Here is a 57,671-nt window from a genome sequence, read left to right on the forward strand (position 1 = left end):
TGGCGTTGATTCCCATAAATCCACCTTATGTTTTTTGACCAAATGAGACAATTCTTTTGTTGCAAACTGGTCCTCTGTAGCAATTACTACTTTTGAACCTTGCGTTAAAGGAAGACATATTTCTAACAAGGAAATATCAAAAGATACACTAGCAAGAAACAAGAATGATTGATTAGCTTTTACTTTTTCTCTCATTACATTTAAAAAATGAACTAGCGATTTTTGTTCTATCATTACCCCTTTTGGATTTCCTGTCGATCCTGATGTGTAAATAACATAAGCTAAATCATTAGGATTATGTTCTCGAACTAAATTACTTTCTTCACCTTGAAAAAGATATTCTTTATCAAGATACAGTACTTCACCTGCAAATTGTGGCAATACTTCCTCTGTTCGCTTACTAAGTAAATATTTTGCTTGACTATCTTGTAACATATATTCAATTCGTTCAGTTGGGTAGTTAGGGTCGATTGGTAAATACGCTGCTCCTGCTTTTAAAATCCCCATCATACCAATAATCATTTCTAATGACCGATCTACCATAACGCCAATAATACTTTCTTTTGAAACACCTTTACTTTGAAGAATAGAAGCCAATTGATTCGCTTTCTTATTCAATTCTCTATATGTCAAAGATTGATCATTACAAACAACAGCAATTTGATCTGGAGTTTTTAATACTTGCGCTTCAAACAAATCTTGAAATGATTGAAACAAGTCTATGCCCGTTTGAAAAGTATTCAATCCTTCTAACAACTCTTTTTCTTCTTCTGCAATAATACAAATATCTTTCAATGCCAAATTCGGATTTTGTGAAACTTGCTTTAAAACATAACAATACGAATTGGCAAACTGTTGCAAAGAAGAGAATGAACGGGACTTGCAAGAAATTTGAAATTCAAATTCATTATGTATTTCATTCCATTTTCTTCGTATCCATAGGGCTAAATTATTCTCTGCGTATTCTTCTAGCGAATTTTCATTATGTAATCCTTCCATCCCGATTACAATTTGAAAAGGAGTTAAATTGTGTTTAACTAATAATTCAGAGAGCGGATACTCCTGATTTTCATACCCGAATAAAGTCGTTTGTTCAATCTCATTTACTAATTGTTTAAAGGTGTGATGCGGCTGGATTTCACTTCCTAAAGGAATCAACTTATTAAGATTCTCACTTTGTTCAAGATTCTTTTCAATTATAGGAATACCAATAGTAATTCTTTCTTGATCTGTATAATGTGCCAAACAAACCCTTAAAGCGGCTTGAAACCAGCTAAATAATAATAAATCTTGAGACTTACTTATTTTTTGTATACTTTTACTAAATTCTACATTCACTATGACTTGAACGTATTCACAAGGTGTTTCTTTATTTAGTTGGTAATCGCTATTAAATTTAAATACAGAAAAATCGAGAATCTCGGAAGATAATTGCTCCTTCCAAAACGCTTCTACTTCTTTATTTTCATGAATCGAACTTCGATCTTTAATGTGCATTTTTATCTTTATCCCCCTAATATTCATTTCTTCTACTCGTTAATTTTCAAGCCAACTTCAAGCCCATGGAGAAACACTTGATGACTATCCAAACATAAAAATTGCTGAATATCTTCAAATTTCATATGACCAACTGAACAAACCCCTAAATTTAATGTCTCAGCAACCATATTTAAGGTAGCAGTGATAATGCCTGACTCAATACAAGCAAATAAATATCCATCTGAACCGTATTTCGGGATGGAAGCGTTCGCATTATAAACCAAATAAACTGAGAAGGCAGATTGAGTAAATAAATCCTGATTAATTAACTCATGATCACTTTTGATTACTTGATCAATGTTGTTTACAATCACAAGACTATTTTTTGATGGGTTATAATAATAAAATCCAGCTTTCATATCCTCTATACGTTTTGGTTTTACATAAACAAAGATATCAATGGGATAGAGCCCGCCTGCACTTGCGTAATGATAGTATATTTTTTCTTCCCTAACCTGTTTTAGAGTTGATAAGAATCGGGAAAATTCCGAAAAACTAATATGTTTTTCCATATCAAATTGACGACAAGACCTACGTTCCTTGATTATAGTAGGTAGCTCATTTGTTGTTTCAAGTTGAATTTCGGTCGACCGTGCAGCAACGTGCGTGCGATTTAATTGTTCACTCATATACTTATCTAACTTTTCTTTAGAAAAGCGAATCTGGTTGCTATATGGATTTGAAAAAATCTTTTCTTGTGAAGAAAATACTTCTCTTGGGTGTAATATATTACTTACTAACACACGATTTTTTATCATGAGCTCTATGTTTTTTTGTGTCTCTTCTACATTTCCTAACGAAAAGCGCTCTACTAGTTCACTAATTTTCACACCTTTTTGAGCCATAAAATAAAAATCTGGAAACCACTCAGACAGAATACCTGTAAATCTCATTTCCCCTATCAAAACTTCATTATGCAACTTCTCCCAATGCTTAATCGGAGACCAGTAATAAATTTTCTCGCTCATATAACCCTCCATAAACGTTTAACTTATTTTTGAAATGCAATTTTCTAATTCACAAAAATTTTTTCGGATTCTGCTCCTTGTCTCATAGTGATTATAAATACATGCACTTTAACGAAACTTGAAAATAATGAAATAACTTTTTCTTCATTAAAATTTTTTATTTCATCATAAAAAATGATTTCTTTTTGGATATTTCACATCCTTTCCCATAGTAATCCTATAAGGTATAAACCATTTATAACATTGAGAATATTCATGTATTTCCAATGTGAAATTATTGTAATGGATTGGAGAGCGGTTGAATATAGTTATTAAATCAAATAATGTTGAGAAAGTTTTATTTATTATATCGATAAAATTTTATGATGTAATTTATTACAAATAGATTAAGAAAAGAGTTTTAAATTTTTCTTAATCAGTTAGTGTGAAAATATCACATACTATTACATACAATCGAGTTACTTACATTTCATATTCAAAATAGAGAAAAGACACCTTGAATGGTGTCTTTTCTCTATTTTAATTCCATATACTTTTTACGCCTTTGTTATTTTTAAACGATTTGTAGGAATTAATACAACTCGAACATCTAGTTCGTTATATGTTCGAATATATAATAAACATTATATGGATTACGAATGTATTTCAGGTAATTTTATAAATAAACTCAAAGATATCTTCTCCTCCTACTGTCATAAAAGAAATAATCTATTGCTTATTTCTTTTATTAAATTGTAATATAATTACAGTATGTGAAATTATATTACATTAACTTTAAAAACGAAGTGAGAATAATCTTCATTTCGCTTTTTTTATTTGCAATCCTTGTTAAATTTGCTCAATGCAGTATTTATTTCCACATTCTTCGCTTTTATTTAATCGGTTTCTCTGTTTTTAAGACAAATGAACTTAATGCAGGAACTTTAATTTTATTGTCATGGACAACATAAAGTGGTTTACTTCCCGCCTGCTTGCCGTCTACTAGTACTTTCCAAGGCCCTTTCGATGGAAGTGTTATTTCAACAGCTTCTCTATTTGCATTGTGAGCCACTGTAAAGTATTCATTTTTCTTCCCCTCTATTGTATAAGCTACAGTATTTTTCGGAGCATCAATAAATGATACATGTGTTTTTATTTGCTCTGCAGATGTCATTCGAAAAGCTGAGTACTTTTTGCGTAATTCTATTAAACCCTTCATATAATCTACTTCATTATTAAACGTTGCACGGCGCAGCCAATCCATCTGGTTAATTGAATCTGGAGATTTGTAACTATTATGATCACCGTATTTCGTCCGCATAAACTCTTGCCCTGCATGTAAAAATGGAATCCCTTGTGATGTTAATAAAATTGAAGAAGACAATTTGTGCATTTGTTTTCGCATTTCTTCACTGTCACCTGGATTAGTTAACTCAAGTTTATCCCATAATGTATGATTGTCATGTGCTTCCACATAAGTTAATACCTGTTCAGGATCTTGATAGGTAGACGAATTTGTATCATAGTCAATACCTGCTGTAATGCCTTTTTTAATACGATCTTCCATGTTTTGCTTTCCATTTACAAAACCATTTTCCTTTTCCTCAAATACACTACCTTTCAACCCATCACGTATATTATCGTTAAAATGAGCAATCCCTTTCATTTTCTCTGCATTTTTTTGATTTGCTTTCAACTCAGCTGCAAGAGGTGTATTTAAATCCCATCCTTCTCCGTGTAGTATAATAGAAGGGTCAATTTGATTAACAGCTTTACGTATTTCATTCATCGTTTCATAATCATGAATACCCATTAAATCAAAACGGAATCCATCTAAATTGTATTCTTTTGCCCAATATGTTACGGAATCTATCATAAATTTCCTCATCATTTTTCTTTCTGAAGCAGTATCATTTCCTACTCCAGTTCCATTTGCAAATGTTCCATCTTCATTGTAACGATAATAATAACCTGGAACTAACTTATGAAAATTAGATTCAGCAGCATTATACATATGGTTATATACTACATCCATCACTACTCGAAGATTATTATCATGTAGTGTTTGAACCATTTGCTTTAATTCAGTTATTCGAACAGTTGGCTCATAAGGATCTGTAGAATAGGAGCCTTCTGGAACGTTGAAATTTTTAGGATCATATCCCCAGTTATATTGCGGTTCATTTAAAGTCTCTTCATTTACTGAAGCATAATCAAATATCGGTAAAAACTGAACGTGAGTAACACCAATGTCCTTTATATGATCAAGTCCTGTTTTTACACCTCCTGGCCCTTTTGTTCCTTTTTCTGTTACACCTAAATACTTCCCTTTCTGTTTAATACCACTTTCAGGTTGAATGGAAAGATCGCGTACATGTAACTCATAAATAATAGCATCTTCCGGATTTTTAAATTTTGGCTTTTTGTTTGCTTTCCATTTTTTCGGATTTGTTTCTTCTAAATTAACGACTGCACCTTTATCGCCATTTACAGAAGCAGCACGCACATATGGATCAACCGCTTCAGCCCACTTATCACCAATTTTGACCTTATACGTATAAAAGAGCCCTTTTTGGTTCCCCTTTAGTTCTGCTGTCCAAGTTCCCTTTTCACCTTGTTGCATGTTTATTTCAGCACCTATTTTATCGTTCCAGTTTTTATATGTAACTAACTTCGCTTCGCTTGCAGTAGGAGCCCATAAACGGAACTTTGTATGTTGCGGAGTATATGTATTTCCTAAATCGTTGCCACCATAATAAAATAAATTATCAAATTCTTCGCTACGAATGACTTTACCAATTTCAGTATTCGTATCAGCTAAGTTTTCAATTTTAACTTTGTATGTTTGTTTTAAATCAATTTTCTGTTCCGCAATTATTTTAACCTTATTAGTAATATCTCCACTGTTTGTATCATAAGGAGTAATATTTTTAATTTTAATGCCTTCAATTTCAATTTTCTTTTCCTTAATATGAAACGGGACATTAGTCGTTACAGTAATTTCATTGAAACTATCAATAGTTGCTTTTTGAATTGAGAGATCCGATGAAGGCTTAGAGTTATATACTTTTTCATCACCCGAAAGAATCCATACTTCAGCACGACCGTCCTTTATATTTTCAATCCAACGATCCCCACCATCTTTTTCCCATTCATTTGTTCGAACTATAAATCCTACACGATTATAGTCACCGTCTATTTTTATCTTAGCGTATTTTCCAAATTCATCTTCACCAGTAAATTCATAAGATGTACCATTTGCATTTTCTCCCCATAACCAAAGATTCCAGTCTTTTGTATTTCCAAGCTTTTCTTTGTAATGAATGATAATTTCAGTTGTTTTCGAATTTGAAACTGCCTTCACACTCTGAAAAGAGAAAACAGATGATAACATAACGATTAAAGTAAGTAATAAAACTGTTTTGTTAATTAATCTTTTTGTAATTTGCACCACATACACCCTTTCTTCAAATATTACTAACGATTTATTATGCTTTCACTGAATAACACTGCTTAAATTAATCTAGAAATCTCTTTTACTTCACCTCCATATTGACTATTTTCACGTATGTATTTCAATGACCTTTTAATACGGAAACGTTTGCATTAATACTTAAAAAAATAGATTTGTTAATGCCTTCATATGTTTGTAAATGCTAAAAGATCAGGGAAATCATTTTAAAGCAATCGTTTGTTATCGCTTTCATTTTATAGACTTTCTATCAAGAGGTCAATATATTATTAATTTTCTGTTTTTATACACTTTAAACCTTATTTATTTGTCGCTACTTCTTAAAGAGAAAGCGCCTCATTATTGCTTAGTCAGTTTATTTTCAATAATACATTGCTACGTAAAAAAACAGCTAATATCCTTAAAATGATATTAGCTGTTTTTCATAATGTATTAATATATGAATGAGAACTATATTTCTAAATTACTTAATTTTTGCTGCATCAAATGCTTTTTGAACTGCTTGAACTTCAGCTGTATTCGCACCATATTTATTAGTTGCCACTCGAATACATGCTGATCTCAATTCTTTGAAATTAGAAGTCATGTTTAACTCATCTGTATTTGCATAATAGAAAATATCAAACATTTTATCTTCACCAATTCCTTTAACAGTTACTCCGTTATGAGTTCCGCCTTTCGCAATGAGATACGCAACTTTATTAATAATACTTGAATTAAAATGAACACCGCCTTGATCCCATCCATTAAAATCGTTAAATTCACTGTAATCATCTGGATAAGGTACTCCAAGTGAAGATGGAACAGAAGCTGGGTTTTCCATATCACGGAAAACAGATCCCGTTTGTTCTCCCATTGTCCAGTTGAATTTTCCATTATTTACGTATTTCTCAATAGATGTTCCCATAATATCAGATAATGCCTCATTAATCGCACCGGATTCTCCGTAATATTCAAGATTAGATTCGCTAGAAGTAACAGCGTGTGTAAATTCATGTCCAGCTACGTCATATGCTTTAACAATAGGATCGCCATATACAAGCATACTTCCATTATTAGCACTTAATGCATTCTGCCAATTTTTCGGATCATTCGTCTCTTCAGAATCCCAAGCGTGTACAACTGAAACTACTTTTTGTCCTTTATTATCAAAGCTATTACGCTTGTATTTATCTTTATAAAAATCAAATACTTTTGTTGCTAAGTAATGAGCACTTACTGCTTTCGGATCGTTAAATGTTGCCGAAGTACTAGTCGCTAATGTACCAGGATAATAGCTTTCTTCTTTAGTAATATCTCTGTAATTCACATCATATGTTTCAATGCCTTGCCCTCTTGTATAATCAGCAAGAGCATATTTGCCATTACTTTGTTTAGAGATACCAAATGAACGAGAAATACCTAAATCATCTTTTCCTGTTCCAGTTAATGATGTAAGACTGCTTTGTTTACTTTTCTTTAAAGCTCCAACTAGTTTGTCACTGGCTTTTAAGTTAGATTCTTGTACCATATTTTTTAACATATCACCATTTTGTGCATTTACTAAATAAGTACCAGAAACATAGTTTGGTGTTGCAGCTTCAAAGGTAACTTGGTATGCATTTTTAGCTTGTCCATTATTTTCATCAACAAAAATAACCTCTTTAACTTCCGGCTCAGAAATAAACTTGAGATCGTTTCCGTACTTCGTATAAATAAATTGTTTTGCTTCATCTTTTGATAGATTAATAGGTTTTTTCAATTCTTCTTGTTTTAAATTTTGTGCGCTATCACCTGAAACACTTTTAATAACACCATTATTATCTACGTGTGCAGTTAATTGATGTCCATATACTTCTTTTCCTTCGTATGTTTGTTGCATACGCACAAGTGTAGTTCCATCATACGAACCACGTTTTTGAAGAACTTTATAATCTACTCCTGCTTCTCCATTGACTTGTTTTTGGGACAGAGCTTGCTCTGTTTTCTCCTTAAGTGCATCCTTTACTACATTTTCTGGTGCCTTTTGTGACGGTTGTGTAAGTTCACCCGAACGGAACGATTCCTCTTGAATTTGGACTTGTAGTTGATCTGTTTCCTCTGCATGACCTACGCCATATGGTGCCACAGCTGTTAAAGCTAATCCTGTTGTTAATGCTACCTTAGTTAATGTCTTTTTGTTTTTCATTATTTCACCTCGTATAATTTTTGAAATAGAAAGCTTGTACAAAGTATACTGTCTATTTCTGTCGGAAAAAAGAGAAAATACGAAATTTATGTAACATTATGCAAAATTACATAAATTGTGGTCAATATTATAAATAATGAACGGAACACATATGTACATTAATTTGAATAAAAGAGAATCCTTATAGACGCTCATCCAATTGGTTAGTTATTAATTATCTATATTCATTCTAATAAAAGTATACTTACATCTAAATAACAACATAAAAACCCACTCTTTACTATTGTAAGAGTGGGTTTCATACTATTAAAATAACAATCACTATAAGAAACCTTATAATTTATATTTTTTTAGTAATCCTATTAAGTTTTTTATAAAATTCACCTTTTGTCTTTGCATGATTAAACTCATTTGGATTAATATTTGCTTTTTGTGAGAGTGCTACAATTTCTTCTTTTGAAATTGAGTCTTTCGTATTTATAGATGCTATATTTGTGTATTTTCCGTCTTCTGTTTTTGGAATTTCTAAAATCCCTTTATTCACGAGATCAACTACAGCCTTATGCTCTGAAGAATGTAAATCTACACCAGTAATTTTCCAATTACGCATAACTTTTGGAGTGTATACACCATTCTTTACCTCTTTTAAATATGTAATAGCAAGGTTACGAATGGTTCCGCCTGTTTCTCCAAATGCATTCTCTTGTTTAGATGACCAAATTTGTTCAAACTTACGCCCCTCTAAAGCTCCCCCTTTTGCCTGAAGAGCCTCCATTCTATATGCATTCATTCCCAGCGTCATAACATCGCTCGTTTTGATTGGTTTGTTTGTACGAATAGAGCGTAAATTTGTAATTCTACTTCCATATGGTTTTGTTAAGTCAATTTCGTATTTTACGCCTCCAAAGAAATCGTTCGTACTGTATTTAGATGCACGGCGGGTTTTATCAAAGCTAACGGTTACATCTCCGGCACGAGATGAGTTAAAATATCCTGCTGCCCATTCCATATAGTCTTTTAAATCTTTTCCAGAAATCTTATATACTGTAATTTCTCCCAAGGCATATTGGTAATTGTACGCAATATCTTTTTTCTTAATAGGACCTATATCCAAACGGGCATAATCATTATCAATTTGATGGGCTACTACATCTGCTTTACTGTAGTAGAGCATGACTTCATGAAAGAAATCTGATAAAGGTGTTTCTTGAATCTGAACACTTGGAATACCCTTTATTTCATTTTCAGGAACAAGATTTCTACCCTTTAATTGAGCGACTACAACATTTGCATCTCCTCTCGCATATTCGTGAAAAGGTGTTAATGTTTCTTCAAGTGTAGGATCAGATAATATCGTTGTTCCATCAGCATTTTTTACAGGTATAGCGGTAGCAGTTTTATTTTTTAAAGTCAACTTCCCATCTTGCTTTGTAAAAGTAAGGTCAATACGTGAAATATGTGTTCCATATTTATCTGGTTCTGTAATAATTACGCCATTTACAACTTCTTTTTTTACAAGTTTATGCATGTGAGCCGCAAAAATAGCGCTTAGTTCCGGACAAGCATTTGCAATATCTTGAACACCAGTACCAGGGATACCATTCTCATTTTCTAATCCCATATGCATAACTCCTACCATTACATCTACTTTACCTTCTAATTCCTTAATTGCCTTTTTCGTCTCTTCTACCGGATTTTTCACCACTAAACCATCTAAGTGATCTGTCCCTTTTTCAAAATCACTAATCATTGGTGTATTCATACCAATAATCCCAACTTTAATTCCACCTTTTTCTACAATTGTATATGCAGGAAGAAAGCGCTCTCCATTTTCCTTATAAATATTTCCTGCTAACGTTTTTCCCTTATATTGCTCACTAACTTTTTTCAATGTATCTAATCCAAAATTGAATTCATGATTTCCAAATGCCCAGGCGTCATATCCCATTGTATTCATCGCTACCATCATTGGCGATTGTGGTTTATCGTTGAATAATTCTACTGAGTTTCCTTGAATTGTATCCCCAGCATCTACTAATATGGTATTTGGATTTTCTTGACGGACCTTCTTTATAACCGTATAAAGCTGCGTCAAACTTCCACTCATATTTGCTCCATCAAGCGCATAATCCCAAGGCATAAATCTACCATGAATATCTGCAGTACCTAACAATGTGATATTAACTTCAGATTCCTCAGCCTTAGAGATAGGTGGTTTGACTATTACTGCTGTTCCAAGCAGTAATAGAATTACAAAGTAACATACATAGTTCTTCCATTTCATTTTTTGCATAATAATAATATTTCTCCCCTTTTTGTACTTTCATAAAGTTGCTTGAACTTTAAAAATGTAACTTATTATTCAGGAAACTTCAACTACAAAAGATAATTTTGAAGGTGGTTCTGTTGCAAAATAAAGAGAATAAATTGCATACATCCCCTAACAGAATTGTATTTTATCGTTTCCTGACAGAATACCCCTTCCTTAAGCGTGTGAAGAGTACTTTCAAAATAAGGACATATCATTCATCATCATAAAATCATTATTTCAATTTACTAAAATTCGCATATAAAATATGTTATGATGATTATTTTTTTGAATTTCATTGTCGAAGTATTTCCTTCTCAATGAAAATACTTCCAAAAAAATAACCCCGCTCTTCATTTAAGACGGGGTTACACTTATACAGAAAATCGGATAGTTTCATATTTTCTTAAGCTTATTGGTTACTTTCAACTAATTTCATTCTATTTTTGTTTTCTTCTGAATCAATATGAATCAACCGTTTTCCCTGTTTATAATACGCATCAATAAATAGGGAATAATTTTTACTTTTCAATTTCACAAAGTAATTTTATCTCTTTTATTTGTGAAATATGACGCTGTTCATGTAAATAAATCAGTCCTATCCACTGATCAAGGGATAATTCTCCAAGAGCTGGATGCATCACTGCTTTTTTCGCTAATATAGACTCATCTTCTATTGTACTCAGGAAACGCATCAATTCTTTTCTTGATTCGTTTAGCATATTGAGCATTTGCTCCACTTCAAATGGTTCTATACTTGGTTCAATCATTTCTGGAGCTATAAACTTTTTCGTTCTATCTAATAAAATAGTGTGAATTTCTTTACGCTCATTTTGGGTACTATCTAACTTTTTTAATCCTGATGAAATAACTGTTATAACTCTCTCATCTAATAAAACTAAATGATGACAAACTTGTGCAATACTCCATTTATCCTTATCTGGTTTCCTATTAAATTGAGCATCACTCAACAAATTAATTTCCTCAACTAATTGATCTCTCGTTTCATAAAACTTGTCATTTACAAATGTATCCATGTGGATTCTCCTTTCATTGCAACCTACATACTTAAATTCCTACGCTAGAAATATTATCTTCAAAAAAAGTTTTTCTTTCACTACTATTCCAATTTCATTTTAAAGCTACAAATGAAATTATTTGTTTTTTATATCTTTTTAATTGGCACAAATAAATTAACCTTTAACTTTCCGTCTAGATCTTCAGCAACATTATTTAAGCAAAACTCTAAATTATCTCTATCATAATCTGCATCATACTCACTATTTGGTAGCCACTCTGCATACATGTATTGATACGCTTCACTTAATTTATGAGGTTCATCATAGAACTGGTATAGACCATATGTACCTCCATCTAATCTTTTAAATTGCACATCATGATGCTTTTCTTTATCGAAGTTTTCAGGAATCGTAACACATGCATCATGCCGGCACTTATGACTTGCAACAAGTTCAGGATTATCTAATGATATTCCGATAAATGATTGCTCTGGTGGATAAAGTTTATTTTCAATTGACCAATTCAGTAACTTTCCCCAGTGATCTTGTGGTTCAAAGTAGCTACCAGTTCGTCTTATATATGCTACTTCTAATGGTGGAAATTTTTTTATAAAAACTTTCATTTACATCTTCTCCCCTATAAATATGTACACTGTTTATTTAGCTTTCTTTAAATATTTATTCCTTCTTAAATAAAAAGAATCCTCTAATCACATGAATTTTAATTGAAATACAATTGATTACTATTACTACTACTAAAGTAGTATGTACTTTCATACTTTTATTTGATTTTAAATTCTTTTTAAATCGATATATTAATTGTAAGAAAATAAAAAGGTGGAGGATTTTAATTGATTAAAGGAATATACGAAGCGCATTTACCAGTATAATGTCCTATCAATTTATCATTAAATAAATGTAAAAAATGACCCTATTTATTCATTTTTAATGCGTATGTATGTACATTTGTTAATTTATTCGATATATTATGGGTATTGAATGATTACGTGAAGTGTATAGGTCGCTTATATAACACCTTATATTTTTATATCCGTGAAAACTACAAAGTGTATGAAAATCCATTTGTCAAATGAATTTAGTGCGGAAGGAGGTTTGTGGTTACTTCATAGGGTATAATAATCAGTTTTTTACTGATAAAAATATAGGAGGCGACATAATGTTTCGTACGATTTCAAATTTCATGAGAGTAGCTGAGATAAGAAGGAAAATCCTTTTTACACTAGCGATGTTAATCGTTTTTCGAATTGGCACGTTTATTCCAGTTCCTCATACTAACGCAGAGGTATTAAAAGTACAAGATCAAGCTAACGTTCTAGGTATGTTAAACGTATTTGGCGGAGGAGCATTGCAACACTTCTCAATCTTTGCTGTAGGTATTACACCATATATTACAGCTTCCATCATAGTACAGTTACTACAAATGGATGTTATACCTAAATTTTCGGAATGGGCAAAGCAAGGAGAAATGGGCCGTAAGAAATCAGCTCAATTCACTCGATACTTTACAATCATTCTCGCATTCATACAGGCCATCGGAATGTCTTATGGCTTTAATAATATAGCAGGTGGACAATTAATAACAGATCAAAGCTGGACTACATACTTATTTATTGCGACAGTTTTAACTGCAGGTACTGCATTTTTACTTTGGTTAGGCGAACAAATTACCGCTAACGGAGTTGGTAATGGTATTTCGATGATTATCTTCGCAGGTCTCGTTGCCGCCATTCCAAATGTTGCAAATCAAATTTATTTACAACAATTCCAAAATGCTGGCGATCAGCTATTTATGCACATAATAAAAATTGTTTTAATTGGACTCGTAATTTTAGCGATAGTTGTTGGTGTTATTTACATTCAACAAGCTGTACGTAAAATACCGATCCAATATGCAAAAGCTGTTTCAGGAAACAATCAATATCAAGGAGCAAAAAACACTCATTTACCGCTTAAAGTAAATAGTGCTGGTGTTATACCAGTTATCTTTGCTTCTGCATTTTTAATGACGCCGCGTACAATTGCGCAGCTCTTCCCTGATTCAAGCGTATCAAAATGGTTAGTTGCAAATCTTGATTTCGCACATCCAATTGGAATGACACTTTATGTCGGTCTTATCGTTGCTTTCACATACTTCTACGCATTTATTCAAGTAAATCCTGAACAAATGGCTGAGAATTTGAAAAAGCAAAATGGATATGTTCCTGGTATTCGTCCTGGTAAAGCAACTGAACAATATGTAACTAAAATTCTATACCGTTTAACATTTATCGGTGCAATTTTCTTAGGTGCTATTTCTATATTACCGCTCGTATTCACGAAAATTGCTACGTTACCACCTTCTGCTCAAATTGGTGGTACAAGCTTACTTATCATTGTCGGTGTAGCACTAGAAACTATGAAGACGTTAGAAAGCCAGCTTGTAAAACGTCATTATAAAGGCTTTATTAAAAAAGTGAATTAATTATCAAAAACACAGTTGGTTATTTTTCCAACTGTGTTTTTGATTTTATCAGTCCTGTAATATACAGGGCTATTGCTTTATTAAACTACATCTCCTTCTCTAATAACCGCCCTTTTTTGAAATAAGTCCGTAGTGTTGAACGATTGGCCAAAAATACACCAATCAATATAAGACAAGCCCCCATTCCCATTGTAGGATTTAAAGGTTCTCCTAAAATGATATATCCCACAATTATTGCAATTAATGGTGATACATATAACCACGTCGATGGAAATACTGGATTTGTTTTTGATAAGAGCCAGTAATATAATCCGTGTCCACCAATCGATCCGATAAATATGAGATATAAAATAGGCCATTGCACACTCCATGAAGTTAATACGGTTACATTTGGTTGTTCTACAATAATAGATGCGATTAGTAGTAAAATCCCTCCATAAAACATTTGAATACCGTTAATAAGAAATGGTGATACATTTGATAAATCTGACAGTATTTCTCTCGAACGAATAGAGCCTATTCCGTAAAATAACTCCCCTATAACTAACACAATACAAGCAATACTCCATATGAAACTTACTTGTTGATGCATTCCTGGTAAAGAAACAAATATAACACCTATTAGTGCAATAACTAAAGCAACGAGTTGTTCCTTTTGTAATTTCTCCCTATTCCTCTTTGCTTGTATTAATAAAATCATCATTGGTCCCGTAGCAGAAAGAACAGCAGCTAATCCTGAAGAAATATATTGTTCTGACCAATATAAACTTGCGAATGTCATAAATGTTAAACAAAATCCAGCATACATAATGCGTTTTGAAAATATATGTGGCATAATTTCTTTTCGCTTTAATTTAAAAATAATCATAAGGATTATGCCCGCTAAAAAGAAGCGAATTCCTGCTGAAAACAACGGTGGCGCCCCTGCTTCAATTCCAATTTTTATCGTTAAAAATGTTGTCCCGAAAATAATACATACTAAAATGTAATTAAAAATGACCATTTTGCTTCCTCCTTTTTACTCTTAGAATGAGTATAGAGGCTATGGTGTATAACAGTGTATCGGTACATATAACAGTTACTTCAAGTTGTAGTTGATTCCCTATATATTTTTCGCTTTAATTAAGTTAAAAAGAAAAATAGGTGAACCTATGAAAATTGTATTGCGTAAAGAAACAAACATACCGTATTACAAGCAAATATATATGCAAATTGTTGACAGAATACAAAGTGGTATGCTTTCACATGGTGAATCTCTTCCTTCTTTACGTTGTATGGCCACAGATTTACAAATCAATGTATTAACAGTTCGTAAAGCGTATAAACAGTTAGAAACGAAAGGGTATATACGCATCGAACAAGGAAAAGGTGCTTACATATATAAACGGGTAAAGAAAGATTTCAAACCAATTCCGTATAAATGGCAACAAATGAAAACGATTAATGTTATGCGTTCTCAATATGCAATGAATAAGCACCGTAAATATTATAATTTTTCACAAGCAATTCTGTATCCTCGTCTGTTACCAAATCCATTTTTGGCAGATGAAATGCATAAATTGCTGGATAAAAATCCGATGTTGTTAGCAACTTATGGGCCAGTTCAAGGCGATTATGAATTGCGAGTTGAAATAGCAAATTACTTAAATGAACACCAGAAATTAGTGACAGACCCATCTCAATTATTAATTACAAGCGGCGCACAACAAGGAATTGATTTAATTGCTCAAACATTATTAAAACCTGGAGATATTGTATTGGTAGAAAGTCCATGTTACAGTGCTGCGCTTGATATTTTCATCAATAAAGGTGTTCAAATCATTCCCGTTTCTCTTGATAATCATGGAGTTCGCTCCGACTTAATTGATGATATTTGTCAAAGTAAAAATCCCGTTTTATTGTATACGAATCCCACCTTCCAGAATCCGACAGGTACAGTAATGAGTAAAGAACGAAGAATGGAACTTATAGAACTATCGGAGCTATATCAATTTTTTATTATTGAAGATGATTCTTTCGGAGAAATATATTTTAAGGATGCTATAATCCCGCCCCCAATCAAAAGTTTTGATAAGGATGGCCACGTAATATATATAAAAGGATTTAGTAAAACGTTAGCACCAGGACTGCGTATCGCGGCACTTATTGCCGATGGTCCTATTTTTGAATGGCTATATGCAGTAAAAGGTTCAATGGATATCGGTAGTCCTTTATTAACACAAAAGGCACTTCTACCGTTTTTACGTGCAGAACGTATGAAAAACCATTTAGAAAAATTACGTACAGCTTTACAAATGAGACGTGATTTAACAATTGATATATTATCGCCATTAAAAGAACTACACTTTGAAATACCAAATGGAGGTTTTAATTTATGGGTGACACTACCTGATTCGATAGATCCCTTTACCTTATTACAAAAAGCAAATGAAGTAGATGTCTCTTTTTTACCAGGAACAGCTTGTCTATTAAATTACGAAACAAATGATAACCAATTAAGAATTAGCTATTCAATGTTAAACGAGAAAGATATGGAAATTGGATTAGAAAAATTACACGATACAATACGAAACAGTATTTGTTAGAAGTAATATCACAATAGCTAACAATAAATAATACTCGAAAATGAAAATGTATAGTATGGGATATTATTTATTGTTGAGCTTTTTTCGTTATTCTGAACAACCGGTTTTAAAACTTGTCTTTCTTTTAATTCTTCAACAATACCATATTGATCAATAACAATTGCTTTCATTTCCTCTCCTCCTTGCTGTTTATTTTAATAACATACAATTATTTCTCAAAATTTTTTGCCTTGAATTAACATATAATTATTTTTGGGGGTAATTATGCAAGAAGCATTATAAAGTGAAACTTTAATCACCCCTCGCCAATCGGGCTTTTCCGGGCAGTTGGTCCCCTCCCAACTTCTTTACTTTCCCTGAATTTTAAGATGGGACTCTTACTGCCCAGTAAATAGCGGGATGAATTCCACCACGAATCTTACACACATCTTAGAATCATCCAAAACTGTTTTATTGATCAAATTCAAAAGAAATGGGGCTAACTATATGAGTGAAAAGATGTTTAAAATAAACGGAATTGATATATGTACAGAAAGCTTTGGAAACCCTAAGAACCCTGCTATTTTATTAATTATGGGTGCTACATGTTCCATGGTTTATTGGGATGAAGAGTTTTGTGAGCTGTTGGCTAGTACGGGGAAGTTTGTTATTCGCTTTGATAACCGTGATGTTGGACGCTCTGTTGCCTATGAACCTAGAACTTCCAATTACACAGTAACAGATATGGCTGAAGATGCAATTGGAGTACTAGATGCTTATCATATTGATAAAGCTCACCTATTTGGCATGTCATTAGGTGGTATGATTGCTCAAATTGCCGCTGTAAAACATCCCGAAAGAATTTTGACGCTAACTTTACTAGCGACTAGTGTAATAGGATCTGATGACAATACTCGCGATTTACCTCCAATGGATGAAAGGATTTTAACACATCATGTAAATGGCACAAGTATAGATTGGGCAAATAAAAATGATGTGGCAGAGTATTTAGTTTCAGGATCTCGTCTATTATGTGGATCAGAACGAATATTTGATGAAAATAGAGTTTATAAACAAGTAAAACAAGAAATAGAACGCGCAAACAATTTATTAAGTATGTTTAATCACGCTTTACTTCAAGGTGATGATGCATATGAAGGTGTACTTCAATCCATACAAGCACCTACATTAGTTATTCACGGAACAGACGATACAGCACTACCATTTGAACATGGCCTCGCACTAATTGATGAAATTCCAAACTCAGTACTATTAACCCTTAAAGGGGCAGGCCATGAAAACCATCCAGATGACTGGGAAAGCATAATTAATGCTGTTTCTAAACATACATCTAAAATTTAGATAAATAACTAATGGAAGGGTCACAAATTGTATTGTGCCCCTTCCATTTACAAACAAAACCCCATCACTGTATTCGTATGTATAGTGATGGGGACTTCTTATATTTTTCTATGTTTAAAAAAATGGACAATCTAATTGATCAACAGATTCCCATAATTTTTTTTTTGCATTTTCAGTGGATGTATTTGTGTCTAGTGTCATGTTTTTAAAAGGGTTTACTTCGACTTTTAATAAGGATGAAGGCTCCACATATAATGAGAAAACATGGCTGCTTGGTAAAGCTTTAGAAACATCAATATCTCCTACTTGTTTAAATAGTTGCTGCGCAGCAAAGAAGAAGAAATTAGTTGGATTTGATTGTTTATTCAGCCACGCAAGCATTTCAGGTGATACCGATTTATGAATATTGATTTTTACTCGATCACCACGTTTATATCGCCTAGATCGCATACTTCCACCAACTAACTTATCGTTAAGTTTGTAAATCCTAACTCTTTTTGCTTATGCTCTCTATATTTTGGCGAACAAGTATAGACTAATAATCCTCGTGCATTTGTAAATAACGGATTATCTACAAAGATTACATTTTTGAGTCGTCCTTTTTGCTTTAAAATCATTTTTAAACTGTTTTTAATAATTACTGCACCCCCGCCATAAATAAACACGTATGGATCGTCTTTCATATCATCAATTTTATTTATAATATCTGTTGCAACACGCGCTGCTAAACCTAATAGCGCTGGCTGTGATTCCTCAACTAATAATGTATTTCTCGGATGCTTATCATTTAAATAAATTTGATTGAATTCTGTAATGCTATCAATCGTTTTAGTTGGATACTTCCGGTTCCATCTCGTAATGATTTGTAGTAACGTCTCTTTTACACCATAAGATAAACCTTTACTTAGTTGCGGACGGAAATTCACTCCTAATGAAACGACTTCTTCTGTCGTCCCTGCGCCAATATCAAAAGAGAGTAGAGTTTTATCTACAAAATCAATTTCAGAAACTTGATTTTGCTCACATTCTATTTTATGTTTCACAACATTTCCTTCTTCATCGTATACAATGCCCCACGTCCCAGAAGCACCCTCAGGTAGGCATTTACAATACTCAATTGAAACATTAATTGTCACATCGCGTCCGTTCGGATAATGGAAAATAACCTTATGATTTCCCATATAACGTTTTGCATTTTCAGCAGCTATTTCTTGTGTAATAAGCTGCATAGGAAGAGCGACAGATAAATCATAACGAATATTAATATGGCTAGAAGTTGGACTTTGACGCATAGCGCTTACCGCCAAACCTGATAGTATTGTAATAACCATTAACTCATCCGTTGACTTATTTGATTTCTTCTCTACCTCAGTACCTTTTAATTGATCTTGAATGACTTTTTCTCCAACGATGTATCGTACATTATTTAGCATTAACGATGGCGAACTTATAGTCACATCAATGTGGTTTTCTAATTCAGATAATGAAACATCTACCTCATCTAAGAGTCCTGTAGGCTCACCTATATATAAAGAATAAATACTCGGAATAAAAATAGGGTCTTGCCCTTTCACCATTAACTTCAAACCGTTGTTTCCTGCATCTGCACCAGCTTTTAAAAGTATAGACATAACTACCCCCTAAATTAATCTGACATCCCTTCCAAATATATGCGAGCCCATTCTTTTACATTCAAATGTATTGTAATTTTTTATTTATCATAGAACTAAAATATTACATACTTACATATTTCGTGTAAAAAGTATTTGATATGATACTTTTCCAATTTTATACTTATATTTGTAAAGAGTTTTTTACAATCGAGGGGGCAATTATTTATTGAATACTAAAAAAACTATTTTTATAATCATTGTTTTAGCATTAATTGCAATACTAGTACATGGCACATATAAATACATAACTGAAGGTTCTATTTTGGGCGGTACGATTTTTGCTATTTCGTTAATACTTAGTAATTTAATTAATTACATTACTTGGGGAGATCCCCACGGTGTATCAGAAGAAAGTCAAGATGAAATGGGACAACAAATTACATATAAAAGCTTTAAAATTGCATATTTTGTGCTTGTAATTGTAATGTTCCTTATATTAATCTTCTCTGAAGGATTTTCTATGGGGGCTAATTTAGATGGAGTAAAAAACCTCCCTCTGTTCATCGCAATTTGCTCTTCCTTCTTTATTTATCCTATTGTCGAACTCGTAGTTGCAAAACAATATAAATAAAAAGATGAGGTTTTCTACATGTAGAAAACCTCATCTTTTTATATTTACATACCCTCTACAATTGCTTTTAATTTGTTCACAGTCCGCCAATTCCTAACTGTAGCTGGTGTATGTAACTTCTGAAACTGGTTCATTAATTTAGAATTTCGAATGCTATTTTTGAAAAACAAATAAACGACTTTCTCATCTATATAGCAATCTTCAAGTTCACTTTTAAATGTAAGCAATTGACTACTCTCTTCTTCAGAAAGTACATTCGCTAAAAAAGCAATATGAACACTTTCTCCTTCTAACAATGAATGAACTTCATACGGACATTGTTTAATAATATTTATAAATTCATCATGTGTTCTTAGCATGACTGGAACATCGAAATCAAATTCATTTTTTATTTCCGTTTGTATTCGGTCTTTTAGAAAGTTTATATCTTCCTCAGATTCGAACACGATATTACCACTTTGTATATACGTTTTCACTTGTTTTAACCCTATTGATTCAAACACTCGTTTTAACTCAGCCATTTTGATTACTTTATGTCCACCGACATTGATTCCTCTTAGTAATGCAATATAAAGTGTCATACTATTCCCCCCACAATAAAATGAACTTATCAATTGAATCGATTTCCCCACTCATATTTCTCGGATATTTGTTTTAATTCTTCTAACATATCATGAATAGATAATACCTCAAATAAAATAATATACTCACTTGAAAAATGGTGATGATAATGATTTGGTTTATAATCTTTTAAATCATTTTTATAACTCCAAGTTGAGATATTAAAAAATTCACAAACTAACACTGTAAGAAAAACTGCAATCCCAGTTTTAATCACTCTTCCCCCAACGATATTCCATTTTCTATCTTGATTCATTTTTTATATCCTTCATTTCTATTTCATTTTATATACATATATTGTATATTATTAAAATAAAAAAACCTACTACATGAATATTCAAGAGTAAGTTTTCTATCTCATTATTTCATTATAGACAAATGCATTATTATTTGTTGGCCTATTGGTCCCATTCTTCTAAAACCTTTATCTTGGAAGCCGACTTTTGCATATAAATTTTGTGCAGGAATATTTCTTTCATTCACAGCAAGTACAACTTCATTTTTTATTGGAAAATAACGTTTTACAAACTCGTCTAATAATAACAATGACTTTTTAGCGTATCCCTTTCTTTGTCTATTGTGATTTATAGAAAATGAGGTTAAAAGTAAAGCGTTTTTATTGTCTGTGAATTCCTGTACTCTATCGCCTGTTTGCAATGCGAAAAGACCCACCGGTACCCCATTGTAATCTAAAATAACAATCACATTTTTTGTACGATCACTTTTTGCTTTCTCCAGTAATGCGCTTGGATCTGATGTAAACTGAACTTGTTCACTTGGTAAAGTAAATGTTTGTATAACTTCTTTATATTTCTCCTTATACGGAACTAATTGAATTTCCCCTGTGTGTATGTTCATGCTAAACTCTCCCATTTTTTAGCTTATTAACTTATACCTTGCTGTGCTTTTGAATGCACTCTTCCATCTAAAAAGGTAATTTCAACAAATGAATTTGGATTGTTTCCTTTCCAAGCAAAAATTTGTTTAATTTGTGTAGAATGTTCTACCCCTTCTTCTATAAGTAAATCTCCTTCAAAACCAATTAAATCTTTCACTTCTGTATAAGTCATCCCTTCATTTATACTCGAAAAATGATTTATATTGATAGACTCTTTCTGTTGCCTTTCCATCACAGTAGAAGAAGTTGCTGTTTGATTTTTCACTTCTTTTCTCTGTTCACACGCTGTCATACTGAAACCTAAGCATAAACTAAACAATATACATGCGCTTTTTTTCATCATAACAGTTGTCCCTCCCATCATAATTAAACCATATTTTTCCTTAAAAATAAACTGAATATTTAATATTATATTTAAAAACCTCGTACAATTAAGTACGAGGCTAATTTCATTTATTCAAATGATTATTTGATTGATCATCCTGTTCTTTTCTTAACTCTTGTTCTTCATCTTTTGGTAATTGTTTATCATTATCTTTAATTGGATTCGTTTCTCTATTTTCTATCATATCATTTGGAACTTGTGGCATTACTCGGCCCACAATAGCGGCTAATTCATCTAGTATACCTTCACCTGTTTTTCCTTTTTTAATTTGCTTTCCGATTTGTTTGAGCCGTTCATACGTATCAACATCTGCTACAACGACTGCATTAGCACCGTCAGGGTCATTTTTTAAACTTTCTGCAACAGAGTATTTAATTGATTCAACTCGAGTTCGATCAAGTTTTGCTTTTACATCAATACCTACAATAGCATATTTTCCAACAACGACCGCTGTTGCATCATTCACACCTGGCACACTTGCTGCTAAAGATGCTAAATGATCTGCTGCTTTTTCATTTGGCTTATTTGATTTATTCGTATAATTAACATTTTTCATTGAAACATTTTTTTGTTCCGGCTTTTCGTTTGGATTGTCTTTTTTTCCAATACTGCATCCAGTTATAACGAAGCAAAGCATCAATATATATATTAGAGTTTTCATTATTTTCACCACTTCACTATTAAGGTTTAATCATAAATTTTTTCAACAGCTTGCATTTTCTTTACCTTTTCCTCGGCCCCGCTATTAGCATTAATGAATATTTGGTACGTATCTTTTCCTAAAGTGCCTACAAATTCATAGCAAAGCACTTCATTATGCAAATCATTGACTACTAAAGCTTTACGTTCTTCCATGACTTTTACATCCGGATTGATTTTCTTTCTTGCTTCTGCTGCAGTTAGCTTTGCCGATGGAACTGTTCGCTTTTGATGTGACGCTAAATATTCTTTTGCGGAGAACCCAACGATAGAACCATCATCTAAAGCAATTTTCATTTGGATTGCTTCTGGATAAATTCGTACTCCATTTTCATTTACTACATACGTAAATACACCAACATTATCATATTGAGAGCTATCATAAAGCTCCATATTATTAAACTTATGGTCCTTTAAAAATTTCAAACCTTTACTACCTGCATCGTTTAAACTAACTTTCTGTTCTTTAATTTCGCGGTTATTCATAACCCAAATTGGATATCCGCCTTTTCCGGTAATATCCATATAGAACTCATTATTCGTTGCTTCATCTTTAATTTTCACACTATAGAAGGATTCTTTCGCACCTTTTCCGCTTTTCTCAACATCTACTTTTTCATTTCCTTTTAAATTCAAAAACGATTTGGCAATTTTCGCCGCTTCATCTTTAGAAATTGCCTTTCCTTCCGCTTCAAATCCGCCTTTTTTATTTTTTTGCGCACTTGTAAAGGTCGGTCCGAAGTTTGTAGAAGAATATGATGTTACGTTTTTCTCTACAGTTTTCAATCCATCAATAATTGTGTTATCTGCTGGATCGCGATTTGATGCAAGTGCCATTTCTACATCCATCCAGCGTAAATTATTTTTCAAAACAAGATGTTGTACTTTTCTTAGTTCATCTTGTATATTTCCTGCATTTGAATATAAAGTTTGCAACGTTTTATATTCTTGCTCATTTAACGGTTCTTTTTCTAAATCACGAATGGCTGCACGGTAACTAAAATCACCGATATTCGCTAAAAATTCTTCCGTTTTATTAAATGGCATTAATGTTAAAGGAAGTTGCCCTACATCTGAGCGAGCTTCGGATGTTAAACGCCATACATCCGCTAATGCAGGTGATAAAGATGATCGTGAATTCATCGCAAGTGTTGTGCCAATTTTATCGTGTAATAAATCGACTTCGTATGCTAAATCATGGAATGCACGTTGATAGCTATTTTCCGCTCGAATTAAAACTGCATTTTTCTCTTGGTGCTCTTTATAGCCCCAATAGCCTGTTCCTACTACACCGACTGTTAATAATACAATGATAATACCTCGTAACATTGTCCCACCTCCGCTCTATTTACAGAAAATATGTTTACCGATTTTTTTAATTTGTGGACGAGTCCAAATCCATTTACTAGTCGCGGTATCTGGATTGAAATAATATAAAGCATTTCCTGTTGGATCCCATCCGTTAATCGCATCTAAAACTGCTTTTTTTGCTGTTTCATTTGGCGTTAAATATATTTGCCCATCGGCTACCGCTGTAAATGCTCTAGGTTCAAAGATTACACCTGAAACAGTATTTGGGAATGACGCACTTGTAACACGATTCAAAATAACGGCAGCTACTGCAACTTGTCCTAAATACGGTTCACCACGCGATTCTCCGTATACTGCGTTTGCCATAAGCTGAATATCATTTTGAGAATAACCGTTCGGAACATTTGTCCCTTTATTTTGAGGTGGTTTATTCTCTTGTGCAGTGCCACCGCTATTTCCTTTATTCGTTGTCGTCCCTTTATTAGCAGTTGACTTGTCATACTTCGTTGCCTTCACGAGCATTTGCTTCGTTTTAGCTCCAGCTAAACCATCAACGGGTAATCCGAATTTCTCTTGAAAATTCCGAAGTGCCCAATATGTACCCCATCCGAAAACACCATCCACTTTTCCCGTATAAAACCCGTTATATTTCAAACGAGATTGCAGTTCAATGACATCTTCGCCAGATGCTCCTCTTTGAATAACTTGATTAGAAAAAGCTTCTACATTCTTTAATTGTATACTACTGACCATTAAAGACAGTCCTATGAACGCAAGTAAAACTGCTATTTTAAAAATAGCTTTTTGGCGCATAATTTTCCCTCCTTAATTACGGAAATGATTTCTTGGTTATGTTTTGTAAAAGCCTCGCTTTTATGTAAAGAAGACAAAAAAATCCAAACTAATATCGTTGAAAAAATATGTAAACAATATAAAAAAGGATAAAAGGAGTTCATCATGAAAAAATTGTTAAAACGTGTCGCACTTGTCATTCTGTTCCTAACAACATGTTCAAATATATATACAGGCTCATCAATTGTTCATGCGCAGCCGCCGTATGCCAAATGGGGTAAACTTGCCGTAGAAAAGACGAAAGAACAATACCCAAAAGCAGAAATTATTGACTATCTTCATATAGGTAGAAAACCAAAAACAGTTCAAATAACTGTTGAAAAATTTAAATTGTGGTTACGTGAGAACGGAAAAGAATACGGTGTTTTTGTTGATGTAGAATTTGAAACGAAGACGGAGAAATTTATAAAGTTGTCGTTTCAGAAGACGAGTAGATAAAGTGAAACCTTAATCAGTGGGGGTTTTGTTCATCTCCCACTAATCATCAGCCCTCACCAATCGGACTTTTACGGGCAGCCCGACAAATAGCTGGATAAAGTGAAACCCCCACTGTTAAAAACAGACACAGTGGGGTTCTTGCATTTCTAAAATTCTTTTCTAAAGTTTCGATTCCCTAAAAATCTTACCAATATACAAATAGCACCAATTACAACTGCTATCCCTATACTGTATAAAAGTACTTTACCATATCCACCTATTCTCGGATCTAAAAACGGATATGGATACCAATTCACGATTGGACCACGTATTAAGCTATATACAACGTAAAAAAACGGGAATAAAAGCCAACTTGCAGCTTGTTTCCAAGTGATTTTCTTAATAGGTGGATTTAAAATCCAATCTAAAAGCATTGTAATCGGCATGATATAATGTAGCACAGTATTTACCCATGGTATTGCCGTTTGAAGTGACTCTTCTAACCCTCTTAGTAACAAAAAATAAACGAGTCCTGTCGTAAGTATATATACCGTCGCCGCACCACGAAGTATACTAAACTGCTCTGAGCGACCAAATGTAGCTGTTCCGATACTACTTAAAAGGAGAATACATGCAACTAAAATGTTACTTTCGATAGTAAAGAAACTAAAAAAGTTAACTGGATTGAACGGTTTCACTTGTGCCCTGATTATGAATTGCGTAATAATGGCGCTACATACTAGAAGACTTAAACAGAATCTAAATAAAGATAAAATTTTTTCATCCTTCATACATTCCCTCCTTTTCTTATATATAATTAGAATTTCCCTGTACATGCTCAATAAATAGTTTTAATGGAACGAGCCCACGTTTTGGCATATGACTACTTATAATAGCTACTACTTCTAACTGAGGAATGATAACGATGTATTGTCCGCCGTATCCCATAGCGAAATATATACAATACGGTATGTGAAATCTTTCGGTATGTAATACCCACCAGTGATATCCATATGCGCCGACATGTTCATATGTTTCAAAATGCGCCCTACTTGACTCTTCTAACCATTTCGCTGATACAATTTCTTTTTCATTCCAATATCCATTTTGCAAACATAATTTTCCTAATTTTAATAAATCGGTAGATTTCATTTTCATACCGAAGCCGCCGACATATATACCCTGCGGATCTTGTTGCCACTCGTATTCGTTAATTTCTAATGGATTAAATAAATATTTCTTTGCAAACCGCTCTGTCGACATTCCAGTAGCTTCTTGAATAATATAGCTCAGTAAATGAGAAGAACCTGAATTATAATTCATTTTTGTAGCAGGTTCTTCAATTATTGGCTTTTCTAATATGTACTGTACCCAGTTCTGTGATTCTACAAAGTCATTTGGGAATACTACTCCATTCCCAAACTCTTTCCAGTCCTCACCAGTAGTCATTGTTAATAAGTGATATAGTGTTAAATTATGTTTTCCCCTAGGTACATTTTCAATCCACTCTGTGATCGGTGTATGTATATCATTTATATAGCCCTTATCAACTGCAATACCAATTAATAAAGATACGATACTTTTTGTAATCGAATTTATTTTATATAAGTTATTTGCACATTCGGGTGTTTTATAATACTCAGTTGTTAATTGTCCTTTTTGATAAACAAGAAATGTATTCACTTTTTTCTTTTCGAATTTATTTTCTAGTTGCTTGAAATCCAAAAACTTTACCTCCATTTAAATAGTTAATCCATTTATTATATCTTGTTCCTTCATTTTAAACATAATTGTGCTCAAATAAAAATAAACCTGTCAGCCATAATGAACTGACAGGTTTATTTTTATAATTTCGTACGAACATTCCAAAGCTCTGGGAAGAATTGTTGATCAAGTACTCGCTTTAAATAAGAAACACCGGAGGATCCACCTGTACCCATTTTATGTCCAATAATTCTTTCTACTGTTTTCATATGACGGAAACGCCATTGTTGTAGCCAGTCTTCAATATCAATCAATTTTTCAGCAAGCTGATATAAATTCCAATATTTTTTCACATCCGCATACACTTCTAACCATGCTGCTTCTACTGTTGCATCTTCTTCATAAGGCTGCGTAATATCACGGTTTAACACATCTTTATGAATAGGGAATCCTTCTTTTACTAATGCTTGAATCGCGACATCATATAGACTTGGTGCATGTAGCGCTTTATGAAGTCGTGCATGTAATTCTGGATCCTTTTCATAAATTTTTAATGCATGTGGCGTTTTATAGCCAAGTGCATACTCAATCATACGATATTGATACGATTGAAAACCTGAAGCTTGACCGAGTGAATCACGAAACTCAATATATTCTGATGGTGTTAATGTCGCAAGAATATCCCAAGATTGAATAATTTGAGACTGAATTTTTGATACACGTGCTAACATTTTAAAAGCTGGTTGTAATTTATCTTGTTTAATAGATTCAATCGCCGCATTTAGCTCATGTAAAATGAGCTTCATCCAAAGCTCACTTGCTTGGTGAATAACGATAAATAACATTTCATCATGATGGTCTGATAATCTTTTTTGAGAAGATAGTAAACTATCTAATTGTAAATATTCCCCATACGTCATATTCTCTTTAAAATCCGTATGAATCCCTTTTTCCATAATTACTTTTTCATTTTCTTTCATATTAGCCAAACGCCCCTTTTATATGATTCTACTTATATTGGTCTAATAACGGCTCGAACTGGACTTCCATCCGCATCAGTTAATGCAAGTGGTAATGCAATCAATTCATAATCACCGTCTGCTACATGATCTAGTACGACATTTTCTAAAATATGAATTCCATGTTTAAATAATTGATGATGCGCTGCTAATTCTTTATCATCTAGCGGATCAACTGATGGTACATCTACTCCGATTAAACGAATACCTTTCTCCGAAAGAAAAGGTGCTATGTCTGCACGTAAATGAGGGATCACATCTGGAAATTCTTCAGCTTTTCCATGTGAAGATGTACGTAATAATAATCGTTCTACACCTTTTAAATGAAAGCTTTCTAATTCCTTTTTCCCGATGCTTTCAAGATTAGAAACGTCAATAATCCGTGCTGGGCCAACATAAACTTGAACATCTAAATCCAATACTTTCTTTCCATCATTATCAAAATGAAATGGTGCATCAATATGAGTGCCTGTATGAATACTCATCGTTAACTTTCCAACATTTACCGAGCCACTTTCTTCTTTTGACCATGAAACTTCATATGAGAACGGTGTGTCTCCTGGCCACGTTGCAATATCATTATTTAGCGGTTGTGAAATATCAATCCACTCTGATGTTTTCATGCTTATGCCACAACCTCTCGCTTATTTTCAAACTGTTTATACTCTTCTTCTTTCATAATTTTCTTTAATATTTGTACAGATTTCCACACTTCTTCATATGTGTTATATAAAGCGACCGGCGCCAGTCTTACTCCATTAGGTGCTCGGAAATCAGGGATAACTCCATTTGCTTTTAGCGCTTTACAAATACGTGCTGCTTCTGCATGTTCTAAATATATGTGCCCGCCACGTTTTTCATCCTCTAATGGATTTCCAATTGTAAATCCGAAATCTTTTAATTCGTGATCAATTAAATTCAGCATATATCTTGTAATATGTAAAGATTTTTCGCGTAAACGTTCAATACCAGCATCTTTAAACATTTCAAGAGAACCAATTAAAGGTGCTGTACTTAATACGTGCGGTGTACCAATTTGATAAGCACCTGCATGATCGGCAGCTGTTAATGTATGCTCCATATCAAACTGTTTATCTTTTCTAGAACTAAACCATCCAGACAATCCTGGCAGTCTATTAAAATGTTTACTATTTACATAAAGGCCTGCAACACTACCCGGTCCTGCATTTAAATATTTATAATTGCACCAAACAGCAAAATCGACATCCCAATCTTTGAAATGATGCGGAATAGATCCTATTGAATGGCATAAATCAAATCCAATGTGAATGCCGCGTTTATGAGCTTCCGTTGTTAAACTTTTCATATCAAGAATTTGACCACTTCTATATAAAACAGAAGGTAATAAAATTAAAGCGATATCATCTTCCATCGCATGGATAATATCTTCTTCAGAAAGTGTTCTACCATCTCGGCTTTTCACTCTTACTAAATGCTCCTCTGGGTCTAATCCTTTTAAACGAATTTGACTTTGAAGTGCATAAATATCTGATGGGAAAGTCAATTCATCCGCAAGTATTTTTGTACGTATTCCTTTCGGCTCATAAAACGTCGCAATAACTTGGTGTATATTCGCAGTTGTGGAACCGGTTACAATAGTTTCTTCCGGTAAAGCTCCAATAAGAGGGGCTGTAAGTTTACCTAATTTCTCTGAAAGGAAAAACCACGGATGCTCACCTTCTGTCCAGCCGTCAATACCATACTCTTTCCACGAATCTAGCAACGTAAGTAATGATTTCTCTGCTCTTTTTGAAAGTAGCCCTAATGAGTTTCCATCTAAATATATAGTACCTTCTTTTTTATAGAATTCAGTTTGAAAATCTTTCAGTTCATCATGTTTATCACATTCAAGCGCATACTCATAAGTTGGTTGAAATGGTTCTTTATACATGGTGTCACCTTCTCTTAATTTTCTTTTTATTCTAACTAATTGAAATATATCACCTTAATTGATACAACGTCAATGATATTATGTCAGTTGACTTTATATATGAACTTCTTTTACAATACAATTATATTTTCAGATATTTCAGTATAAAGAGGTGATTCTTTGAAAAACAGTACCCTTTCATCAAGAAAACACCGCTCCTTAGAAACGAAGAAGAAACTATTACACTCTGGTTACACTATTTTTATACGTAACGGATTTCAAAAAACGACAATTACACAAATTATTAAACATGCAGAAACCGGATATGGTACAGCATATGTATACTTCAAAAACAAAGATGATCTCCTAATTAGTTTAATGGAAGATGTTATGAATCGTTTTTATAATATCGCTGAACGCTCTTTTTCTCCACAAACAAAAGAGGAAGCACGTATAATGATCCAAAATCAAGTTAGAGCATTCCTGCAATTAGCAGATGAAGAACGCGCTATTTTGCAAGTTGTAGAGGAAGCGATAGGATTATCAAGAGAAATACGGCAAAAATGGGATGAGATTCGGGAACGTTTTATAACAAGCATTAAACAGGATATTACTTACTCTCAAGAAAGTGGATTAGCACAACCTAATTTAAATAAAGAGATTGTAGCACGCGGTTGGTTCGCGATGAATGAATCGTTTCTTTGGACTATTATGCAAAATGACAAAAAGATTAACTTAGAGGAAATTGTGTATACGTTAACGGAGATGTATACGACCGGGTTATATAAATAGCACACCTTCAATAAATAAGGTGTGCTATTTTACATCTATAAAAATATATTATCCGGGTATGGTAGTGCTAAAGGAGGCTTTTCAGAAAATGAGAAATATTGTAGCTTTAAAGATTCACCATCTATCGATTTCAGTTTTCCACTAGTAATTTCACATTCAAACACAACAACAATATATTCTACTTGATCGCCATTCGGATATATATGACGGAACCTTTCCCCTCCAAATACCCCTTTTTGTTTTTTTACTTGCACTTTCAAACCCGTTTCTTCCCACACTTCACGAACTACCGCTTCTTCTGGAGTTTCTCCAGGCTCAATTGCTCCAGCCGGCAAACTCCAATATTCTCCGCCAGGATATTGAAATAAGAGTTCTCCCTGCTCGTTTTTAATAACTGCAGCTACACTTGGCATAAATATTAGTTCATGTCCTAATTGCTCCCGGATTTTTTTATAATATAGCGACATCGACATATAATTCTCTCCCACTCCATTAATGAATAACTGTATTTTCTGACATATATTCTATAATAATACCAATAACAATTTCTATATAGAAAGGATAAGAAAATGACCCAAGTACAACTAGTAAATAGCTTTCTATCATTTTTAGGAACGACAAAACAGCCTACTAGCTTAAAGTTTTTAAATGAGCTTATTAAAGCTCATCAAGAAAAAGTAAAAGAACCAATACACTTATCAAATATGAAAGAACTTATTTCAAGGTCTAACGATTGGCATACATCTCCTGTATTAAAGAAAATTCAGATTTTCGGTTATATCGATGGTATTTCAACTTCTATTAATGATAATGTTTTAAAACGATATTTCCAAGGTAAGAAAAGAGAACAAATCATTACATCTTCTGAACTTAATTATTGGATAACAGAAAGATTTTGTGTTGATAAAGAAATATATGAAAGAGCTATTGAGATTTTCAATGAAAAATCTTCAAATAGAATATTACAAACAAGTTCTTTAATATCTTTAGGCTGAGGTAAATAGCTAGTTGAAGGAGCAATTTCAAAATTAAAGCTTATATATCCACATCCAGTTAGCCACATATAGTGACATTTCAACTCTTCATCGAACATATATTTCACAATATCTATAAATAATAAATCTCCTGCGTATTGCAACAGAAACTCCATATTCGAGCTACAAGTATAATAATTGTCATCGTCATCAAGATTTTTTATATTATATTCCGCCAAATCCCATAAAAAATCTTCTTTTAATATATTTTTAATTTTTTCAACAATGCTTATCCCCCCGAATTTTCCCAAGAATAACTCTCTAATCTACTTAAAATAATTTCAGTAAATTCTTCAGCAATGTCCTTAGAAATCTCACCACGATTTCCAATAATATCCCAAGCAATATTAATTGAAGTCCATCTCATCAATGAATTCTTTTCAAATTTTAAAAACTCTATTATTTCCTCCTCTTTCATTTCACTTAGAATTGCTTTTAATTCACTTTCTTCTAATTTACTTCTTTGATTATAATCAGTTTGATTTAGTATTTTTACATATTCCTTACTTTCTTGATAAAAAACAATCTTTACTTGTTCTGGTGATAAATCCGCTAATAGTTTTTCAATTTCTTCAGCGCCTATTTCTTTACCTTTATTTATACATTTGAAATAAATATGTTTTAATCCTGCTCGGTCTTCTTTGTGATACCAAGATAATATCCCACAACTTAATATCCAAATAGAAATTAACTCTTCAATATCAGTAGCAATCTCCACAAAATCAAATAATTGATTATATATTAAATTTAACGAGAAAAGAAATTCTTCATCATGTTGTCTAACTTCCCATATGTCATTAATCCCACTTTTTACTGCAGCAGTTGCAATTTCTTTTTGTATATCGTACGAGGCTCTATTACTCCCCTTTATATCTGCTACACTAGATAATTTATACAGTTCTAAACCTCGTGTTTTCCATTCTTGTGAATCTTGTTTAATTATCTTTTTAAAATATTTTAGTAGTGGCCATAAAGCATACTCCTTATGATCTACATAACTAACAACATCCCATTTTAACTTTTCATTAATTTCACTCATAAGTTGGGGTATTACTACTTCACCATATTTTTTAAAACATTCATGAGTTCCTTCGTAATTTTAAAATAAAGTTTGATTAAAAATATCGTGTTAACCCGTATTCTATGGTAAATAAAAAGAATCCATTTTGAAAAAGTGAACAGCTCCCTGTCAAGTAGACAGTGGAAATAATAAAAAACACTTTAAGCGGCTTGAACCCTATATTCTAATGGGCTTAAGCCGTTTAATTTTTCTTGGTAACGTTCATTATTGTAAAACTGATATAATTATCTATCGCTTGTTGTAACGCTTCAAATGTCTCATACTTATGTAGGTAATACTTTTCACACTTCAACGTCCCCAAAAACGATTCCATTGGTCCATTATCTATACATTTTCCTACACGTGACATGCTATGAATCATTTTTGCTTTTTCTATCTTTCTCTTAAACCCATGTGACGTATATTGATACCCTCGATCACTATGAATCAATGGATGTTCATTCTTTTAATATAGTGATAGCTTGATCCAATGTTTGAAATACCAATTTATTATTGTTTGAATGTCCCAATACATAACTAATAATAGACCCATCATAAAGATCTAAAATGGCGCTTAAATACGTTTTCCTTCCGTTTCCTAATTTGAACTCCGTGACATCTGTTACCCATTTTTCATTGGGTTTGCTTGCAGTAAATTCACGATTTAGTCGATTTTCAGCGACATATTGCGCAGTTGAGGGAACATAGCGCTTTCTTTTCCGACGAATCACGGACTGTAATCCAGCAATGTGCATTAAGCGATAAATGCGTTTGTGATTAAACTTTTTATGATATATTCTATTAATATTTAATTTCATTCTTCGGTACCCATAAATGCCTTCTACTCGTGCATAAATAGCTTGAATATCCAGAAGAATTGCTTCATTCTCTAATTCTCTAGCTGTTGGCGTACGCTGTAGCCATTTATAATAAGCAGCACGAGATACACCGGCAATTTCACATAAAAGGATTACTGGCAAATTTTCATTCGCATGTAAATCTTGAATCGCTCTATATTTATTTTGTAGACGAACGCTTGTTAACGACGCCTCCTTTCGAGTTCTTCTAACTTTTTTTAAAAAAAGCATTTTCTGCACGTAATCGTTCATTTTCTCGTTCTAAACGTTTCATTTCCAGTTTAAACTTTTCTTCAGCTGTTAATTCATATTCTTCTTTCTTTCGACCGCGTTTATCTTGTAGTGCTTCTTCACCATTCGCTTCAAACTTCTTGACCCATTGATATACTTGTTGATAAGAAACTTCATAACTTTCGGCTGTGAGCTGATAGTTTTTCTGATGTTGTATACAGTAATTCACAATTTGAATTCGTTCTTCTAACGTTGTTTTTCTTCTACTTGTCATAGAGTTTGTCATTCCTTTACCGGTATCATTTAGTTCTCTATGACTATTATACTTTTTAATCCATTTTCTCAAAACCGCAGTACTGGATATATTGTATTTTTGGATAATCTTGTTTAACGAATCGTGTCCTGATAGATAATTATTGACGGCTGCTAACTTTAGCTCTTTTGAGTAACGCTTCCAAGAAAGTGCTTCTTCTAGGCCGTCTTCACCATTCACTTCATACCTTCTTTTCCAATCTCTAATCGTCCCAGGATCAACAGAAAACTTTGCCGTAATGTCAGCTATTGAATGATGACCATCTTTATAAAGAGCTAAAATCGCCAATTTTTCAGCTTTAGAATATTTCATTCTAGCCATAAAAAATACTCCCCTTAGATAAACAGATTTTTATTTTTTATCTGTCTACCTAATGGGGAGCATATCAAAGATTGATCAAAATGGATTCTTATCCAGCAGGTTTATGTTTTGGTTTTATAAAAAAGTTTGATCATTTTCTATCAATGAAAACAATTAATTGACTATTTTTATTATGAAGAGGTCGGAGCAGGAAATTCATCAATTTTGATACGAAGTAAACTATAAGGTTTCTGTCGTAAGTCTTTTCCATAATGAAATCTAGGCTGTCGATGTAATTGGTTCACAATGACATACAAATATTGATCCGGACCAATTGAAAAAGTATCCGGCCACAAAATTCTCGGATCATGTGCGATAGCTTCCATTATGCCATTTGGCAATATCTTACGGATACTGTTGTTTTCATAATCTCCAGCATAAACAGCTCCCTTTGCATCGGTGATCATTCCATCAGACGCACCTTTTTCTCCCCAATACTCCACATGATAAGGTAAATTCATGTCCGGTATCGTTCTGTCTCTCAAGGCTTCTGTTGAGATCGAGAACAAATGCCGACTGGTTAGTGGAGCAAAAAATAATATCTTTCCATCGGGAGAAATCGCAAGACTATCAGACGCCAACCTAAATGGAGAAGTTGAACCGTCTTTGTTTCGATTCATTAAAATTTGACCTTCTACTTTCGGTAAAAAATAGGGATCGGGTGAAGTTGAATTTGCTCCATTTAACCGTCTAAACGCGTTTCCATTTGATAAATCTACGACGATAATAGCTCCTGGTCCTCTTGAAGAAGAATCCGTTATATAGGCATAACCTGCTTTTCCAACACGAAAATCAAAACGGACATCATTCAGATAAGTTGTAGGCAGGACAACATCTTCTGTAAAGGTATATACTTTTCTTATTGTATTGGTTTCTAAATCAACAGCGACTAATTTTGCCCCCCCTTTAATAGGTTCAGAAAAATTGGGTGCCGCTGTATCTAATATCCAAAGCGTTCCCCTTCCATCAGCAACTACACTTTGGACACTGATGAAAGTCATTGGGATATTCTCGGGATTAACCAAATTGGTTTGTAAATTAGGATAAGGCTGCAATTTATCCTCAAAAATTTCCGCCACCGTAAATTTAACATCGTCTCCCCATTTCGGAAAGCAAATGAAAATACGACCGGTTTCTGAAACAGTAACACCTGTAGGCATAGCCCCATAAAATGCATAAACTAGTTCTAAATTACCGAAATATTTTTCACTAGGTAACATAGGTTTCATAATATCCTCCTCAAGCATTCAAACGGGATATCTCCTAATATATGATTTATATTTTTTCTAGTGCATGTTTCTTAATAAGTTTTTTCTATACGAAAAGATGATTGAATTGATTGTTTTCGAAATTTAATAAGTCTGTCAGAAGAAAGGAAACATTTTAATTTAAAGGTCTCCAGATGAAGTAGAATTCAATTAGCAGGTAGCGAAGTTCAACATTCCCGAATCAACGTTAAGCTGGTATAAAAAATGGGGAAATATCCCCCTTTAAATTTGTGAAAAAATGTACTTAAGCTAAACTGCCCGTTAGTTTAAGTGTAGCACTTCACAAACAATCTTTTGAGTATTCTTATTATTCCTGTTTCCTCAACAATCTGGCCCTTTAATTGAACAATACAACTGAAATTTAAGGGGCAAAAGAAAAATCTTATATTAATACAGGGTTTTTATCAATCTTTTTTTTTATAAATTATCAAACTTTATTTTAAATCAATACCACACTTTATTCCATGTTCCATGAGTGACTAACGGGTGCTTTGAACAAGAAAATAAAGGTGAGTACATATTATACATGACTAATATGCGCTCACCTTTATTTTTTTATTTTTTTTTTTTTGGTCTTGATAATAATTTTTTTAGTGGTTTTTTTAACAATTTATATTTAGTAAAATTGCTTTTTATGAATTTAATATAAGTCCAAAGAATTTCCTGGTCAATATAATAACGTATATCAGCACACTTTTTCTTTATTCAGTCTACTTACAATTCCAACTATAAATTTATATTCAATCCTCCTCTTCTTAGTTTTTTTAAACCCTTCTTTCGTATCAAAAATAAAACACGTTTTCCGAAACCAAATTCGTACATATAAAGACTCAAAATAAATAGGTTTTATAATTCCTCGTTCCTCAAATTCAGTTCCATCTTTATTTTCAGTTTCTGTTCGAACGAACCACCTATTTCCGAAGCCAATTTCAATATACTTCACATAAGTCCCCCTTTCGGAAATTAATTTCTAACTGTTCTATTATTTCCCCGGTAAGCGCACATTCCGACAGAACATGAGCCCACAAAGAAAAAGTAGATTGCAAAAATCTACTTTATAACTTATATTTTTGCATTCGTTTATAAAATGTACTACGGGGTACATTTAATAGTTTTGCAGCTAACGAAACATTTCCATTTGTCTTTTGTAATGCTTCAATCATGCTATCACGCTGTATTTTTTCGCGAAAATGTAATGTATGTTCTGTTTTATTTTCAACTTGTAACTCAAGTTGTTGTTGATTTCCCCTCATTGTTTGTAACAAAAAATCTACTTGTTTTTCGCATATTTCCCGTCCTTGCGACAAAATGTAAATGCGTTCTAATACATTTACTAGTTCCCGAATATTTCCGGGCCATGTATGTTGTAAAAATTGATTGTATATACTCTTTGGAAATACAACATTCCAATTCTTCCGTTCGCAAAAGTGTTGTATAAAATATGGGATATCCTCTTTTCTTTCTATTAACGATGGAACATATAACGGATAAACGTGCAAACGATAATATAAATCTTGACGGAATTTCCCTTCTTCTACTAACCGTAGTAAATCTTTATGTGTGGCAGTAATAATACGAATATTTACTGGTACCAATTTTGAACTCCCAATTGGAGTTATTGTGCGTTCTTGTAAAACACGCAATAATGCTACTTGCATCTCTGGTGGTACTTCACCAATTTCATCTAAAAATAATGTTCCTCCGTTTGCTTGTTCAAATTTCCCTTTATATCCTTGACGTCGCGCACCTGTAAACGCACCTTCAGCATAACCGAACAATTCACTTTCCATTAATTCTTTAGGCAAAGAACCGCAGTTAACAGCTATAAAGGGCCCGTCTTTTCTTGGACTATTTTCATGAATCGCTCTCGCGACATATTCCTTTCCTACTCCTGTCTCACCACATACATACACACTAGCATCAGTCGGTGAAACAAGCTTAATTTCTTCTAGTGTGTGTTGAAATGCTCTGCTTGTCCCGGTAACTCCTGAAAAAGTAATCCCTTTTATAAATGTGAGAGCAGAATATGTATTCATTTGTTTATTTTCCTTTAAATACATACATTTCCCAATCATTCTTTCATTACTATATACTGGTATCTCTAATTTAGTTTCCAATCCATGGTGCATTAACTCTTCAAGTTTCATTCTTGACCAATTATTTATTCGTTCACGAACGCTCTTACTCGCAGAAACGATAACATCACGATGATTACAAATAACTACTTGTTCATCACTATCAATGACATCTAAAAAACGATGGATTAAGTGTAATTCATTTTGATGAACTCTTATGCTACATTCATGTTCTATCGCATGTGCAATTGAAGTTACCATACCGAGCATATATGGATGCGAAAATTCAATTGGACACGAGAAATCTAGAACACCAATTAATTTCCCATCATCATTATGAATGGGAGCAGCCGCACAACTCCAGCTATGAGATGCCACGGTGTAATGTTCAGTACCACTTATCATAATAGCTTCTTCAATTTCTAGCGCTGTTCCAATTGCATTTGTGCCAACAGCTGATTCCGTCCATTTTACACCTTCAATAAAATTAATATGTTTCGCTCGCTTTAACGTTTGTTTATTTCCACTTAACGATAGAACATAACCATCTGGATCGATTAATAATGCCATCATTTGTAGTTCATCAATGGTTTTTCTCATATTTTGTATTTGAGGTAATGCGATATCAAGGAAAATTTCACTCTTTTTCTTTTGTTCTTGAAAAATGTTAGAAGACAAAATTTTCTGACCTTTATTCATGTGAGGATTAACATTAGCCTGTTTACATCGATGCCACGATTCTGAAATTCTTTGATTTATGCGATTTGAATCAAGAACACCTTCATTAACAAACTTTTTCCATGTATGTAAGTAAAACGGTGAAGCTAACATTGTATCATCTCCCTTTTAATTGTTTTGGAGATTTATAAAACATACTTTTATTATAAAACTGAATAAAAGCGTTTTCAATACAACTAGCAAGACGACACAAATATGTTAATAATTTGAATATCTTAATGCACTTCTTTATTCTTTTTTAGTAGCACTATATTTTGTATAATGGACGCAAAGAAAATACATAACCAAAACCACTTTTGTGGATTACCATTTATAAAGAAAACAATCACGGCTATTGCAAATAAAATAGTGGATGCTAAACTAAAATATAATTTTGTTTTAATTTCTCTTATCCCTCACCCCTCTGTTACTTTACAGTACATACTAACTCTTCATTTTTCATCTCTACTATGTACTCCTGTAAAACATATTCTTTCCCGCCATGGTTTTCATACCATTCATGTATTCCTTTAATATGCCTCTCGTCACTTCTAATTTTCGATTCTATTTCATTATACTGTTCATAACTATCATATTCCCATATGGCAAATACTTCAGACGTACCATTCTTATTATCTTTCATCCAGCGTCCTATTAGCCTAGAACCATGCTTTAATTGATTAGGTAAGTTCGTGTGATTGAAATGATCATTAAATACTTCTATGAATTCATTTTTCACTACATAGTACTTCCTTCTGTAAAACATACTTCTTCACCTCTTTCATGAAAAGTATTAGTAAATCTTCCCATCACTACCGTATTATAATACTTTCCATCCGATAGTCTTTTGTCATTTTTCAAAATGCCTTCTACTTCAAAACCTAATTTTTTATAAAGATGAATAGCTTTCTCGTTTGTCTCTAATACTTGTAAAGATATTTTATTTACTGCATTTTCGTCAGCCCATTTAATAGATTGTTGTAATAGGCTCTTCCCCATTCTATATCCCCAAAACTCTTTTAAAATACAAACGCCAAACTCCACTTTATGAGATAATCTCTTAAAATTTGATCCTTCACATCTTGAAAATCCAACAATTCGATTGTGCACTTCTACAACTAAAAAGAGATTCTTCGTTTCTTCACTATCTGTTTTTATTATTTTTTGAAACCCTAGGTCATCTATAAATCCCTCTCCAGCATCTCTATCCATATTTTCAGTTTCTCCATCAATCTGAACTCTAATTTTCGATAACTGCTCAGCATCTTTTTCAGCTGCAGAACGAATTGTATAAGTTAATCCATTTATATGATACTCTTGCTCTTTTACAATCATGTCAAACTCCTTTCAAATCAATATAATGGCGCTATTACAACTTGTTTACCTTGTTTCTCAAATTCCTGAACAGTTTCTTTACTAGCCTCTTCGTCAGTTATAATAAGGTCAACTTCTTTTAGAGACTCTCCTCTTATAAAACAATCTATTCCAAGTTTATTATGCGGAGCTAAACAAATATTTCTTCTAGCAATTTCACTTACTCTTTTACTAAAATAAGCAACTTCAGGTGTTGCAGTACTAATACCTTGTAATGAAATGCCTCCACCTGTAGAGAAATAAAGATCAATAGAAAATCTACTTATCAATTCAGAGGCAAATGTATCAGTAATATTTCCTGAAGGCTTTACTTTTCCACCAATTAAATATGTATCGATGTTCTTATATTCTCTTAGATGACCAGCTATTTCTATAGAATTCGTAATAACCGTAAATGATACTTCCGGTAAATATTTCAGCATCGCATTATGAACGGGAGCCCCGCCAATAAAAATAGAATCATCTTCTTGTATATAAGATGCCGCAACTTTTGCAATTGTGTTCTCATATATTGAGCTATCACTATAACGTTTAGCTGGTTCCGCAGCTAAGTTCCTCACTCGCGTAAGTTCAATTGCACCTCCGTGCGTTCTTTTTAATAAACCATCCTTTTCCATAATAGACAAATCTCTTCTTATAGAATCAATAGACATTTCAAATCTTTCCGCAAGTTCCTTTGCGATTACTCTTCCATCTGTATTAAGTAGTTCTAAGATTCTCTCTCGACGTTCTTCAGTAAACATGTTATCACCACCGTTATTGAAGATTCAGAAACTTAAACTTTATTTTAATTATATGTATGCCTCTTCTGTTTTACAATATTTTCAGTTCTTATTTATTCCGTTTTATACAGTCTTCTCCCGCTTTCTATCCCATTAATTTGCCAACCGAATAAATGTATATCTGTATATTACGCAAAAATACTTTCATTTACCTTCCTGTTGATGTAAAATTATTCCTATGTTTTACTTTTTAATACAGAAAGGGATTACTATGAAATCATTAATCAAAACGACATGTACAGCATTATTATTTACTGGAATATTAACAGGATGTAATAGCAATACTACATCAAAACAAGAAAAGAGCGCTCTCGAAAAGAATGCAATGCACTATGGAGAAATAGTTAAAAACGAATACTATAGAGCGACAGTTGAAAATGCAAAGTTTGAAAAAATAGACAAAGAGCGACGCCTTACTACTCGTGTTATGATTAATAATGTTCGGGACGATGGACAAACTATTGATCTTTCGGAAATAAAATATTTCATACAAGATGAAAAAACTGGTCAGAAATATGAAGGTGAAGCTCATCCGATAGATGACGAGCACTATAAAAATGTTCCACACGAATTCTCTTTAACTACTGACGTTGTGTTTGAACTGAAAACTTCACCAAAAGATTTAAATAATATGTATTTATACATAGATAGCAAAGCAGCGCCGTTAACAGATACATATTGGAAGCTTGATAATTTAGTATCTAAATAGAAAGACCAGTCTTACATGACTGGTCTTTTACATTCATACATTTAACTTTCATTAACACTTATATTCATTTTCTAATAACAACTTGAATAACATCAGCTAAACCAGTGTGCCCTTTCCCTTCAATTCGCTCTTGTTCGCCATTAAAGAAATGAATTACCTTATGTTCTTCACACCAAGTAAGGATATCAATTGGATCATACAGCATATCAACATCTTTTGGTCCACCAGTACCATAGTTTATTTGTTTTTTTGAGTAAACTTCAAACATAATTAAACCACCAGGCTTTATCGTTTGTATCATTTTACCTAATATCATTTTTTTATAATTATCATGAAAATGTCCAAATACCATAATTGCTGCATCATATTCATTTTCTGGCAAACTATCAGCTAATAAATCTACTTTTTTTGTATGCACGTTTACGTTATGCTTCTCTGCCAATTTTTTTGTCTTCTCTAATCCATCTTCCGAATAATCAATAGCTGTTACTTCGTTCCCTTGTCTTGCTAGAAATACAGCATTTCTACCTTCTCCCTCCGCGAAAGCTATTACTTTATTGTGATTTGCTAAACGAAATGCTTGTTCTTTAATAAATGTATTAGGTTCTTCCCCGTAAAAATATTCATCTGATTTATATCGATCATTCCAAAATTTAGTCATCATCTTCTCTCCTTCTTCATATCATTTTCTAACTACAATTAAAGATATCGAAGAGTCTTTTTATCCTTAATTAATTTAAAAATAAAAGCAGATTAAAAATCCACTTTTATTTTTTTCGCAAGATCTACGATTTTTTGATTTCGTAACTCTTCTTCCATTTTCTCTTCTGCTGCAAGCATTACTTCATTAATTAAACATCCAGGTTTGTCATGTAAACAACATTCAAACAATGATGTTTTACCTTCAATTGCATGTATAATATCTAAAAATGAAATATCTTCCCAATTCTTACTAAGCGAGTAACCGCCCTTTGGACCAGATGATGAATGTATCATCCCTTCCTTCGTCAACTTAGTTAGTATTTTAGACAAGTACGTTGGTGAAACATTTTGCATTTCTGCTAATTGGTGAACACTAACTAACTTATTTGGTGTAGCCTTTGCCAGAAAAAGCATTGTATGAAGAGCATAATTTGTAGCTTTAGAATATTTCATAATACAGCTCCTATTGTAGACTTCATGTATCTACAATAACTTTATTTTTTTATTATGTCAAACGTTTGTAATACTCCATACAACATTATTTCTTCACAAGTAATACATCTGCCGCGAAAATCGTCACTTCTCTAAATGGAGAGTCAAATAAAACACCTAGTTCAAAACCATCTTCAGTAAGAGCTATTTCATGATATAACCACCAAGCATTTTCAAAGTTTTCCGGCATAGAACACTTTGTTACTCCTATAAAGGTTACTTCAAGTTTATCAAATTCACTAAAAGTACCACTGCAATCTAATACGATAGACAAAGTATCTTCTGATTCTCTCTTTACTACTTTAATTACACTATCGTGTAGTGATGTCTTGTGTAACTGAGCGACGTTTGACGGAAGTTTTTTCTCAATGGAATTAAAATATTCTACGTATGATTGATCTAATTGTGCCACTCTTTTCTCATAATCTGTTGACCACTCTCGCATACGTTTTTTCAGTTCACCAGATGGGTATTTTGAATTAGTTGTGATGTTTTGTATAATTGAGTATATCGATTCAGGAAGGAATTTTAATAAATCTATTTTCCTTTCCTCTATTTCTTCCTTTAAACTTTTTATATCCATTTCTGACCATTCTTTTATAGACTCTATAAAACTTACAAATTCTAAAACTTGCATTTTTTTATACCAATCTCTTGTAAAATATTTCAATGACACCTCTCCTAAAACATCTTTACATCCAGTAAAAACAATATATCCACTTATTATATCATTCCAATAACTATTTTTTCTAAAGAAAAAATGTAAAACTGTAAATATTCCGCCTATTATTTCTAAAACTTCAGAATATTTACAAAAGTATAAAATTAGAATACATTTTAGCTGTACAAGATTCACCTGTACAAAAATTCAAACAAAAAGGGATGGTTATATGTTGAAGAAATTAGTAGCAGGAACATTAGTAGCGGGTTTTGCATTAACTGGAGGACTAGGTGCGGTAAGTGCTGAAGAAAAAAGCAACACAATTAAGTCATTTGATTATTTAAAAGTGGATGAACAAAATGTTAATTCATTTGCAAAATTAAATGATCAGGATAAGAAAAATATCCAAATTACTATGGTATTACCAGAGCAAAATGAAAATGGGGATTGGCTAGCTTACGGTTTTACTAGTCGTGAAACATTAGATGCGTATATTGAAAAGGATAAAAAAGCAATTAAAAATAAAATTAATCCTTTAGGTAGCGGTGCTGGTAGTACTGATTTTTATGAACATAAAGATAAAGGTGGCCAATATATTTACTGGAGTAGCGGCTTTAAAAACTTACCATCTAGCTGGAATGACAGAATTTCTTCTGTAAGTACAGCGTCACCTTCTGCAAGTTATTCAACGACACTTTGGGAGCACACTTCAACACAAGGATATGGAAAAGGCGTTTTATTTAAACATGCTGATTGGTACGGTAAAACTGCTAATTTAGCTGCTGATTGGAACGATATTACTTCAGCGATTGAAATTAAATAGTAATAAGACATTTAATTTCTTCTATAAAAATTCAAACCACTATTCTCTCTTTCATTTAGAGAATAGTGGTTTATCATATTTCTATTTAAGCATGTACAGCATGTCCTACTGCTTGCATTAACGCTTCATGAATCGCCTCAGATAAAGTTGGATGTGCTGCAATATAATCTCTCATTATATCAGCGGTAACTTCTGTATGAATCATTACGGTTCCTTGACCAATAAGTTCAGTTGCATAAGGACCGATAATAGAAATCCCTACAATTTCTTGGTATTTAGGTTCCACAATGACTTTTACTTTCCCTACTTGTTCTCCTAAAATAAGAGCTTTTCCGTTCGCTGTAAAAGGAAATTCTCCGATGAGAATATCACCATATTGTTCTCTTGCACCTTTTTCACTTAACCCGACACTAGCTATTTCTGGAGCTGTGTATATACATCGAGGCACAGCGTGATAATTTACTTTCACGTCTTCTCCACTTGCGTGTAATGCTGCTGTCGTTCCTTCATGGAAGGCAACGTGAGCAAGCTGAATTCCACCGATCACATCACCAGCTGCGTAAATATGTGATACGTTCGTTTGCATATGTTCGTTCACAGCAATCCCTTTATTTGAAAACTGAACCCCTGCTTTTTCTAAATCTAATTGTTGTACACGTGGTTTTCGGCCGACAGAAATGAGAACATATTCCGGGTTAGCTTCTTGGATACTACCTTCATATTCAAATGAAGCTTGCTTCTTATAATTATTTAATCCTTTTAAAGCAGCTCCTGTAAATATTTCTACGCCATCACTTTCTAATTTCTCTCTTAAAATATGTGCGATATCTTCATCTTCACCTGGTAATAATTGCGGTGCCATTTCAACAATCGTAACTTTTGTCCCAAGGCGACTATAAATACTTGCAAACTCACATCCTATTACACCACCGCCAACGATTAACAATGAAGATGGTACACTCTCAAGAGACATCGCATGGCTACTATTTAAAATCCATTTTCCATCAAACGGAGCGAATGGTAATTCTGTAGGTTCGGAACCAGCTGCGATAATAAACCTCTCTCCATCCACTACTTCTTCTTTATTTCCTTGTACAACTCGCACACGATGATCCGTTTCGAATTTCGCTTTTCCTTTTACAACTTTAATTTTATTTTTCTTCATTAAATATTGTATTCCTTGGACGAGTTGCATTACGATTTGTGATTTCCTTGCCTGTATTTGATCCCAATCAATTGATATACTTCCTGTATTAAGCGTAACCCCATAATCATTCGCTTTTCTCACAATGTCATGCACTTCTGCACTTTCTAACAATGATTTCGTCGGCATACACCCAACATTTAAACACGTTCCGCCAAGGTCAGCTTCATCAATAAGAGTGACCTCTTTTCCATTTTGAGCCGCGGTAATTGCCGCTACATATCCAGCTGGTCCGCCTCCAATTACAACTAATTTACTCATTCTCTCACCTTCTCTTTATAAAAGAATTGTTATAGGTTCTTCTAAATAATATTTAATTGTGCGTAAAAATGCAGCTGCTGGTGCACCGTCTAGTACACGATGATCGAATGTTAAACTTAAAGGTAACATACTACCTTTTTTAAATTTTTTCCCTTTATATACAGGAACATGTTCAATTGCGCCAATACCTAAAATACCAGTCTCAGGTGTATTTAATACAGGTGTGAAATATTCAATACCAAAGCTACCTAAATTACTAATTGTAAATGTCGTTCCGTGCATATCATCACTACTTAAGCTACCTGCTCGCGCCTTTTGTGCCATATCCTTAATCTCTTTAGACAACTCTACTAAAGATAAATTATTTGCAAAGCGAATAGCTGGAACGACTAATCCTTTTTCTAATGCGACTGCTATGCCTAAATGCACATGTTCAAATTGATGAATGGCATCATCTATATAAGCGCTGTTCATTTCTTTATGCTCTCTAAGCGCTAATACAACAGCACGAGAAACGAAATCCGTAATGGTTAGTTTGTTTTCGTATCGTTTTTGCACAACTTCCGCTATGTCTTTATGTAATGCAACTAAATCTGTAACATCTACTTTCATCGTTAACGTTAATTGCGCACTATTTTGTAAGCTTGCATGCATACGACTCGCAATTGCTTTTCTCATACCAGTAACAGGAACGACTGTACTTTCTTCTTGTTCAGGTACTTCTGGATTTGCTACTCTTTCTTCTAGCGCCTTTAATACATCTGCCTTTGTAATCCTTCCGCCAGGACCTGTACCAACTAATGCCTTGATATCCAGATTTTCAGACTTTGCAATTTTCTTCGCTACAGGTGAAATTTTAATTCTTTGCTTCGCTACTTCTTTCCCATTTGGTTCTTGATTTTGTACTTCTATATTAGATGTTTTTTCTTCTACCACATGTGTGCTTTCCTGCATTTCTACTTTTTCATTTGGTTTACCGATGTAGCAAATTACAGTACCAGGCGGCACTCCTTCATCTTCACTTACAGCTATATCAAGTACCGTACCATCAGCTGGCGCTTCAATTTCCGTTTCAATTTTTTCTGAATTAATACTAGCAATTAGTTCTCCTTTTGCTACATTATCGCCTGCTTTAATATTCCAGCTCGTAATAATACCTTCTTTCATCGCCATACCTAACTTCGGCATTACAACTTCTACAGCCATGTGTCTCTCTCCCTTCTCATCGTTTTATTACACATGTAATAAAGATTGGTCTCCAATCATTTCTGATACAGTTTCAATTACTTTTTCTGGCGTTGGCAAATACAACTTTTCAAGTGGTGGTGAGAACGGAACAGGTGTATGTGGTGCTGTAATTCGTTTAATAGGTGCATCTAACAAATCAAAACCTTTATCCGCTACAATTGCCGCAATATCTGTTGCGATACTACATCTTGGATTCGCTTCGTCAATAACGATAAGACGATTTGTTTTTTCAACAGATGATAAAATAGTATCTTCATCAAGCGGTGATAAAGATCGTGGATCAATTACTTCTACTTCAAGCCCCTTTTTCGATAATTGCTTTGCAGCTGCAAGTGCTGTATGAACTTGTTTTCCGATTGCGACAATTGTTACATCAGAACCTTCTCGTTTAATATCTGCTTTTCCTAAAGAAATTGTATAATACCCTTCCGGCACTTCACCTTTCATATTGTAAAGTGTTTTATCTTCAAAGAAGACTACCGGGTCGTCATCTTCAATTGCCGCTAATAATAAGCCTTTTGCGTCATATGGAGTAGAAGGAACGACAACTTTTATACCTGGAATGCTCGTAAATAAGGCATACAAACTTTGTGAATGTTGTGCAGCTGCGCTAAAACCTGCACCGTGCATCGTACGTACCGTAACTGGCACTTTCGCTTTACCACCAAACATATAGCGGAATTTTGCACCTTGGTTTAATACTTGATCAAGACAACTACCAATAAAATCATTAAACATTAATTCAGCTATCGGACGTAACCCAGTTGCAGCAGCTGCCATCGCAGCTCCCATATAACCCGCTTCAGAAATTGGTGTATCCAATATACGATTTCGGCCAAACTCTTGTACAAGTCCTTTCGTAACACCAAGAACACCACCCCAAGCTTCATCATCTTGCAGATGATCAACTTGTGCACCGCCTGCAACGTCTTCACCTATTAAAATTACATTTTCATCACGACGCATTGAGATTTTCATTGCTTCATTAATTGCAGTTGACATACTTACTGTTCTAGTCATATTTTTTCACCCTCCTCTTATTTGTAAGAAACGTATACATCTTTTAATAATTCTTCATCGTCTGGGTATGGACTATTTTCACTAAATTCAATGGATCTTTGTACTGCATCATCTACTGCTTTTTCCATATCAACAAGTTCAGATTCCGTTAATAAATCTTCATGAATTAAATGCTTACGGAAATTCACAATCGCATCTTTTTCATTTAAATGTTCTTCTTTTTCTTCTGATATTTTATATGTTTGCGCTTCACCTTCAAAATGACCGTAATTACGATATGTCATACATTCAATAATTGTTGGACCATCACCATTACGCGCACGTTCCACTGCTTCTGCAGCAGCTTTATATACAGCTAGAAGATCTTTTCCATCTACTTGAACGCCTGGAATATTATAAGCTTTTGCACGATCCGCAATAGAATCACAACTTGAAGCATATTCAAATGTAGTTGCTTCACCGTAACCGTTATTTTCTGCAATAAAAATAACTGGTAACTTCCAAATCGCCGCTAAATTAACCCCTTCATGGAATGTTCCTTCATTATTTGCTCCGTCACCGAAGAAACAAACACTTACATCTTTTGTTCCTTTATATTTAGCTGTCAATGCTGAACCGCAAGCAAGTGGGAAACCCCCGCCTACAATGCCATTAGCACCAAGCATTCCTTTATCTAAATCCGCAATATGCATGGAACCGCCTTTACCTTTACATAATCCTGTCGCTTTCCCGAAAAGTTCAGCCATCATACCATTTAAATCACAACCTTTTGCGATACAATGTCCATGACCTCTATGTGTACTTGTAATACTGTCACTATCCGTTAAGTGGGCACATACACCAACTGCTACCGCTTCTTCACCTGCGTATAAATGAACGAAACCTGGCAAAACGCCTTGCGCGAACAATTCATGTACCTTATCTTCAAACTTACGAATCTCTAACATTTTTTCATACATCCAACGAGCTTGTTCTTTCGTAATTTCATTCCCTTTACTTTCAGTTGTTTTTAACATGTCCATCCCTCCTATTTTCTTGATCATCTTTTATATTGCAAGTACCGTGCCAAATTCTAATCCTTGATTTAATAGGTTTTCTCTTTTCTTTCATAATAAAAAAGTGGACAAAATGAGACATCTGTCTCGTTTTGTCCACTTTTGTTCACCTAATTTGAGAACTATTATTTTATTCATTATCAAAGCTCCGCTGTAATTTTCGGATGTAAATAATTTGGCCAATATGATATGCATTATGAGTTGTTACATTCGCTAACACTTCCCACCACTTTGCAGAAACAGGAAATCCTACTACATCACTTTCAACCTTTTCTTCATTTATAAGATTTTGCCATTGTAACAGTTTTTCTAGTAGTTTTTCCCGTAATTCATCGAAAGTTTGATTATCTGAAAGCATAAAACTTTTGTTATTATCTCCAATAGCGGGTACTGCATTCACATTTGATTCTTTATACCTAGTTTGCCACGTTGAGTTCCAATACAGTAAATGTTGTACAATTTCAGCTATACTATTACACTCTTCATTCGGTTTCCAGAAAGCTTCCCTCTCAGATAAATCCTTAACTGCATCTGAAAATGGCATATACCAACTGGGATCATTCGCATTTGCTAATAACTGATCTGCTAATACATCTTTCACATGGACCATTTTTCTTCCCTCCTGTTAAAAAGATTCATTTCATGACAATACTCACTTCTCTAAATACGCTGAGTTTGTAAGATTTCCTCTTTTTAAGCATAACCCCATACATATGCACATAAAGAAACCGAAAGCACCTAATACATAAGCTAATGCATAACCACTTCTCCCAATAACCCAGCCCGCAATTCCAGGTCCAATCATTTGCCCAACTGCATAGAAAACAGATATAAAACTAATTGCCATTGAGACATATTTCGGAGATACTTGCTTTGAAGCTGCAACTTGAATTAATAATAGTATACCTCCGAGGCTAGAACCCCAAATAATTGCCGACACGATAAAACCAGTTATATTTCCAAATATAATTGGAGCCATATCACCTATAATAGCTAATAAAAGCGCACTACATAAACTCTTCTTTATACCAATTCGATCCGAAATAAATCCCCAGACAGATGCTCCTACGATTGAAAAGATGCCAGCAATTGCATAAACAGTCCCCGAAATTGATGCTGAGATACCACTATCAATCATAAAACTAGTTTGATATAAATTTGGAATTAAATATACAACACCAACAATAAAATACATCCATGCAATGATATATAGTTCTTTCGTTTTCCATAAAAACGATTTATTACTCATTTTTTGCTCATCTTCAGTAACTTCTGGATTTTTCAAAACAACTGAAGCGGCAAATACAATGATACATGTAATAACTCCAAACAAAAACCATGCACCACGCCAACTATACTCAGGAAATGTGCGCACTACATAAGGAACAATTATTCCACTAAATAGCATACCTATACCTGCACCGCTTAATAACAATCCCATTACAGTTCCTCTTTTGTCTGGAAACCACCCTACCGTTATTGACATGAGTGGTGTATATACAAGAGCACTACCAGCTCCAGCACATAGCATACAAAAAGCAACTATCCAAAATGAAGAAACAAACGCTAATCCCATTAAGCTTATAACGACGAACCAACTGCCTATTAATAAAACTGATTTTGCGCCAAAACGGATAGTAAATATTCCAGATGTTCCTACAGTTAATAAATAACCTAAAAAAAGTATGGTTCCTAGCATACCTGATTGAGCCGTAGATAAGTGAAGTCCTTCCTGCATAAATGGCAGTATAATTCCATATGCCATACGGGCGAAACCAGTTGTTGTTATAATAAGAAAGATTCCTATTAATACAAATATCCAAAAATGACTTTCATTCCGCTCTTTCATTTAAATTCCTCCATAAAAAATTATTTCCAATTGGATGTTGATTGTAATTATAATGATTATGACAAAATACAACTACCAAATGGTGGAGGAGTTTACGGTATAACGGATTTTTAATACATACGCAAAATTTCAGAAGGTTTCATTCCATATTTCTTTTTAAATGACTCTGAAAAATGACTAATATTATTGTATCCAACAGCAACTGCCGTTTCGGTCACATTACTAGTTCCCGAACGCAATAAAAGCATTGCTCTTTCCATTCGCTGTTCTCTTAAATATGCAAATGTGGACGTGCCAAATAATTCTTTAAAACCAATTTTTAATTTATAATCATTTAATCCTACTATTTTAGCCAATTCTAATAATGATGGGGGTGACTCCATTCTTTGAAGTAAAATTTCTTCAGCTTGTTTTATTTTATTTAAATCCTTTTTGGATAATTGGCTCCTTTTATTTGCATCACGATCATTCAGTAATACTTTCCCAAAGTATATAGAAAGCAATTCGAGCGCTTTACTTTCTATTTCGAGTTGATTAATACGATCCTTTTGGGGATTCTCTAACATTCTCTTAATAATATTAGATGTTAGGGCATCAATGGGGGTTTGAAACTTTTTAAAAGATTGATTTCCTATTATAGTATGAAAATCATGACTTTTTTCAATAGCACAATTTAGCATGAAATGATTAAACAACTGTACAGGAATTCCAATTGCTAATGAATATAGTGGAGTTTCTTTTTCATATTCAAATAGAACTTCAAAGTCATTCATAAAATATAAATAGCTATTCCCAGCCATTAATTTATTTGTAGAGTAACCAACTTGTACTTCCCCGGATCCTTGTAAACAAAAATTAAGTTCCACCATTGCTGCATCCGATGCAAATTGAATGCGATGGTTTTTATGAAACTGGTAATTTGATAGCACTATTTCCATTCCAGAAAACGAGCTCCACCTTCGCACTTCACCCATACCTATTGTTTTTGGCACATACATATATCTTTCTTCTACAACTTGTAACCCATGAAAATATTTACTAAAAATATCATGAAAACTGTTAGTCTTCATGAAATCCACACTCCTTTTATATACAAATTACAATCAATTGATAATTATTTTCAATTATAACAAATATCTTTATACAATAAATAGCTTTTACCTTTATATCTCGTTATGATAAAAGAAAAAGAAAGCGAGCCGACAATGAATAAAAAAATTGCAATTATTACTGGGGCTTCAAGTGGATTCGGCCTATTAGCAACGCTTGAACTTGCGAAAAAAGACTATTTAGTCATTGCTACAATGCGAAACCTAGAAAAACAAGGAACCTTACTATCTCAAGTTACTGAACTCAACTTACAGCAAAATATAAAAGTTCAACAATTAGATGTAACCGATCAAAATTCTATACATAACTTCCAATTATTTTTAAAAGAAATACAAAAAGTAGACCTTCTTGTTAATAACGCAGGATATGCAAATGGGGGCTTTGTAGAAGAAATTCCAGTAGAGGAATACCTCAAACAATTTGAAACGAACCTATTTGGGGCTATATCAATTACCCAGCTTGTCTTACCGTATATGAGAAAACAAAGAAGTGGAAAAATCATTAATATTAGCAGCATTAGCGGCCAAGTTGGATTCCCTGGTTTATCTCCTTATGTATCTTCAAAATATGCATTAGAAGGCTGGAGTGAATCACTTCGCTTAGAAGTAAAACCTTTCGGAATAGATGTTGCTTTAATTGAACCAGGTTCTTATAACACAAACATATGGGAGGTTGGGAAACAACTCGCTGAAAACCAATCTGATACAACATCTCCTTACAAAGAGTATATGGATAAAATACAAAAACATATTAATAGCGGCAGTGATACATTTGGTAATCCGATAGATGTTGCTAATAAAATTGTAGAAATTGCTGAATCTAAGCGTACAAATTTACGATATCCAATCGGTAAAGGTGTGAAATTTATGATCTTTGCGAAGAAGATTCTTCCTTGGAGATTGTGGGAATATCTTGTTTTGAGGAGTTTTAGGAAGTTGTAAATAAAAAGAGTAACTATCAAGATAAATAATGGTAGCTACTCTTTTTAAATATTCATCATAAAAAAACAAAACGATATTAATATGTAGAAAGAGGATCAAAATAAAGTAACATTGAAACCATAAAAACAAATGCAAAGAATCCAATTATAGAAAGAATATATTCCTTTGTTTCTCTGTTATACTTCCATTCCATCCATACGCGTAATAAGGAAATTGCTCCAAAATAAGTAAGTACAGCAATTCCTATATTAGCATTTTCTACTTTGAACAGATAAATAAAACTTACTATAAGATATATGATAAAAAGACCTATTTCTAATTTTACATGTAAACCATTTATATGTTTATATATCCAAACATTCCCCTTTGGCATATTTAATTTTTTCCTTAAAAACTTTTCTAAAAAATATCCTCCAATTATCATACTAATAACTATAATCCAAATAGTAGAGTTGCCCATTGCATTCCCTCCTATTAAATTAATTATGTTTTCGTAACAAAGTGGACTATATAATTTTTTAATGTTTCGATAATATCTTCATTTTCTTTATGCTTACTTCTTTAGTAGTAGTTTTATCAAGACATGTTTTATGTATTGTACAACAACAATCTATTTCCCATCCTTTTCTTCGGGATGTATAACTTTTTTCTTGCTATTTTTTCAAAATGAATGCAGATAGTACTCATAAAATTAATAGAGTTATTTTTCTAATTGACAAAAAAACTATCCTTTTATTTTCTTACTTTCATTTTCTCCGGCTGATCACTCGGATACGTAGCATTCTCTTTATTTTCAAAGTCCCAACTAATTATAGTCGCACTATCACGTCCCAACTGATGATGCACGTGTTCTAAAACATTGTGAATATTTTCTTTAAGTGTTTTATCATTTCTGTTCATAGCATTATACAAATTTACAGGTATTTCATATCGGCGTTCCCCGCATTCTAATACTCCATCTGTCACCATTACAATTCGGTTCTTTCCAGTACGTAATTCACGAATACCTGATGAATAGCAAGGAACAGGTAAATCAAATGTGTTTACATTTCCAATCCATTCGTAAAAATGACGTTGATTTAATGCATATTGTCCTAACTTATGTAACTCTTCATGAAATACATACACTAAACAATCACCGATAGAAAGCCACCATATATAATTTTCTTTCCTTACACATAGTAAGCAAGCTGTTTCACCTTTAATTTTTTTGCACTTTTCCTTAAATGAAGATGCCTGAAAAATTGTCAGTATATGATTTTCAACAGATTGAAACACTGTATTAATTGGTTCATTCAAAATTACTTTTATATTTTCATATTCTTTTTCGATTGTATTTACTACTAAATCAACACTTTCTGCACTATTATGTCCATCTAATATAGCTGCAAATTCCCATTCACCATTTGACCAAACTAATGCACCATCTTCATTCTTTTTCGCTCCAGCACTTTTATTCCCGCCATATTTACCAAGTACAATATCACCATATTGTTTAACTGAAATTTCTCCTAAACACATTTCTATATTTCCAACCCATGAATATTGTGTATTATTTGTTGTATGCATACTCATTTACCATATACTTTCGTATTCTTTCACATAGTTTTTTTATTTTCTCTTCGTCACCATATGGTGCGCCAGTCCATTTCGCTATCTCGGTTGGTGACCAAAACTCTTTTGGTGTATTCGGATAACGCGGAATAATGTGCATATGCATATGTGGTACACCATTTCCTGAAACAAAAGTGTAAATATGCTCTGCACCTTCGCTTTCTTTTAGCGCTTTACTTACTCTACTTGTTATAAGTCCGAACGCTTTCGCTTCTTCATCTGTTAGTTCAGCAAGGCCAGGTACATGTCTTTTTATATCTATCATTACATAACCCAGGTATGTTTCTTCACTATCCCAGTGGACATGTCCAACGTAAACGAGTTCATCTTCGTAAATAGCTCCACCTGGAACTATAATATTTCCTATATGTTTTTTGCAAATGAAACAGTTTTGTTCTATTTGATTGTTTGTTGACATATCCATCACCTTCCTTTTCATATATAATATCACAAAAAAAGGAAAAACAGGTTTAGTATTCCGAATTTTCATTCTTTTGATACAACAATTTTTGAAATGAATTTACATCTCATTATTTCTTCAAAAACGCAATCGGAATTATAATCCCAATTACAATTCCGATTACTAAATTATTTGTAAAGTGCCCTTGAAATACACCAATTACAACCCCTATACCGACACCTATTGCCAAAGCATCATTTCTTTTTTTATTTTTAGCCAAAATCACATCTCCTCCCACCATTTCTCCCTAAATAACATACATTTACTTGAATGTATTAATATACGCACTATCTCGCTTAAATATTTCCAAAAAATGTACTGTAACTTCACATATAATATTTTCCATTTTCTGTACATACTCCTTTTATATTGGAAAATTTTCAAGTAACTATTAATTATACATAGGCATTTACTATAAGAAAGCTTCGTAATTTATTGAAGGAGGAACGATTCAAATGTATCCTCATTGGAATCCAAATATAAATCAACAGTATGTTTATTCCCCTCATCCCGCAAGGAATACATTGCATCATGATTCACAATATATGATGCAGCGTATTGCAAGTCTTGAAAATCAATTAACTAAATTAATCTCATTAATCGAGGAAAATAATCAATTAATTAAATCAATGGAACAACAAAAAAACCAAGTTTGTGCACCAGCTGGAGGTTCTGTTATCGTTCGTATGTGATCTGGATGCAATAAAAAACACACTTTGTATTATAAAAGTGTGTTTTTTATTCATTATTTTCTTTTCGTATGGAACCCTTGTGTAATTCGATCTAATATAATTGCGATTACTACGATAGCTAATCCAGCTTCAAATCCCATTCCGATATTAACTTGTGTTACAGAGCGATATACATCAACTCCAAGTCCTGGAGCTCCTACAAGTGATGCTGTTACAACCATCGATAACGAAAGCATAATGCTTTGGTTCACACCAGCCATAATCGTTCCGGTTGCAAGTGGTAATTGTACTTTAAATAGTTTTTGTGATGCCGTGGATCCAAACGCATTCGCTGCTTCAATTAAATCTTCTGGAACTTGTCTAATTCCTAAGTCAGTAAAACGAATTGTCGGTGGCATTGCAAAGATTACTGATGCAATAATTCCAGGTACTACACCTACTCCGAAAAATGTAATCGCTGGAATAAGGTATACGAATGCAGGCATTGTTTGCATAAAATCTAATGTTGGTTTTAAAAATTTTGAGAAACGTTCATTTTGAGATGCTAATATACCAATTGGAATTCCGACAATAATTGAAATAATAACAGACGTAAGTACGAGTGCCAATGTTTGCATCGTTTGTGCCCAGTAGTTAATATTCAAAATAAATAATAATCCAATAAGCGTAAAAATGACTAAAGATAATTTCCTCGTTGTGTACCAAATGAGGAAACATAAGATAATAATCATCAATATGGCGGGTATTATTGTTAAAAAATTAGTGAGTAAATCAACAAATCCGCCAATAATATAAGAGAATCCTCGGAATAAGCCTTCAAAGTGCTCATATAAACTTGCAACAAATGAGTCGACCCATTCCCCTAATGGAATCCGCGGTATACTATTCATCGTCTTTCACCTCTTCCTCAATGTTTCCTGCAAGAGCTTGAATGACACTTTCGCGTTTAATAATTCCTCTTAGCCTTTTCTTCTCATCGATTACTGGTAACGGATATTTCATCTCTGCCATTTTTGCATATGTCTCTTCCAGTAAAGTATCCAAATACACATGCGGAATATCATTAAGTAATAAATCAGCAATCGGCCACTGTTTTTGTACTGCTTTACTCGCATCATCCGCAGTTAATATACCTAAAAACTCATACTTTTTGTTTACAACATATACAGTTGAAACACCTGCATTCCTCATAATTTGAAGGGCTACACGAGGTCCACGATCAATTAATAAAGTTTCTGGTCGTTTTAAAATAGACTCCGCCGTAATTACTTTTCCTAAATTCACATCCGCAACAAACTTTTCTACAAATTCATTAGCGGGGCTCATCATAATTTCTTCTGGTGTTCCAATTTGGACGATTTCTCCATCTTTCATTAATGCGATACGATCTCCAATTCGAAGCGCTTCGTCTAAATCATGCGTAATAAATATAATCGTTTTTTCCATTTTATCTTGTAACTCTAACAATTCATCTTGCATTTCTTTTCGAATAAGTGGATCTAATGCACTGAATGACTCGTCCATTAGTAATACATCTGGATTATTCGTTAGTGCCCTTGCGATTCCAACGCGCTGTTGCATACCACCACTAAGTTGACTTGGGTAATTATCTTTATGATGATCGAGTCCTACTAACTGTAGCGATTCTAACGCTTTTTTCTCTCGCTCTTCAACCGGAACTCCTTGTATTTCTAAACCATATGCAACATTTTGTATAACTGTACGATGCGGAAATAGAGCGAATTTCTGAAATACCATACTCATTTTCGTTCTTCTTACTCTCCGTAACTCTTCTTTTCCCATCGTTGCGATGTCTTCACCATCTATGTATATATGACCTGCAGTTGGTTTAATCAATTGATTTAACATACGAACTAGCGTAGATTTCCCGCTACCAGACAAACCCATAATAACGAAAATCTCTCCAGAGTAAACTTCAAACGTTGCTTTTTTCACCCCAACGTTCATTCCTGTCTCTTTTAAAATTTCCGATTTACTTTTTCCTTCTTTTAATAAGGAAAGGGCCCTTTGCGGATGTTTCCCGAATACTTTTGTTACGTTTTCAA

General features: G+C 33.3%; 57 protein-coding genes and 2 pseudogenes (2 of these 59 only partly in view). 11 read left to right on the plus strand and 48 right to left on the minus strand.

Annotation, left to right across the window (positions count from 1 at the left end; all coding sequences use genetic code 11):
* The 7 genes from DN407_RS13280 to DN407_RS13310 form a co-directional block, all read right to left on the minus strand.
* Positions 1-1,497 carry the beginning of a non-ribosomal peptide synthetase gene (locus DN407_RS13280; protein ID WP_149216362.1) on the minus strand. It extends 5,520 nt beyond the left edge of the window, so 1,497 of the gene's 7,017 nt are visible here — the first part of the coding sequence; the start codon lies at positions 1,495-1,497; its stop codon lies beyond the left edge, outside the window.
* Between the two features lie 32 nt (positions 1,498-1,529).
* Positions 1,530-2,507 carry a SagB/ThcOx family dehydrogenase gene (locus tag DN407_RS13285; protein ID WP_116291444.1) on the minus strand — a complete coding sequence of 326 codons (978 nt, stop codon included), beginning with the start codon at positions 2,505-2,507 and terminating at the stop codon, positions 1,530-1,532.
* A gap of 871 nt (positions 2,508-3,378) precedes the next feature.
* Positions 3,379-5,937: a type I pullulanase gene (gene pulA / locus DN407_RS13290; protein WP_149216363.1), complete on the minus strand. Its 2,559-nt coding sequence runs from the start codon at positions 5,935-5,937 to the stop codon at positions 3,379-3,381.
* A gap of 484 nt (positions 5,938-6,421) precedes the next feature.
* The gene (locus tag DN407_RS13295) at positions 6,422-8,125 is read right to left on the minus strand and encodes a M4 family metallopeptidase (protein ID WP_000791453.1); all 1,704 of its coding nucleotides are present in this window, start codon (positions 8,123-8,125) and stop codon (positions 6,422-6,424) included.
* Between the two features lie 340 nt (positions 8,126-8,465).
* Complete coding sequence (locus DN407_RS13300; protein WP_001171076.1) at positions 8,466-10,418, minus strand: bifunctional metallophosphatase/5'-nucleotidase; 1,953 nt, start codon at positions 10,416-10,418, stop codon at positions 8,466-8,468.
* 536 nt (positions 10,419-10,954) lie between these two features.
* Entirely contained in the window at positions 10,955-11,470 is a 516-nt protein-coding gene (locus tag DN407_RS13305; protein WP_149216364.1) for a DinB family protein, read from the minus strand.
* A 128-nt stretch (positions 11,471-11,598) separates the two neighbouring features.
* Positions 11,599-12,075: an AraC family transcriptional regulator gene (locus tag DN407_RS13310; protein ID WP_000862353.1), complete on the minus strand. Its 477-nt coding sequence runs from the start codon at positions 12,073-12,075 to the stop codon at positions 11,599-11,601.
* A gap of 554 nt (positions 12,076-12,629) precedes the next feature.
* On the opposite strand from DN407_RS13310, the gene secY reads away from it, so the two are divergent.
* Positions 12,630-13,934, plus strand: coding sequence for a preprotein translocase subunit SecY (secY, locus tag DN407_RS13315; protein ID WP_000490135.1), 1,305 nt, complete (start codon positions 12,630-12,632; stop codon positions 13,932-13,934).
* Positions 13,935-14,019: 85 nt separating this feature from the next.
* Here secY and DN407_RS13320 read toward each other — a convergent pair whose 3' ends face one another.
* Complete coding sequence (locus tag DN407_RS13320; protein WP_149216365.1) at positions 14,020-14,937, minus strand: DMT family transporter; 918 nt, start codon at positions 14,935-14,937, stop codon at positions 14,020-14,022.
* Positions 14,938-15,085: 148 nt separating this feature from the next.
* On the opposite strand from DN407_RS13320, the gene pdxR reads away from it, so the two are divergent.
* Complete coding sequence (gene pdxR, locus DN407_RS13325; protein ID WP_149216366.1) at positions 15,086-16,519, plus strand: MocR-like pyridoxine biosynthesis transcription factor PdxR; 1,434 nt, start codon at positions 15,086-15,088, stop codon at positions 16,517-16,519.
* A 17-nt stretch (positions 16,520-16,536) separates the two neighbouring features.
* On the opposite strand, the gene DN407_RS31640 is transcribed toward pdxR, so the two are convergent.
* Positions 16,537-16,689 (minus strand): hypothetical protein, encoded by a 153-nt coding sequence (locus DN407_RS31640; protein WP_179955818.1) that lies wholly within the window; start codon positions 16,687-16,689, stop codon positions 16,537-16,539.
* Between the two features lie 316 nt (positions 16,690-17,005).
* On the opposite strand from DN407_RS31640, the gene mleBCA reads away from it, so the two are divergent.
* Complete coding sequence (gene mleBCA, locus DN407_RS13330) at positions 17,006-17,860, plus strand: BCA family alpha/beta fold macrolide esterase (RefSeq protein ID WP_001291319.1); 855 nt, start codon at positions 17,006-17,008, stop codon at positions 17,858-17,860.
* A gap of 114 nt (positions 17,861-17,974) precedes the next feature.
* On the opposite strand, the gene DN407_RS13335 is transcribed toward mleBCA, so the two are convergent.
* Together DN407_RS13335 and DN407_RS13340 are read right to left on the minus strand one after the other, a co-directional pair.
* Positions 17,975-18,310, minus strand: a complete 336-nt coding sequence (locus tag DN407_RS13335) for a hypothetical protein (RefSeq protein WP_001257760.1) — start codon at positions 18,308-18,310, stop codon at positions 17,975-17,977.
* A gap of 11 nt (positions 18,311-18,321) precedes the next feature.
* Positions 18,322-19,491, minus strand: coding sequence for a ParM/StbA family protein (locus DN407_RS13340; protein WP_000025622.1), 1,170 nt, complete (start codon positions 19,489-19,491; stop codon positions 18,322-18,324).
* 208 nt (positions 19,492-19,699) lie between these two features.
* Here DN407_RS13340 and DN407_RS13345 point away from each other — a divergent pair, with 208 nt between their 5' ends.
* Positions 19,700-20,104 (plus strand): hypothetical protein, encoded by a 405-nt coding sequence (locus DN407_RS13345; protein WP_001093143.1) that lies wholly within the window; start codon positions 19,700-19,702, stop codon positions 20,102-20,104.
* 44 nt (positions 20,105-20,148) lie between these two features.
* Here DN407_RS13345 and DN407_RS13350 read toward each other — a convergent pair whose 3' ends face one another.
* The 7 genes and pseudogenes from DN407_RS13350 to sleB all read right to left on the minus strand — a co-directional run bounded on the left by DN407_RS13350 (position 20,149) and on the right by sleB (position 24,831).
* A complete protein-coding gene (locus tag DN407_RS13350; protein ID WP_144501417.1) occupies positions 20,149-20,685 on the minus strand; it encodes a DUF1697 domain-containing protein in 537 nt (178 codons plus the stop codon).
* Between the two features lie 224 nt (positions 20,686-20,909).
* Positions 20,910-20,981: pseudogene (locus DN407_RS32935) on the minus strand (hypothetical protein); the annotation flags it as partial.
* 104 nt (positions 20,982-21,085) lie between these two features.
* On the minus strand, positions 21,086-21,598 hold the full coding sequence (locus DN407_RS13360) for a GNAT family N-acetyltransferase (RefSeq protein WP_139147423.1): 513 nt from the start codon (positions 21,596-21,598) through the stop codon (positions 21,086-21,088).
* Between the two features lie 11 nt (positions 21,599-21,609).
* Complete coding sequence (locus DN407_RS13365) at positions 21,610-21,966, minus strand: hypothetical protein (RefSeq protein WP_000976447.1); 357 nt, start codon at positions 21,964-21,966, stop codon at positions 21,610-21,612.
* Positions 21,967-22,072: 106 nt separating this feature from the next.
* Positions 22,073-22,669 carry a YhcN/YlaJ family sporulation lipoprotein gene (locus DN407_RS13370; RefSeq protein ID WP_000854053.1) on the minus strand — a complete coding sequence of 199 codons (597 nt, stop codon included), beginning with the start codon at positions 22,667-22,669 and terminating at the stop codon, positions 22,073-22,075.
* 26 nt (positions 22,670-22,695) lie between these two features.
* Complete coding sequence (gene ypeB, locus DN407_RS13375; RefSeq protein ID WP_000943727.1) at positions 22,696-24,036, minus strand: germination protein YpeB; 1,341 nt, start codon at positions 24,034-24,036, stop codon at positions 22,696-22,698.
* Positions 24,037-24,051: 15 nt separating this feature from the next.
* Complete coding sequence (gene sleB, locus DN407_RS13380) at positions 24,052-24,831, minus strand: spore cortex-lytic enzyme (RefSeq protein ID WP_001249053.1); 780 nt, start codon at positions 24,829-24,831, stop codon at positions 24,052-24,054.
* 144 nt (positions 24,832-24,975) lie between these two features.
* On the opposite strand from sleB, the gene DN407_RS13385 reads away from it, so the two are divergent.
* Positions 24,976-25,308, plus strand: a complete 333-nt coding sequence (locus DN407_RS13385; protein ID WP_000734903.1) for a DUF3889 domain-containing protein — start codon at positions 24,976-24,978, stop codon at positions 25,306-25,308.
* 146 nt (positions 25,309-25,454) lie between these two features.
* Here the strand turns inward: DN407_RS13385 and DN407_RS13390 are convergent, their stop codons facing one another.
* From DN407_RS13390 to kynU, 5 genes are all read right to left on the minus strand, one after another.
* Positions 25,455-26,078 carry a Pr6Pr family membrane protein gene (locus DN407_RS13390; protein ID WP_000650952.1) on the minus strand — a complete coding sequence of 208 codons (624 nt, stop codon included), beginning with the start codon at positions 26,076-26,078 and terminating at the stop codon, positions 25,455-25,457.
* Positions 26,079-26,094: 16 nt separating this feature from the next.
* Entirely contained in the window at positions 26,095-27,012 is a 918-nt protein-coding gene (locus DN407_RS13395; RefSeq protein WP_061654645.1) for a serine hydrolase domain-containing protein, read from the minus strand.
* 119 nt (positions 27,013-27,131) lie between these two features.
* Positions 27,132-27,971 (minus strand): tryptophan 2,3-dioxygenase, encoded by an 840-nt coding sequence (kynA, locus tag DN407_RS13400; protein WP_000661957.1) that lies wholly within the window; start codon positions 27,969-27,971, stop codon positions 27,132-27,134.
* A 32-nt stretch (positions 27,972-28,003) separates the two neighbouring features.
* The gene (gene kynB / locus DN407_RS13405) at positions 28,004-28,633 is read right to left on the minus strand and encodes an arylformamidase (protein ID WP_097796995.1); all 630 of its coding nucleotides are present in this window, start codon (positions 28,631-28,633) and stop codon (positions 28,004-28,006) included.
* A 2-nt stretch (positions 28,634-28,635) separates the two neighbouring features.
* Complete coding sequence (gene kynU / locus DN407_RS13410; protein WP_000276293.1) at positions 28,636-29,922, minus strand: kynureninase; 1,287 nt, start codon at positions 29,920-29,922, stop codon at positions 28,636-28,638.
* A gap of 159 nt (positions 29,923-30,081) precedes the next feature.
* Between kynU and DN407_RS13415 the strand changes: the two genes are divergently transcribed.
* Positions 30,082-30,693, plus strand: coding sequence for a TetR/AcrR family transcriptional regulator (locus DN407_RS13415; RefSeq protein ID WP_000798551.1), 612 nt, complete (start codon positions 30,082-30,084; stop codon positions 30,691-30,693).
* A gap of 35 nt (positions 30,694-30,728) precedes the next feature.
* On the opposite strand, the gene DN407_RS13420 is transcribed toward DN407_RS13415, so the two are convergent.
* Complete coding sequence (locus tag DN407_RS13420) at positions 30,729-31,166, minus strand: NUDIX hydrolase (RefSeq protein WP_000062929.1); 438 nt, start codon at positions 31,164-31,166, stop codon at positions 30,729-30,731.
* 96 nt (positions 31,167-31,262) lie between these two features.
* Between DN407_RS13420 and DN407_RS13430 the strand changes: the two genes are divergently transcribed.
* The gene (locus DN407_RS13430; protein WP_149216367.1) at positions 31,263-31,688 is read left to right on the plus strand and encodes a hypothetical protein; all 426 of its coding nucleotides are present in this window, start codon (positions 31,263-31,265) and stop codon (positions 31,686-31,688) included.
* 268 nt (positions 31,689-31,956) lie between these two features.
* Here the strand turns inward: DN407_RS13430 and DN407_RS32140 are convergent, their stop codons facing one another.
* The 8 genes and pseudogenes from DN407_RS32140 to DN407_RS13475 all read right to left on the minus strand — a co-directional run bounded on the left by DN407_RS32140 (position 31,957) and on the right by DN407_RS13475 (position 40,725).
* Positions 31,957-32,766: a hypothetical protein gene (locus tag DN407_RS32140; protein WP_255446518.1), complete on the minus strand. Its 810-nt coding sequence runs from the start codon at positions 32,764-32,766 to the stop codon at positions 31,957-31,959.
* A gap of 182 nt (positions 32,767-32,948) precedes the next feature.
* A pseudogene (locus tag DN407_RS13445) lies at positions 32,949-34,509 on the minus strand (IS3 family transposase).
* Between the two features lie 170 nt (positions 34,510-34,679).
* Positions 34,680-35,777, minus strand: coding sequence for an L-dopachrome tautomerase-related protein (locus DN407_RS13450; RefSeq protein WP_015382380.1), 1,098 nt, complete (start codon positions 35,775-35,777; stop codon positions 34,680-34,682).
* Positions 35,778-36,501: 724 nt separating this feature from the next.
* Positions 36,502-36,759, minus strand: a complete 258-nt coding sequence (locus tag DN407_RS13455) for a DUF3977 family protein (RefSeq protein ID WP_000873827.1) — start codon at positions 36,757-36,759, stop codon at positions 36,502-36,504.
* A gap of 112 nt (positions 36,760-36,871) precedes the next feature.
* Positions 36,872-38,722 carry a sigma-54-dependent Fis family transcriptional regulator gene (locus DN407_RS13460; protein WP_149216368.1) on the minus strand — a complete coding sequence of 617 codons (1,851 nt, stop codon included), beginning with the start codon at positions 38,720-38,722 and terminating at the stop codon, positions 36,872-36,874.
* A gap of 313 nt (positions 38,723-39,035) precedes the next feature.
* Positions 39,036-39,374, minus strand: coding sequence for an NIPSNAP family protein (locus tag DN407_RS13465; protein ID WP_000499983.1), 339 nt, complete (start codon positions 39,372-39,374; stop codon positions 39,036-39,038).
* The gene (locus DN407_RS13470; protein WP_000635686.1) at positions 39,347-39,943 is read right to left on the minus strand and encodes a GNAT family N-acetyltransferase; all 597 of its coding nucleotides are present in this window, start codon (positions 39,941-39,943) and stop codon (positions 39,347-39,349) included. Before DN407_RS13470 ends, DN407_RS13465 begins: the two co-directional genes overlap by 28 nt.
* Positions 39,944-39,960: 17 nt before the next feature.
* The gene (locus tag DN407_RS13475; protein WP_053512406.1) at positions 39,961-40,725 is read right to left on the minus strand and encodes a DeoR/GlpR family DNA-binding transcription regulator; all 765 of its coding nucleotides are present in this window, start codon (positions 40,723-40,725) and stop codon (positions 39,961-39,963) included.
* Between the two features lie 250 nt (positions 40,726-40,975).
* Here DN407_RS13475 and DN407_RS13480 point away from each other — a divergent pair, with 250 nt between their 5' ends.
* Positions 40,976-41,473, plus strand: a complete 498-nt coding sequence (locus tag DN407_RS13480; protein ID WP_000838469.1) for a hypothetical protein — start codon at positions 40,976-40,978, stop codon at positions 41,471-41,473.
* 64 nt (positions 41,474-41,537) lie between these two features.
* Here the strand turns inward: DN407_RS13480 and DN407_RS13485 are convergent, their stop codons facing one another.
* From DN407_RS13485 to DN407_RS13495, 3 genes are all read right to left on the minus strand, one after another.
* The gene (locus tag DN407_RS13485) at positions 41,538-42,137 is read right to left on the minus strand and encodes a class I SAM-dependent methyltransferase (protein WP_002025884.1); all 600 of its coding nucleotides are present in this window, start codon (positions 42,135-42,137) and stop codon (positions 41,538-41,540) included.
* A gap of 89 nt (positions 42,138-42,226) precedes the next feature.
* Positions 42,227-42,628: an Rrf2 family transcriptional regulator gene (locus DN407_RS13490; RefSeq protein ID WP_000877650.1), complete on the minus strand. Its 402-nt coding sequence runs from the start codon at positions 42,626-42,628 to the stop codon at positions 42,227-42,229.
* An 85-nt stretch (positions 42,629-42,713) separates the two neighbouring features.
* A complete protein-coding gene (locus DN407_RS13495; RefSeq protein ID WP_000873444.1) occupies positions 42,714-43,337 on the minus strand; it encodes a DUF4085 domain-containing protein in 624 nt (207 codons plus the stop codon).
* Between the two features lie 220 nt (positions 43,338-43,557).
* On the opposite strand from DN407_RS13495, the gene DN407_RS13500 reads away from it, so the two are divergent.
* The gene (locus DN407_RS13500; protein WP_000914430.1) at positions 43,558-44,151 is read left to right on the plus strand and encodes a hypothetical protein; all 594 of its coding nucleotides are present in this window, start codon (positions 43,558-43,560) and stop codon (positions 44,149-44,151) included.
* Positions 44,152-44,236: 85 nt separating this feature from the next.
* Here the strand turns inward: DN407_RS13500 and lpdA are convergent, their stop codons facing one another.
* The 7 genes from lpdA to DN407_RS13535 all read right to left on the minus strand — a co-directional run bounded on the left by lpdA (position 44,237) and on the right by DN407_RS13535 (position 51,858).
* Positions 44,237-45,616 carry a dihydrolipoyl dehydrogenase gene (lpdA, locus tag DN407_RS13505; RefSeq protein ID WP_000041211.1) on the minus strand — a complete coding sequence of 460 codons (1,380 nt, stop codon included), beginning with the start codon at positions 45,614-45,616 and terminating at the stop codon, positions 44,237-44,239.
* 15 nt (positions 45,617-45,631) lie between these two features.
* A complete protein-coding gene (locus DN407_RS13510) occupies positions 45,632-46,822 on the minus strand; it encodes a dihydrolipoamide acetyltransferase family protein (protein ID WP_098022668.1) in 1,191 nt (396 codons plus the stop codon).
* 27 nt (positions 46,823-46,849) lie between these two features.
* Positions 46,850-47,884 (minus strand): acetoin:2,6-dichlorophenolindophenol oxidoreductase subunit beta, encoded by a 1,035-nt coding sequence (gene acoB / locus DN407_RS13515; protein WP_098279886.1) that lies wholly within the window; start codon positions 47,882-47,884, stop codon positions 46,850-46,852.
* Positions 47,885-47,901: 17 nt separating this feature from the next.
* Positions 47,902-48,900 (minus strand): acetoin:2,6-dichlorophenolindophenol oxidoreductase subunit alpha, encoded by a 999-nt coding sequence (acoA, locus tag DN407_RS13520; protein WP_098022667.1) that lies wholly within the window; start codon positions 48,898-48,900, stop codon positions 47,902-47,904.
* A 169-nt stretch (positions 48,901-49,069) separates the two neighbouring features.
* Entirely contained in the window at positions 49,070-49,549 is a 480-nt protein-coding gene (locus DN407_RS13525; RefSeq protein ID WP_098279887.1) for a DinB family protein, read from the minus strand.
* 42 nt (positions 49,550-49,591) lie between these two features.
* Positions 49,592-50,788: an MFS transporter gene (locus tag DN407_RS13530; RefSeq protein ID WP_000664567.1), complete on the minus strand. Its 1,197-nt coding sequence runs from the start codon at positions 50,786-50,788 to the stop codon at positions 49,592-49,594.
* A 110-nt stretch (positions 50,789-50,898) separates the two neighbouring features.
* Positions 50,899-51,858 carry a helix-turn-helix transcriptional regulator gene (locus DN407_RS13535; RefSeq protein ID WP_000856359.1) on the minus strand — a complete coding sequence of 320 codons (960 nt, stop codon included), beginning with the start codon at positions 51,856-51,858 and terminating at the stop codon, positions 50,899-50,901.
* Between the two features lie 135 nt (positions 51,859-51,993).
* On the opposite strand from DN407_RS13535, the gene DN407_RS13540 reads away from it, so the two are divergent.
* A complete protein-coding gene (locus DN407_RS13540) occupies positions 51,994-52,839 on the plus strand; it encodes an oxidoreductase (RefSeq protein ID WP_218954579.1) in 846 nt (281 codons plus the stop codon).
* Positions 52,840-52,915: 76 nt separating this feature from the next.
* On the opposite strand, the gene DN407_RS13545 is transcribed toward DN407_RS13540, so the two are convergent.
* From DN407_RS13545 to DN407_RS13560, 4 genes are all read right to left on the minus strand, one after another.
* Entirely contained in the window at positions 52,916-53,299 is a 384-nt protein-coding gene (locus tag DN407_RS13545; RefSeq protein ID WP_000528450.1) for a DUF4181 domain-containing protein, read from the minus strand.
* Between the two features lie 272 nt (positions 53,300-53,571).
* Positions 53,572-54,408: a PP2C family serine/threonine-protein phosphatase gene (locus tag DN407_RS13550; RefSeq protein ID WP_149216370.1), complete on the minus strand. Its 837-nt coding sequence runs from the start codon at positions 54,406-54,408 to the stop codon at positions 53,572-53,574.
* Complete coding sequence (locus DN407_RS13555; protein ID WP_002005170.1) at positions 54,392-54,892, minus strand: HIT family protein; 501 nt, start codon at positions 54,890-54,892, stop codon at positions 54,392-54,394. Before DN407_RS13555 ends, DN407_RS13550 begins: the two co-directional genes overlap by 17 nt.
* Before the next feature lie 91 nt (positions 54,893-54,983).
* Complete coding sequence (locus DN407_RS13560; protein ID WP_179955803.1) at positions 54,984-55,151, minus strand: glycine zipper domain-containing protein; 168 nt, start codon at positions 55,149-55,151, stop codon at positions 54,984-54,986.
* Positions 55,152-55,368: 217 nt separating this feature from the next.
* Here DN407_RS13560 and DN407_RS13565 point away from each other — a divergent pair, with 217 nt between their 5' ends.
* On the plus strand, positions 55,369-55,605 hold the full coding sequence (locus DN407_RS13565) for a hypothetical protein (RefSeq protein ID WP_000283222.1): 237 nt from the start codon (positions 55,369-55,371) through the stop codon (positions 55,603-55,605).
* Between the two features lie 53 nt (positions 55,606-55,658).
* On the opposite strand, the gene DN407_RS13570 is transcribed toward DN407_RS13565, so the two are convergent.
* Together DN407_RS13570 and DN407_RS13575 are read right to left on the minus strand one after the other, a co-directional pair.
* Positions 55,659-56,495 (minus strand): ABC transporter permease, encoded by an 837-nt coding sequence (locus DN407_RS13570; RefSeq protein WP_001084760.1) that lies wholly within the window; start codon positions 56,493-56,495, stop codon positions 55,659-55,661.
* Positions 56,488-57,671, minus strand: the 3' portion of a protein-coding gene (locus DN407_RS13575; RefSeq protein ID WP_000370606.1) for a quaternary amine ABC transporter ATP-binding protein. Its footprint extends 22 nt past the window's final position; 1,184 of the gene's 1,206 nt are visible here — the last part of the coding sequence; its start codon lies off the right edge, out of view; the stop codon is at positions 56,488-56,490. Before DN407_RS13575 ends, DN407_RS13570 begins: the two co-directional genes overlap by 8 nt.

The organism is Bacillus sp. JAS24-2 (assembly GCF_008274905.1).
Lineage (GTDB): Bacteria > Bacillota > Bacilli > Bacillales > Bacillaceae_G > Bacillus_A > Bacillus_A cereus.

Excerpts from the sequence above, each read along its gene's own strand:
- DN407_RS13285 (WP_116291444.1), bottom strand. The coding sequence starts at position 2,507 with ATGAGCGAGAAAATTTATTACTGGTCTCCGATTAAGCATTGGGAGAAG.
- DN407_RS13295 (WP_000791453.1), bottom strand. The coding sequence starts at position 8,125 with ATGAAAAACAAAAAGACATTAACTAAGGTAGCATTAACAACAGGATTA.
- DN407_RS13300 (WP_001171076.1), bottom strand. The coding sequence starts at position 10,418 with ATGCAAAAAATGAAATGGAAGAACTATGTATGTTACTTTGTAATTCTA.
- DN407_RS13305 (WP_149216364.1), bottom strand. The coding sequence starts at position 11,470 with ATGGATACATTTGTAAATGACAAGTTTTATGAAACGAGAGATCAATTA.
- DN407_RS13310 (WP_000862353.1), bottom strand. The coding sequence starts at position 12,075 with ATGAAAGTTTTTATAAAAAAATTTCCACCATTAGAAGTAGCATATATA.
- secY (WP_000490135.1), top strand. The coding sequence starts at position 12,630 with ATGTTTCGTACGATTTCAAATTTCATGAGAGTAGCTGAGATAAGAAGG.
- DN407_RS13320 (WP_149216365.1), bottom strand. The coding sequence starts at position 14,937 with ATGGTCATTTTTAATTACATTTTAGTATGTATTATTTTCGGGACAACA.
- pdxR (WP_149216366.1), top strand. The coding sequence starts at position 15,086 with ATGAAAATTGTATTGCGTAAAGAAACAAACATACCGTATTACAAGCAA.
- DN407_RS31640 (WP_179955818.1), bottom strand. The coding sequence starts at position 16,689 with ATGAAAGCAATTGTTATTGATCAATATGGTATTGTTGAAGAATTAAAA.
- mleBCA (WP_001291319.1), top strand. The coding sequence starts at position 17,006 with ATGAGTGAAAAGATGTTTAAAATAAACGGAATTGATATATGTACAGAA.
- DN407_RS13335 (WP_001257760.1), bottom strand. The coding sequence starts at position 18,310 with ATGCGATCTAGGCGATATAAACGTGGTGATCGAGTAAAAATCAATATT.
- DN407_RS13340 (WP_000025622.1), bottom strand. The coding sequence starts at position 19,491 with ATGTCTATACTTTTAAAAGCTGGTGCAGATGCAGGAAACAACGGTTTG.
- DN407_RS13350 (WP_144501417.1), bottom strand. The coding sequence starts at position 20,685 with ATGACACTTTATATTGCATTACTAAGAGGAATCAATGTCGGTGGACAT.
- DN407_RS13360 (WP_139147423.1), bottom strand. The coding sequence starts at position 21,598 with ATGGGAGAGTTTAGCATGAACATACACACAGGGGAAATTCAATTAGTT.
- DN407_RS13365 (WP_000976447.1), bottom strand. The coding sequence starts at position 21,966 with ATGATGAAAAAAAGCGCATGTATATTGTTTAGTTTATGCTTAGGTTTC.
- DN407_RS13370 (WP_000854053.1), bottom strand. The coding sequence starts at position 22,669 with ATGAAAACTCTAATATATATATTGATGCTTTGCTTCGTTATAACTGGA.
- ypeB (WP_000943727.1), bottom strand. The coding sequence starts at position 24,036 with ATGTTACGAGGTATTATCATTGTATTATTAACAGTCGGTGTAGTAGGA.
- sleB (WP_001249053.1), bottom strand. The coding sequence starts at position 24,831 with ATGCGCCAAAAAGCTATTTTTAAAATAGCAGTTTTACTTGCGTTCATA.
- DN407_RS13385 (WP_000734903.1), top strand. The coding sequence starts at position 24,976 with ATGAAAAAATTGTTAAAACGTGTCGCACTTGTCATTCTGTTCCTAACA.
- DN407_RS13390 (WP_000650952.1), bottom strand. The coding sequence starts at position 26,078 with ATGAAGGATGAAAAAATTTTATCTTTATTTAGATTCTGTTTAAGTCTT.
- kynA (WP_000661957.1), bottom strand. The coding sequence starts at position 27,971 with ATGAAAGAAAATGAAAAAGTAATTATGGAAAAAGGGATTCATACGGAT.
- kynB (WP_097796995.1), bottom strand. The coding sequence starts at position 28,633 with ATGAAAACATCAGAGTGGATTGATATTTCACAACCGCTAAATAATGAT.
- kynU (WP_000276293.1), bottom strand. The coding sequence starts at position 29,922 with ATGTATAAAGAACCATTTCAACCAACTTATGAGTATGCGCTTGAATGT.
- DN407_RS13420 (WP_000062929.1), bottom strand. The coding sequence starts at position 31,166 with ATGTCGATGTCGCTATATTATAAAAAAATCCGGGAGCAATTAGGACAT.
- DN407_RS13430 (WP_149216367.1), top strand. The coding sequence starts at position 31,263 with ATGACCCAAGTACAACTAGTAAATAGCTTTCTATCATTTTTAGGAACG.
- DN407_RS32140 (WP_255446518.1), bottom strand. The coding sequence starts at position 32,766 with ATGAGTGAAATTAATGAAAAGTTAAAATGGGATGTTGTTAGTTATGTA.
- DN407_RS13450 (WP_015382380.1), bottom strand. The coding sequence starts at position 35,777 with ATGAAACCTATGTTACCTAGTGAAAAATATTTCGGTAATTTAGAACTA.
- DN407_RS13460 (WP_149216368.1), bottom strand. The coding sequence starts at position 38,722 with ATGTTAGCTTCACCGTTTTACTTACATACATGGAAAAAGTTTGTTAAT.
- DN407_RS13465 (WP_000499983.1), bottom strand. The coding sequence starts at position 39,374 with ATGTTTTACAGAAGGAAGTACTATGTAGTGAAAAATGAATTCATAGAA.
- DN407_RS13470 (WP_000635686.1), bottom strand. The coding sequence starts at position 39,943 with ATGATTGTAAAAGAGCAAGAGTATCATATAAATGGATTAACTTATACA.
- DN407_RS13475 (WP_053512406.1), bottom strand. The coding sequence starts at position 40,725 with ATGTTTACTGAAGAACGTCGAGAGAGAATCTTAGAACTACTTAATACA.
- DN407_RS13480 (WP_000838469.1), top strand. The coding sequence starts at position 40,976 with ATGAAATCATTAATCAAAACGACATGTACAGCATTATTATTTACTGGA.
- DN407_RS13485 (WP_002025884.1), bottom strand. The coding sequence starts at position 42,137 with ATGATGACTAAATTTTGGAATGATCGATATAAATCAGATGAATATTTT.
- DN407_RS13490 (WP_000877650.1), bottom strand. The coding sequence starts at position 42,628 with ATGAAATATTCTAAAGCTACAAATTATGCTCTTCATACAATGCTTTTT.
- DN407_RS13500 (WP_000914430.1), top strand. The coding sequence starts at position 43,558 with ATGTTGAAGAAATTAGTAGCAGGAACATTAGTAGCGGGTTTTGCATTA.
- lpdA (WP_000041211.1), bottom strand. The coding sequence starts at position 45,616 with ATGAGTAAATTAGTTGTAATTGGAGGCGGACCAGCTGGATATGTAGCG.
- DN407_RS13510 (WP_098022668.1), bottom strand. The coding sequence starts at position 46,822 with ATGGCTGTAGAAGTTGTAATGCCGAAGTTAGGTATGGCGATGAAAGAA.
- acoB (WP_098279886.1), bottom strand. The coding sequence starts at position 47,884 with ATGACTAGAACAGTAAGTATGTCAACTGCAATTAATGAAGCAATGAAA.
- acoA (WP_098022667.1), bottom strand. The coding sequence starts at position 48,900 with ATGTTAAAAACAACTGAAAGTAAAGGGAATGAAATTACGAAAGAACAA.
- DN407_RS13525 (WP_098279887.1), bottom strand. The coding sequence starts at position 49,549 with ATGGTCCATGTGAAAGATGTATTAGCAGATCAGTTATTAGCAAATGCG.
- DN407_RS13530 (WP_000664567.1), bottom strand. The coding sequence starts at position 50,788 with ATGAAAGAGCGGAATGAAAGTCATTTTTGGATATTTGTATTAATAGGA.
- DN407_RS13535 (WP_000856359.1), bottom strand. The coding sequence starts at position 51,858 with ATGAAGACTAACAGTTTTCATGATATTTTTAGTAAATATTTTCATGGG.
- DN407_RS13540 (WP_218954579.1), top strand. The coding sequence starts at position 51,994 with ATGAATAAAAAAATTGCAATTATTACTGGGGCTTCAAGTGGATTCGGC.
- DN407_RS13545 (WP_000528450.1), bottom strand. The coding sequence starts at position 53,299 with ATGGGCAACTCTACTATTTGGATTATAGTTATTAGTATGATAATTGGA.
- DN407_RS13550 (WP_149216370.1), bottom strand. The coding sequence starts at position 54,408 with ATGCATACAACAAATAATACACAATATTCATGGGTTGGAAATATAGAA.
- DN407_RS13555 (WP_002005170.1), bottom strand. The coding sequence starts at position 54,892 with ATGAAAAGGAAGGTGATGGATATGTCAACAAACAATCAAATAGAACAA.
- DN407_RS13565 (WP_000283222.1), top strand. The coding sequence starts at position 55,369 with ATGTATCCTCATTGGAATCCAAATATAAATCAACAGTATGTTTATTCC.
- DN407_RS13570 (WP_001084760.1), bottom strand. The coding sequence starts at position 56,495 with ATGAATAGTATACCGCGGATTCCATTAGGGGAATGGGTCGACTCATTT.